The 54,636-nt window shown below is 70.6% G+C and carries 58 protein-coding genes (1 of these 58 only partly in view); 26 read left to right on the forward strand and 32 right to left on the reverse strand.

Annotation, left to right across the window (positions count from 1 at the left end):
• Positions 1-214 precede the first annotated feature (214 nt).
• Entirely contained in the window at positions 215-1,435 is a 1,221-nt protein-coding gene (locus ACWD2L_RS22505) for an MFS transporter (protein ID WP_451190671.1), read from the reverse strand.
• A gap of 92 nt (positions 1,436-1,527) precedes the next feature.
• Positions 1,528-1,923 carry a DUF3662 domain-containing protein gene (locus tag ACWD2L_RS22510; protein WP_451190674.1) on the reverse strand — a complete coding sequence of 132 codons (396 nt, stop codon included), beginning with the start codon at positions 1,921-1,923 and terminating at the stop codon, positions 1,528-1,530.
• Positions 1,924-2,045: 122 nt separating this feature from the next.
• On the opposite strand from ACWD2L_RS22510, the gene ACWD2L_RS22515 reads away from it, so the two are divergent.
• Positions 2,046-2,783 carry a GAF domain-containing protein gene (locus tag ACWD2L_RS22515; RefSeq protein WP_451190677.1) on the forward strand — a complete coding sequence of 246 codons (738 nt, stop codon included), beginning with the start codon at positions 2,046-2,048 and terminating at the stop codon, positions 2,781-2,783.
• A gap of 66 nt (positions 2,784-2,849) precedes the next feature.
• Here ACWD2L_RS22515 and ACWD2L_RS22520 read toward each other — a convergent pair whose 3' ends face one another.
• On the reverse strand, positions 2,850-3,728 hold the full coding sequence (locus ACWD2L_RS22520; RefSeq protein WP_451190680.1) for a SigB/SigF/SigG family RNA polymerase sigma factor: 879 nt from the start codon (positions 3,726-3,728) through the stop codon (positions 2,850-2,852).
• Positions 3,729-3,952: 224 nt separating this feature from the next.
• On the opposite strand from ACWD2L_RS22520, the gene ACWD2L_RS22525 reads away from it, so the two are divergent.
• Positions 3,953-4,411, forward strand: coding sequence for an STAS domain-containing protein (locus ACWD2L_RS22525; protein ID WP_451190684.1), 459 nt, complete (start codon positions 3,953-3,955; stop codon positions 4,409-4,411).
• 27 nt (positions 4,412-4,438) lie between these two features.
• On the opposite strand, the gene ACWD2L_RS22530 is transcribed toward ACWD2L_RS22525, so the two are convergent.
• Both ACWD2L_RS22530 and ACWD2L_RS22535 read right to left on the reverse strand, forming a co-directional pair.
• On the reverse strand, positions 4,439-5,047 hold the full coding sequence (locus ACWD2L_RS22530) for a hypothetical protein (RefSeq protein WP_451190686.1): 609 nt from the start codon (positions 5,045-5,047) through the stop codon (positions 4,439-4,441).
• A gap of 116 nt (positions 5,048-5,163) precedes the next feature.
• The gene (locus ACWD2L_RS22535) at positions 5,164-5,754 is read right to left on the reverse strand and encodes a TetR/AcrR family transcriptional regulator (RefSeq protein ID WP_451190689.1); all 591 of its coding nucleotides are present in this window, start codon (positions 5,752-5,754) and stop codon (positions 5,164-5,166) included.
• Positions 5,755-5,906: 152 nt separating this feature from the next.
• Between ACWD2L_RS22535 and ACWD2L_RS22540 the strand changes: the two genes are divergently transcribed.
• Positions 5,907-6,896 (forward strand): SDR family NAD(P)-dependent oxidoreductase, encoded by a 990-nt coding sequence (locus ACWD2L_RS22540; protein WP_451190692.1) that lies wholly within the window; start codon positions 5,907-5,909, stop codon positions 6,894-6,896.
• A 58-nt stretch (positions 6,897-6,954) separates the two neighbouring features.
• Positions 6,955-7,824: an arylamine N-acetyltransferase family protein gene (locus ACWD2L_RS22545; RefSeq protein ID WP_451190695.1), complete on the forward strand. Its 870-nt coding sequence runs from the start codon at positions 6,955-6,957 to the stop codon at positions 7,822-7,824.
• A gap of 16 nt (positions 7,825-7,840) precedes the next feature.
• On the opposite strand, the gene ACWD2L_RS22550 is transcribed toward ACWD2L_RS22545, so the two are convergent.
• Positions 7,841-8,851, reverse strand: a complete 1,011-nt coding sequence (locus ACWD2L_RS22550) for a mechanosensitive ion channel family protein (protein ID WP_451190699.1) — start codon at positions 8,849-8,851, stop codon at positions 7,841-7,843.
• Positions 8,852-8,995: 144 nt separating this feature from the next.
• On the reverse strand, positions 8,996-10,396 hold the full coding sequence (locus ACWD2L_RS22555; protein ID WP_451190701.1) for a GntP family permease: 1,401 nt from the start codon (positions 10,394-10,396) through the stop codon (positions 8,996-8,998).
• Positions 10,397-10,680: 284 nt separating this feature from the next.
• Between ACWD2L_RS22555 and ACWD2L_RS22560 the strand changes: the two genes are divergently transcribed.
• Both ACWD2L_RS22560 and ACWD2L_RS22565 read left to right on the forward strand, forming a co-directional pair.
• The gene (locus ACWD2L_RS22560; RefSeq protein ID WP_451190703.1) at positions 10,681-12,396 is read left to right on the forward strand and encodes an ATP-binding protein; all 1,716 of its coding nucleotides are present in this window, start codon (positions 10,681-10,683) and stop codon (positions 12,394-12,396) included.
• Positions 12,393-13,064, forward strand: a complete 672-nt coding sequence (locus ACWD2L_RS22565) for a response regulator (protein ID WP_451190706.1) — start codon at positions 12,393-12,395, stop codon at positions 13,062-13,064. The genes ACWD2L_RS22560 and ACWD2L_RS22565 overlap by 4 nt, the downstream gene beginning before the upstream one ends.
• 16 nt (positions 13,065-13,080) lie before the next feature.
• Here ACWD2L_RS22565 and ACWD2L_RS22570 read toward each other — a convergent pair whose 3' ends face one another.
• Positions 13,081-15,411, reverse strand: coding sequence for a penicillin acylase family protein (locus ACWD2L_RS22570; RefSeq protein WP_451190709.1), 2,331 nt, complete (start codon positions 15,409-15,411; stop codon positions 13,081-13,083).
• A 209-nt stretch (positions 15,412-15,620) separates the two neighbouring features.
• Positions 15,621-15,938, reverse strand: a complete 318-nt coding sequence (locus ACWD2L_RS22575) for a hypothetical protein (protein WP_451190711.1) — start codon at positions 15,936-15,938, stop codon at positions 15,621-15,623.
• Positions 15,939-16,008: 70 nt separating this feature from the next.
• Between ACWD2L_RS22575 and ACWD2L_RS22580 the strand changes: the two genes are divergently transcribed.
• Complete coding sequence (locus ACWD2L_RS22580; protein WP_451190714.1) at positions 16,009-16,866, forward strand: LysR family transcriptional regulator; 858 nt, start codon at positions 16,009-16,011, stop codon at positions 16,864-16,866.
• A 216-nt stretch (positions 16,867-17,082) separates the two neighbouring features.
• Positions 17,083-17,427 carry a MerR family transcriptional regulator gene (locus ACWD2L_RS22585; RefSeq protein ID WP_451190717.1) on the forward strand — a complete coding sequence of 115 codons (345 nt, stop codon included), beginning with the start codon at positions 17,083-17,085 and terminating at the stop codon, positions 17,425-17,427.
• Between the two features lie 78 nt (positions 17,428-17,505).
• Here the strand turns inward: ACWD2L_RS22585 and ACWD2L_RS22590 are convergent, their stop codons facing one another.
• The 4 genes from ACWD2L_RS22590 to ACWD2L_RS22605 all read right to left on the reverse strand — a co-directional run bounded on the left by ACWD2L_RS22590 (position 17,506) and on the right by ACWD2L_RS22605 (position 20,222).
• Positions 17,506-17,814 carry an SCO5918 family protein gene (locus ACWD2L_RS22590; protein ID WP_451190720.1) on the reverse strand — a complete coding sequence of 103 codons (309 nt, stop codon included), beginning with the start codon at positions 17,812-17,814 and terminating at the stop codon, positions 17,506-17,508.
• A gap of 49 nt (positions 17,815-17,863) precedes the next feature.
• A complete protein-coding gene (locus ACWD2L_RS22595; protein WP_451190722.1) occupies positions 17,864-18,268 on the reverse strand; it encodes a CBS domain-containing protein in 405 nt (134 codons plus the stop codon).
• A gap of 46 nt (positions 18,269-18,314) precedes the next feature.
• Complete coding sequence (locus ACWD2L_RS22600; protein ID WP_451190726.1) at positions 18,315-19,820, reverse strand: DEAD/DEAH box helicase; 1,506 nt, start codon at positions 19,818-19,820, stop codon at positions 18,315-18,317.
• Positions 19,821-20,018: 198 nt separating this feature from the next.
• Positions 20,019-20,222 (reverse strand): cold-shock protein, encoded by a 204-nt coding sequence (locus ACWD2L_RS22605; RefSeq protein WP_398462404.1) that lies wholly within the window; start codon positions 20,220-20,222, stop codon positions 20,019-20,021.
• 347 nt (positions 20,223-20,569) lie between these two features.
• Here ACWD2L_RS22605 and ACWD2L_RS22610 point away from each other — a divergent pair, with 347 nt between their 5' ends.
• Entirely contained in the window at positions 20,570-21,151 is a 582-nt protein-coding gene (locus ACWD2L_RS22610; RefSeq protein ID WP_451190729.1) for an LOG family protein, read from the forward strand.
• Between the two features lie 53 nt (positions 21,152-21,204).
• Here ACWD2L_RS22610 and ACWD2L_RS22615 read toward each other — a convergent pair whose 3' ends face one another.
• Positions 21,205-22,104: an NAD(P)H-binding protein gene (locus tag ACWD2L_RS22615; protein ID WP_451190732.1), complete on the reverse strand. Its 900-nt coding sequence runs from the start codon at positions 22,102-22,104 to the stop codon at positions 21,205-21,207.
• Positions 22,105-22,172: 68 nt separating this feature from the next.
• Between ACWD2L_RS22615 and ACWD2L_RS22620 the strand changes: the two genes are divergently transcribed.
• The 6 genes from ACWD2L_RS22620 to ACWD2L_RS22645 all read left to right on the forward strand — a co-directional run bounded on the left by ACWD2L_RS22620 (position 22,173) and on the right by ACWD2L_RS22645 (position 26,926).
• On the forward strand, positions 22,173-22,979 hold the full coding sequence (locus tag ACWD2L_RS22620; protein WP_451190735.1) for a LysR family transcriptional regulator: 807 nt from the start codon (positions 22,173-22,175) through the stop codon (positions 22,977-22,979).
• Positions 22,980-22,989: 10 nt separating this feature from the next.
• A complete protein-coding gene (locus tag ACWD2L_RS22625) occupies positions 22,990-23,490 on the forward strand; it encodes a MaoC family dehydratase (RefSeq protein WP_451190738.1) in 501 nt (166 codons plus the stop codon).
• 70 nt (positions 23,491-23,560) lie between these two features.
• Positions 23,561-24,532, forward strand: a complete 972-nt coding sequence (locus tag ACWD2L_RS22630) for an ABC transporter substrate-binding protein (RefSeq protein ID WP_451190740.1) — start codon at positions 23,561-23,563, stop codon at positions 24,530-24,532.
• A complete protein-coding gene (locus ACWD2L_RS22635; protein WP_451190743.1) occupies positions 24,529-25,314 on the forward strand; it encodes an ABC transporter permease in 786 nt (261 codons plus the stop codon). The genes ACWD2L_RS22630 and ACWD2L_RS22635 overlap by 4 nt, the downstream gene beginning before the upstream one ends.
• Positions 25,311-26,135 (forward strand): ABC transporter permease, encoded by an 825-nt coding sequence (locus ACWD2L_RS22640; RefSeq protein ID WP_451190745.1) that lies wholly within the window; start codon positions 25,311-25,313, stop codon positions 26,133-26,135. The genes ACWD2L_RS22635 and ACWD2L_RS22640 overlap by 4 nt, the downstream gene beginning before the upstream one ends.
• Positions 26,132-26,926 (forward strand): ABC transporter ATP-binding protein, encoded by a 795-nt coding sequence (locus tag ACWD2L_RS22645; protein ID WP_451190747.1) that lies wholly within the window; start codon positions 26,132-26,134, stop codon positions 26,924-26,926. Before ACWD2L_RS22640 ends, ACWD2L_RS22645 begins: the two co-directional genes overlap by 4 nt.
• Here the strand turns inward: ACWD2L_RS22645 and ACWD2L_RS22650 are convergent.
• Positions 26,919-27,578, reverse strand: coding sequence for a DUF4232 domain-containing protein (locus ACWD2L_RS22650; RefSeq protein ID WP_451190749.1), 660 nt, complete (start codon positions 27,576-27,578; stop codon positions 26,919-26,921). The genes ACWD2L_RS22645 and ACWD2L_RS22650 overlap by 8 nt on opposite strands.
• Positions 27,579-27,831: 253 nt before the next feature.
• Between ACWD2L_RS22650 and ACWD2L_RS22655 the strand changes: the two genes are divergently transcribed.
• Complete coding sequence (locus tag ACWD2L_RS22655) at positions 27,832-28,704, forward strand: isocitrate lyase/PEP mutase family protein (protein ID WP_451190752.1); 873 nt, start codon at positions 27,832-27,834, stop codon at positions 28,702-28,704.
• Positions 28,705-28,712: 8 nt separating this feature from the next.
• Here ACWD2L_RS22655 and ACWD2L_RS22660 read toward each other — a convergent pair whose 3' ends face one another.
• The gene (locus ACWD2L_RS22660) at positions 28,713-29,429 is read right to left on the reverse strand and encodes a FadR/GntR family transcriptional regulator (protein ID WP_451190755.1); all 717 of its coding nucleotides are present in this window, start codon (positions 29,427-29,429) and stop codon (positions 28,713-28,715) included.
• Positions 29,430-29,630: 201 nt separating this feature from the next.
• Between ACWD2L_RS22660 and ACWD2L_RS22665 the strand changes: the two genes are divergently transcribed.
• The 5 genes from ACWD2L_RS22665 (at position 29,631) to ACWD2L_RS22685 (ending at position 35,450) form a co-directional block, all read left to right on the forward strand.
• On the forward strand, positions 29,631-30,590 hold the full coding sequence (locus tag ACWD2L_RS22665) for a dihydrodipicolinate synthase family protein (RefSeq protein WP_451190757.1): 960 nt from the start codon (positions 29,631-29,633) through the stop codon (positions 30,588-30,590).
• Entirely contained in the window at positions 30,587-31,525 is a 939-nt protein-coding gene (locus ACWD2L_RS22670; protein ID WP_451190760.1) for an ROK family protein, read from the forward strand. The genes ACWD2L_RS22665 and ACWD2L_RS22670 overlap by 4 nt, the downstream gene beginning before the upstream one ends.
• Positions 31,526-31,604: 79 nt before the next feature.
• Positions 31,605-32,303 (forward strand): N-acetylmannosamine-6-phosphate 2-epimerase, encoded by a 699-nt coding sequence (locus tag ACWD2L_RS22675; RefSeq protein WP_451190763.1) that lies wholly within the window; start codon positions 31,605-31,607, stop codon positions 32,301-32,303.
• Between the two features lie 59 nt (positions 32,304-32,362).
• Positions 32,363-33,835 (forward strand): sialate:H+ symport family MFS transporter, encoded by a 1,473-nt coding sequence (locus ACWD2L_RS22680; RefSeq protein WP_451190765.1) that lies wholly within the window; start codon positions 32,363-32,365, stop codon positions 33,833-33,835.
• 301 nt (positions 33,836-34,136) lie between these two features.
• The gene (locus ACWD2L_RS22685; RefSeq protein WP_451190768.1) at positions 34,137-35,450 is read left to right on the forward strand and encodes an MFS transporter; all 1,314 of its coding nucleotides are present in this window, start codon (positions 34,137-34,139) and stop codon (positions 35,448-35,450) included.
• Positions 35,451-35,460: 10 nt separating this feature from the next.
• Here the strand turns inward: ACWD2L_RS22685 and ACWD2L_RS22690 are convergent, their stop codons facing one another.
• Positions 35,461-35,934: a MarR family winged helix-turn-helix transcriptional regulator gene (locus tag ACWD2L_RS22690; protein WP_451190770.1), complete on the reverse strand. Its 474-nt coding sequence runs from the start codon at positions 35,932-35,934 to the stop codon at positions 35,461-35,463.
• Between the two features lie 209 nt (positions 35,935-36,143).
• Here ACWD2L_RS22690 and ACWD2L_RS22695 point away from each other — a divergent pair, with 209 nt between their 5' ends.
• Positions 36,144-36,380, forward strand: coding sequence for a cupin domain-containing protein (locus ACWD2L_RS22695; protein WP_451190773.1), 237 nt, complete (start codon positions 36,144-36,146; stop codon positions 36,378-36,380).
• A 6-nt stretch (positions 36,381-36,386) separates the two neighbouring features.
• Here the strand turns inward: ACWD2L_RS22695 and ACWD2L_RS22700 are convergent, their stop codons facing one another.
• The 5 genes from ACWD2L_RS22700 to ACWD2L_RS22720 form a co-directional block, all read right to left on the reverse strand.
• The gene (locus tag ACWD2L_RS22700; protein WP_451190776.1) at positions 36,387-37,427 is read right to left on the reverse strand and encodes a 2Fe-2S iron-sulfur cluster-binding protein; all 1,041 of its coding nucleotides are present in this window, start codon (positions 37,425-37,427) and stop codon (positions 36,387-36,389) included.
• Positions 37,424-38,704 (reverse strand): aromatic ring-hydroxylating oxygenase subunit alpha, encoded by a 1,281-nt coding sequence (locus ACWD2L_RS22705; protein ID WP_451190778.1) that lies wholly within the window; start codon positions 38,702-38,704, stop codon positions 37,424-37,426. Before ACWD2L_RS22705 ends, ACWD2L_RS22700 begins: the two co-directional genes overlap by 4 nt.
• A gap of 20 nt (positions 38,705-38,724) precedes the next feature.
• On the reverse strand, positions 38,725-40,785 hold the full coding sequence (locus ACWD2L_RS22710; RefSeq protein WP_451190780.1) for an oxidoreductase: 2,061 nt from the start codon (positions 40,783-40,785) through the stop codon (positions 38,725-38,727).
• 219 nt (positions 40,786-41,004) lie between these two features.
• On the reverse strand, positions 41,005-41,787 hold the full coding sequence (locus tag ACWD2L_RS22715; RefSeq protein ID WP_451190782.1) for an IclR family transcriptional regulator: 783 nt from the start codon (positions 41,785-41,787) through the stop codon (positions 41,005-41,007).
• 68 nt (positions 41,788-41,855) lie between these two features.
• Positions 41,856-42,659, reverse strand: a complete 804-nt coding sequence (locus tag ACWD2L_RS22720) for an IclR family transcriptional regulator (protein ID WP_451190784.1) — start codon at positions 42,657-42,659, stop codon at positions 41,856-41,858.
• 205 nt (positions 42,660-42,864) lie between these two features.
• Here ACWD2L_RS22720 and ACWD2L_RS22725 point away from each other — a divergent pair, with 205 nt between their 5' ends.
• The 3 genes from ACWD2L_RS22725 to ACWD2L_RS22735 are packed head-to-tail and all read left to right on the forward strand — an operon-like array spanning position 42,865 to position 45,921.
• Complete coding sequence (locus tag ACWD2L_RS22725; protein ID WP_451190786.1) at positions 42,865-44,070, forward strand: quaternary amine ABC transporter ATP-binding protein; 1,206 nt, start codon at positions 42,865-42,867, stop codon at positions 44,068-44,070.
• Positions 44,054-44,977, forward strand: coding sequence for an ABC transporter permease (locus tag ACWD2L_RS22730; protein WP_451190789.1), 924 nt, complete (start codon positions 44,054-44,056; stop codon positions 44,975-44,977). The genes ACWD2L_RS22725 and ACWD2L_RS22730 overlap by 17 nt, the downstream gene beginning before the upstream one ends.
• A gap of 17 nt (positions 44,978-44,994) precedes the next feature.
• The gene (locus tag ACWD2L_RS22735; protein WP_451190792.1) at positions 44,995-45,921 is read left to right on the forward strand and encodes a glycine betaine ABC transporter substrate-binding protein; all 927 of its coding nucleotides are present in this window, start codon (positions 44,995-44,997) and stop codon (positions 45,919-45,921) included.
• 90 nt (positions 45,922-46,011) lie between these two features.
• Here the strand turns inward: ACWD2L_RS22735 and ACWD2L_RS22740 are convergent, their stop codons facing one another.
• The 6 genes from ACWD2L_RS22740 to ACWD2L_RS22765 form a co-directional block, all read right to left on the reverse strand.
• Complete coding sequence (locus tag ACWD2L_RS22740; protein WP_451190794.1) at positions 46,012-46,821, reverse strand: hypothetical protein; 810 nt, start codon at positions 46,819-46,821, stop codon at positions 46,012-46,014.
• Positions 46,822-46,933: 112 nt separating this feature from the next.
• Positions 46,934-47,959 carry a MerR family transcriptional regulator gene (locus ACWD2L_RS22745; protein ID WP_451190797.1) on the reverse strand — a complete coding sequence of 342 codons (1,026 nt, stop codon included), beginning with the start codon at positions 47,957-47,959 and terminating at the stop codon, positions 46,934-46,936.
• A complete protein-coding gene (locus ACWD2L_RS22750) occupies positions 47,953-48,630 on the reverse strand; it encodes a HEAT repeat domain-containing protein (protein ID WP_451190799.1) in 678 nt (225 codons plus the stop codon). Before ACWD2L_RS22750 ends, ACWD2L_RS22745 begins: the two co-directional genes overlap by 7 nt.
• Before the next feature lie 52 nt (positions 48,631-48,682).
• The gene (locus ACWD2L_RS22755; protein ID WP_451190802.1) at positions 48,683-48,931 is read right to left on the reverse strand and encodes a non-oxidative hydroxyarylic acid decarboxylases subunit D; all 249 of its coding nucleotides are present in this window, start codon (positions 48,929-48,931) and stop codon (positions 48,683-48,685) included.
• A 45-nt stretch (positions 48,932-48,976) separates the two neighbouring features.
• Complete coding sequence (locus ACWD2L_RS22760) at positions 48,977-50,404, reverse strand: non-oxidative hydroxyarylic acid decarboxylases subunit C (RefSeq protein ID WP_451190804.1); 1,428 nt, start codon at positions 50,402-50,404, stop codon at positions 48,977-48,979.
• Positions 50,394-51,029, reverse strand: coding sequence for a non-oxidative hydroxyarylic acid decarboxylases subunit B (locus ACWD2L_RS22765; RefSeq protein WP_451190807.1), 636 nt, complete (start codon positions 51,027-51,029; stop codon positions 50,394-50,396). Before ACWD2L_RS22765 ends, ACWD2L_RS22760 begins: the two co-directional genes overlap by 11 nt.
• 140 nt (positions 51,030-51,169) lie before the next feature.
• On the opposite strand from ACWD2L_RS22765, the gene ACWD2L_RS22770 reads away from it, so the two are divergent.
• The gene (locus ACWD2L_RS22770; protein WP_451190810.1) at positions 51,170-51,994 is read left to right on the forward strand and encodes a helix-turn-helix transcriptional regulator; all 825 of its coding nucleotides are present in this window, start codon (positions 51,170-51,172) and stop codon (positions 51,992-51,994) included.
• A gap of 68 nt (positions 51,995-52,062) precedes the next feature.
• On the opposite strand, the gene ACWD2L_RS22775 is transcribed toward ACWD2L_RS22770, so the two are convergent.
• The 4 genes in view from ACWD2L_RS22775 to ACWD2L_RS22790 are tightly spaced (at most 2 nt apart) and all read right to left on the reverse strand, a layout consistent with a single transcriptional unit that may run on beyond the window.
• Positions 52,063-52,923: a phosphogluconate dehydrogenase C-terminal domain-containing protein gene (locus tag ACWD2L_RS22775; RefSeq protein ID WP_451190812.1), complete on the reverse strand. Its 861-nt coding sequence runs from the start codon at positions 52,921-52,923 to the stop codon at positions 52,063-52,065.
• A gap of 2 nt (positions 52,924-52,925) precedes the next feature.
• Positions 52,926-53,735, reverse strand: a complete 810-nt coding sequence (locus ACWD2L_RS22780) for a sugar phosphate isomerase/epimerase family protein (RefSeq protein WP_451190815.1) — start codon at positions 53,733-53,735, stop codon at positions 52,926-52,928.
• On the reverse strand, positions 53,735-54,496 hold the full coding sequence (locus ACWD2L_RS22785; RefSeq protein WP_451190817.1) for a triose-phosphate isomerase: 762 nt from the start codon (positions 54,494-54,496) through the stop codon (positions 53,735-53,737). The genes ACWD2L_RS22780 and ACWD2L_RS22785 overlap by 1 nt, the downstream gene beginning before the upstream one ends.
• A protein-coding gene (locus tag ACWD2L_RS22790) for a ribose-5-phosphate isomerase (protein WP_451190821.1) crosses the window boundary here: on the reverse strand, positions 54,496-54,636 show its 3' portion. 321 nt of this gene lie beyond the right edge of the window; only the last 141 of its 462 coding nucleotides appear in the window; its start codon lies off the right edge, out of view — the gene reads right to left on this strand; it ends in the stop codon at positions 54,496-54,498. Before ACWD2L_RS22790 ends, ACWD2L_RS22785 begins: the two co-directional genes overlap by 1 nt.

Consider the following 54,636-nt stretch of genomic DNA (forward strand, 5'->3'; position numbering starts at 1 on the left):
CGCCGGAATGGTCTCGTAGCGGAGCTACTAGGGCATTTCGGCAACGCCGCGAGCGTGCGTGCCAGACCCCGCGAGGCAGACGGGACTTTCGAAACACGCCCTAGGACTCTCGGACTGCCAGGACCGGCGGATCCTGCCCCGCTGGGGGTTGCGGCGCAGGGGTTATTACGGGCGCTACGAGCGGCAGGCGCGGGCCCGTGGGCCGGAGCGGAACTCAGGCCGCCACCCCGCGCCGGTCCCTGACGATCGACTGGCTCATGGCCACCACACCCACGACGGGCCCCACCGCGAGCACCAGCAGCGCGACCCGCCACGACGTGTGTTCGACCAGTACGGGGACGCCCCACAGCGTGAGCGCGGTGGTCGAGTAGCCAAGCGCCAGCTGCAACGACAGTGCCCCGCCCACGTATTCGGGGTCGGCCCGCTCGGTGACCAGCGCGGAGAACTGGGCGGAGTCCGCCACCACCCAGAACCCCCAGAAGACGCACACCGCGATGACCAGGACCGACGGCATCGCGTCGACACCGGCAGCGAGCAGCAGCGCGGCCCCACCGGAACAGACGAGGCAGAGCCGCGCGGAGGAGGCACGCCCCCACCGGTCGCCGAGAATCCCGCCCACGAGGCATCCGAAGGCGCCAACTCCGATGCACACAAAGGCGATCGTGGATGCCAGCGCGTCCGTACGGCCCGACTCCTCGACCACCGGAACGCTCGCCAGCAGCGACGCCACCGTGCCCCACATCGCGTACAGCTCCCACATGTGCCCCACGTACCCGAGGTCCGCGAGGACGACATCGCGATTGCGCAGCGACCGCAGGGCGCCCCCGACGGTGACCTTCCGCCGCGGGAACGGATACGGACCGGGCGACCGCAGGGCGAGGGCGAGCACGCCCCCGCACGCGCCCATCAGGGACGTCACGGCGATGACGAGATGCCAGTCCACACCCCCGGCGGCGTTCACGGCATGGGGCAGCGCCGAGCCGACGGTGAGCGCGCCGATCATGACGCCCAGCGCCTTGCCCCGCCCGGCACGGAACCATGTCGCGGTCTCCTTGAGCGCCGGCGGATACACAGCCGCGAGAAAGAATCCGGTGACCAGCCGCAGCACGACGGCCGCCCACAGCCCATCGGCGAGCAGCACACCAAGGTTGGCCAACGCGGCCCCCACCGCGCCACCACACATCAGAAGGCGATTCGCCACCCGGTCGGCCAGCCCGGACATCGCCGACGACACCGCCCCCACGACGAACCCGAGCTGCACGGCGACGGTCAACAGCGCCCCGGAACCGGGACTCAGCCCCCACTCCTCCTTCAACTGCGGCAGCACGAACGACGCGGAGAACCACACGCTCATCGACAACAACGTGCTCGCCGCGACCACGGCCAGAGCGCCCCCGGGCGCCATCCGGGACATCCCGCCACGGCGCTGCTCCATGCCACTCACACCTTCACCAACTCCCCTTACGGACACGCGGTTGGTGACATGGTGCGCGAGGACGGCGGAGTTCGGCCAGCAGCCCTGCGAGTTCACTCGCCCCGGCGCTGCGCCGTGAGGGGCGCGATGCGGCTGTGGACACGGAAGCGGCCGAGGGTGCTGCTCGTCGATGGCTTCAGGTGGACGGCCACGGGGCCCGCGAAGGTGTAGCCCGACTCCGCGGCGTGGCGGCGGACCTGGACGGCCAGGTGGCGGCCCACATCGCCGCCGTTCGCGGCGAGTTGGAGGTGGACCGGTGGGGGCAGTTCGACGACGAAGGCGTTGGGGACCAGGACACGTTGTCGTCCCAGGATCAGCGCCTGGTCGTCGCACTGGCGGCGGAGTATCGACACCACCTCGCCCCGCTTGCGCCGGGGCGGGAGCAGCCGGGACCACATCGTGTCGGTCCAGCGCTCCATCGTCCGTTCCACGTCTTCGACCAGTCTCATCGTGTTCGGCTGCCCGCCGCGGGGAGCGGGACACTCGCCCGATGGGGTGGCAGATCGGGTGCGTGAGATCGGCGTACCGGTGGTAGACGGACTCCCACCGCTACGGAAGGGATGTGCTGTGCATGTTGATGGAAGGCCCGTCGATCGTTCATGATGTGTCGCTCGCGGCGGCCGTGGGTCGGCGCGCCCTGCCCACACGGCTGTGCACGGCGTTCGCCCGGTCACTGGGCGCGCAGCACGCGACGATGTCCCTGTTCCCCTGCCTCGAGCAGTGGCAGTTGTTGTACGCCAGTGACGAGGTCGCCTTGCGGGCCGAGGCCGCCCAGTTCACGCACGCCGAGGGGCCGTCGGTCAGCGCCGCGTTGGAGGCACGGACCGTCTTCGTCCCCGAGGTGCACGACCATGACGACCGGTCGCACGCGCCGTACTGGTCCGACGATCTGCCCGGGGTGCGACACGTCCTGGCGCTGCCGCTGCACCGCGAGTTCCGTCCTGTCGGTGTGATCTGCCTCTACTTCACCCGCCCCACCCGCCTGACCGCGGCACACATCGCCGAGGCCGAACAAGCCGCCGTGCTCGCCCGCGAGGAACTGCTGCGCTGGCGCCCCGCGCACGCGAACCCCGCGGGCCCCGAGCCGGTCTGGGCCACCGACACCCGCGCGGCCCGCTGGGAGCGGATCCACCGGGCCGCCGGTTACGTGGCCGCGCGCGAGGACTGTGCCGTCGGTGACGCGCTGGCGTGGTTGCAGACGGCCAGCGCGCGTCAGAGGCAGTCCTTGCTGGACACCTGCGACCTGGTCCTGCAGCCCGCCGGAGCGTTTCCGGACGCGCACCGGGGCGCCCCCGTCGCCGTGTGTTGAATCACCCGCCCCCGCGGGCGGGCCCCGCCGCGCAGGACTGCTGCGGCGGGGCCCGGGCGCCGCGACCTACTCGCCGAGCCGGTCCCGCAACCGGTCCAGGACGCGCGTGAGGAGGCGGGAGACCTGCATCTGCGAGACGCCCAGCTCGCGTCCGATCTCGGCCTGCGTCAGCTCGTCGACGAAGCGCAGCGCGAGGAGTGTGCGCTCCCGCGGCGAGAGGCCGGCGATCAGCGGTTTGAGGGCCTGAAGGTTCTCGGCCTTGGCCAACTCCGGGTCGTGGCAGCCGATATGGTCGGCCAGCGTGTCGTCGGCGTCGGCCGACCAGTCCAGCGAAGCGGCGGTGCAGCCGTTGGCCGCGGTCAGCCCCTCGGCGACCTCGTCCTCGTCCAGGCCCAGATGGGCGGCGAGTTCGGCGACGGTGGGCGCATGGCCGTTGTCCTGCTCCAGGCGGGTGTTCGCCCGGTCGATGTGATGGCTCAGCTCCTGCAACCTGCGGGGAACGTGGACGGCCCAGGTGGTGTCACGGAAGAAGCGCTTGATCTCGCCCATGACGGTGGGCAGGGCGAAGCTGGTGAACTCCGCTCCCCGGCACAGGTCGAAGCGGTCGATGGCCTTGATCAGACCGATCGTTCCGACCTGTACGACGTCTTCGTAGGAGTCGCTGCGAGCCCGTAGGCGCCGCGCGGCGTAGTGCACGAGGTTCAGGTTGAGCTCGACGAGGTTGTTTCGTACGTACGCGTACTCGTGGGTGCCCTCCTCGAGTTCACCGAGCCGGGCGAACAGCGCCTTGGACAGGTCGCGGATGTCCGCCGCCGTGCGGCCACCCGTGTCGGGGAGTGCCAAGAGGCCCGGCGCGTCGGCCGCCGGGGCCGGGCCGCCAAGGCCGGTGGTATGTCGTTCGGGCGAATCGGGTCGCTGGATCACCGTACTGTCGGCCTGGGGCATCTTCGTCGCTCCCTCGTGCGGAAGGCACTCCCCCGTCGGGAGTGCGGCGTGGACGGCTCATACCCACCACCCCCTGTTACACACCTGTAACTTGACGCCGCGTCACACGTGTGGCGCAGGTCTACGGAAAGACTGCGCTCATTGATGTACTGCTGCGCGTACGGGGGAAGGACCGGGGCAACCGAGGAAGACACGTCGTATCCATACGACTCGCGGGAGGCGCGATGTCCACGCAGGCCGGTCGCCTGTCCGTCACCGAACTGGCGAGGTGCGAGCACTGTGCGGTGCTGCGCGTGAGCGGGGAACTCGACCAGAACTGCGAGCAGTTCTTCCTCCGCTCGATCGGGACCCGCGTGCTGTCCGGGCACCGGCACCTGGTGCTTGACGTGACGGCACTCACGTTCTGCGACTCGCGCGGCCTCAACTGCCTACTGGCCGCACGCTGGTTGCTGCAGCGCCGCGAGGGGCTGCTGCTGCTGGCCGGTCCCGGACGCCGACTGTCCGATCTGCTCACCCAGACCGGCAGCGACGAACTGCTGCCGTCCCGTTCGACCGTGCGCGGGGCCCTGGAGGCGCTGCCCCGGCACCACCGCCCCGTCTGGCCGCCACCCGCTCATGACGACGAGGCGGCCACCCCACCACCGGCAGCCTGCGCGGCGGACGGGGACCGAGCGGGCGGTTGACCGCGTGTGCCCGCCTCGCCCCAACGGTCAGGCCGCGGCGGGTACGTCGCAGGGGCACGGGAGGTACGCGAGCCCGAGTTCGCCGTCGACGGCGCGGCTGGTGCGGGTGGCGGCGTCGGCGACCTTCTCCCAGGAGCCGTACTTGGCGTGGAGTTGGTCGGCGGTGGGGCCGAGCGGGTTGCCGTACTTCACCATGTTGCGCGCTTCGAGGACCCGGACCTCCTCCGGTGTCATGCCGGCCCGCGTGATCTCCTTGGCGTCGTTGCGCATGTCGACCAGGCGGCGGGCGATCTCCTCGGGGCTGCGCCCGTCGGCGCGCATCGTGCACCGTACGTGGTCCATGTCGCCGATGAGGTCGAGGTAGCGCATGCGGATGTCGCGCTGTTCCTCCCGCTCGTCGGGCGTGGAGCGGCGGATCTCGCACACCACGGGCTCCGGGCTCGTGCACGCGCCGACGGCGGGCGGCGCTTGGGACAGCGGGGCCACGACGGCGGAACCGCCGCAGGAGTCGGCGCAGGGGGCGGCCGAGGCGGCGGGCGCTGCGACGAGGGTGGCCGACAGGGCGGTCGTGAGCGCGGTGGCGGCGACCAGAGCGGCACGCTGCAGGAGCCGGGCGGAGGTGGGGCGCAAGATCATGCCGCCAGTCTTCGGTGTGGGCACCATCTTGGGCGGGCGGCGCGCCTGAAGGTCACACCAGCGGGCGAGCGGGGACATCCTCCGTGAAACAACCTTCCAGAGTCCAACACGCCCATTCAGCGCGGCTGTTGGAGCCCCCGCAGTAGCAGGTCGATCAGCCGGCGCGGGTCGTAGTCGGTGTCGCTCTCGTGGCCGATGCAGAGGTTGCCGATGCCGCGCAGGAGTTCGTAGGGCCGCACGCCGGGCCGGATCTCGCCGGCCTCGACGGCGGCGTCCAACAGCTGCTCGGCGACGGGCATCAGGCGGTCGATGAAGTACGAGTGCAGCGCGGCGAAACCGCTGCCTTCCGGTTCCAGCGTGTTGGCCAGGCCGTGCTTGGTGACCAGGAAGTCCACGAACACGTCGACCCACGCGCGCAGCGCCTCGAACGGGGATCCGGCCTCGGCCAGCAGGCGCGGGCCCGCCTCCGCGCACTCCTCGACCTGGTGGCGGAAGACGGCGACCACGAGTTCCGCGCGGGTCGGGAAGTGCCGGTAGATCGTGCCCATGCCGACGCCGGCCTCGGCCGCGATCCGCCGCACGGGCGCGTCGACGCCGGAAGTCACGAACACCCGGGCGGCCGCGGCGAGCAGCTTCTCCTGATTGCGCGCCGCATCGGCCCGCTTGCCGCGGCCCACTCCCCCGACCTGGCCTTCCGTGGTTTCCACGCTTTCCTCCCGAGCACTGATCGTCGAAGAGAACCCTACTGCGCTTGCCGAAACGGAACAGCGCTCCGTAAACTAAACGGAGCAACGTTCCGGAAAGTGGCCGGCGGCCGCTCCGAGGTCGACACGCGCCACACCCCGAGAGGACATGACTCATGACCACCAAGCAGCAGCCCATCGGCTCCGGATTCACGCCCGCGTCGACAGCGGCCGAGGTCCTCGCCGACGTCGACCTGACCGGCAAGTACGCCGTCGTCACCGGCGGCCACGCCGGAATCGGCCGGGAGATCACCCGCACCCTCGCCGCCAGGGGCGCCTCGGTCACCGTCGCCGCCCGCGACCCGCGGCGCGCCGCGGACGCACTGGCCACGGCCGGCGTCGAAGGGGTGGAGACCGGACGCCTGGACCTGGCCGACCCGGCCTCCGTCACCGCCTTCGCCGACCGGTGGAACGCCACGGGCCACCCCCTGCACACCCTCGTCAACTGCGCCGGCGTGGCCGCCCCCGCGACTCGCGAGGTCGAAGGGCGCGGCTACGAGCTGCAGTTCGCCGTCAATCACCTCGGCCACTTCCAGCTCACTCTCGACCTGCTGCCCGCCCTGCGCGCCGCGCACGGAGCCCGCGTCGTCAACGTGAGCTCCGGCGCCCACCGCATGTCCGGCATCCGCTGGGACGACATCCATTTCGCGGCGGGCGACTACAACCCCGGCCTCGCGTACGCGCAGTCGAAGTGCGCCAACGTTCTGTTCGCCGTCGAGCTCGACCACCGCCACGCCGCCGACGGCATCCGCGCCTACTCCGCCCATCCCGGCGTCGTCGTCGGCACCGCCCTGAACAGCGCGGCGGGCGAGGAGGCGCTGCGCGCCGAGGGCCTGATCGACGAGCAGGGGCGGCCGGTCATCGACCCCGCCCTCGGGAAGAAGACAGCGGCGCAGGGCGCCGCGACGATCGTGTTCGGCGCCGCGCACCCGGCGCTCGCGAACATCGGTGGCGTCTACCTCAAGGACAGCGACATCGCGCCGTTGGACGACGAGGAGCGCCCGTTGACCGCCGACAGCATCCCGGCCGACGCCATGTCGCACTCCCTCGACCCCGACTCCGCGCGGCGGCTGTGGGAGCTGAGCGAGCGGATGCTGAAGGGGTGAGCGGGGTGTCGGTGCGGGGTGCGGAATAGCCGCCGAGTCCGTCGAGGTTGACCCCCACATGTGGAGCAGCGAACAACTCGACCTGGACGCCTATCTCGCCCGCCTCGGGTACGCGGGCGACCGTGCGCCCACCCTGGAGACACTGGCGGCCCTGCAACGCGCGCACGTGCTGACGCTGCGGTGGGACACCCTCGACTCGTTCCTGTACCGCGAGGTGCGGATCGACGTGCCGTCGGTCCAGGACAAGCTGGTACGCAGGGGCCGGGGCGGGTACTGCTACGAGCACACCGTGTTGTTCGCCGCCGCGCTGGAGGCGCTCGGGTTCCGTTTCACCGCCGTCTCCGCGCGCGTGCAGCTCGGCGCGGACGCCGACACACCCCGCCCGCCGACCCACGCGATGCTGATCGTGGAGGTGGGCGGCGGGCGGTGGCTGGTCGACATCGGGTTCGGCGCCAGCCCGTTGGCACCCATCGAGCTGGTCGACGGCGGTCGCGGTGACGGCGGACCGTGGCCGTACCTGCTGCGCCGGCAGGTCATCACCCACGGTGCGGAGGGCTGGGCGGTGCACCAGCGTGGTGACGGTCCGGAGGGGCCCGAGGGCTGGACGGTGCGGCAGGTCTTCACGGAGAACCCGCAGTACCCCGTCGACTACGCGGTCGGGAACCACTTCGTGGCCACCCACGACCGCTCCCCCTTCGTCACCCGCCCGTACATCCAGCGCCTGCGCACGGACCGGCACGGCACACTCGACGCACTGGTGTGGACGACGGAGCGACCGGGCCGGGAAGCCGTCACGGAGACCGTGCCCCCTCGCGAGGTGCCCCAGCTGCTCCACGAGGTCTTCGACATCCGCGTGGATCCCGAGGAGGCCGCTCTCCTGGTGACCCGGCTGACGGAACTCGATGCCGCCCGGAACCCGGCCTCGTAGTCCCGGGACACCGCGTTCAGCGCGACATCGGGACGTCGGCGCGCTCGTCCTGCGCGTCGGCGTCCTTGCCGCCGCGCACCCACACCGCCCGCTGGGGGAAGGGCAGTTCGATGCCGGCCACGTCGAGGGCCTCCTTGGCGCGGCGGCGCAGCTCACGCGTGACCGCCCACTGCTTCAGCGGCGCGGTCTTCACGACGAGCCGCACCACTATGCCGTCGGCCTCGATGGACTGCACACCCCACACCGACGGGTCCTCGAGGAGGACACCCTTGTAGTCGTGGTCCGAGCGCAGTGACATGCCGGTCTCCTCCAGTACGGCGAAGACCTTCTCCAGGTTGGAGTCGTACGCCACCGACACGTCGAGCACCGCGCGGGCCCACTCCTGGCTGTCGTTGCGGACGCGCATGATCTCGCCGTTGCGGATGTGCCACAGGCCACCGTTGAGGTCGCGAACCTGCGTGAGCCGGAGGCCGACGTGCTCGACCTCGCCGATGGCCTCGCCGAGGTCGACCGAGTCACCGACGCCGTACTGGTCCTCGATCATGATGAGCATTCCGGCCAGATAGTCGGCGACGAGGCTCTGCGCGCCGAAGCCGATCGCCAGTCCGACCACGCCGGCGCTGGCGAGCAGCGGGCCGAGCGCGATGCCGATCTGGTCGAGGATCATCGCCAGGCCCATGACGGCGACGACGATGGTCACGATGCTGCTGAGCACCGAGCCGATGGTGCGTGCCCGCTGCTCGCGCCGCTCCTGCGCACGGGTGGCGTCGCGCTGCAGCACGGCGGGGCCGCGGGTGGTGCGCCGGGGCTCGCCGTCCTGCTCGTTGGCCTGCAGGACCCTGTTCACGGTCCGGGTGATCGCCCGCTGGGCGAGCGCGCGCACCAGCATGGCGCCGAGAACGATCAGGAGGATGCGCAGCGGAACGCCGACGAACGTGCCGAGGTTGTCCCGCAGCCACTCGGGGGCGCCGGTCACCGGGTTCTCACTGCTGAGGGCGGACGACGTCAGGGCGTCATGGGAGGACACGGGGCAGGCTCCGTTTCGTGGCGTGCGGGGCAAGTACTCGGCGCCCGAACCTATTTACCCCTCTCCACCGAGGTCAAAGCGGTGGAGAGGGATGTGTGGAGCCTTCACGCGTCCCGACGGGACCTTCGCATCCTCATCACCGTGTCAGGCCAGCAGTGACAGCAGCAGTGTCATCAGAAGTCCGCACACACTCACCAGTGTCTGGATGACGGTGTGGGACTTGGTGGCCTGCCCGAGGGTCATCCCGAAGGACTCCTTGACCAGCCAGAAACCCGCGTGGTTCACGTAGTTGAGGCCCACGGAACCGGCGCCGATGGCGACGACCAGCAGCGAGGTGGAGAGGCTCGACTCGGTGGCGGCCATCGGGGCGAGGACCCCGGTGGCGGCGACGATGCCCACCGTCGCGGAGCCCGTCGAGAAGGACAGCAGCAGCGCCAACAGCCAGCCCAGGACGAGTACGTTGAGGTGTGCACCCGAGGCGGCCGACTCCACCGCCTTGCCGATGCCGGAGTCCTCGAGGACCTGGTTGAACGCGCCGCCGCCCGCGATGATCAGCAGGATGCCGGCCACGGACCGCAGGCTCTCGCCCAGGGAGTCGCGGATCGCCTCGCCACCCACTCCGCTGGGCAGCGCCACGACGAACAGTGCGAAGAGCAGGCCGAAGAACATCGCGACGACCGGCGAACCGGTGAGGGCGAGGGTGTGCCGCAGTCCCTCGGGCAGCGCGGGCACGAGGTCGGCGATGGTGTTCAGGAGCATCAGGACGACGGGGACCAGGACCGCGGCGACCGCCAGGCCGGTCGGCACACTTCGGCGCGCCGGTCGCGGGTCGGGGGTGTCACCGTCATCGGTCCGCTGCCCGGTGAACTGGGCTACGAGCGTGCTGTCCGGACGCACGTCCAGGCGCGGCGCGATCCAGCGGCCGTAGACGGGGCCCGCGAGGATGACCGTGGGTATCGCGCACACCAGGCCGACACCGATGGTCAGACCGAGGTTGGCGTGCAGGCCGCTCACACCGATCAGCGGTCCCGGGTGCGGCGGCACCATGCCGTGCAGGGTGCACAGGGCGGCGATCGCCGGGGCCGCGAGGGTCACATACGGGGAGCCCTTGACGCCGTGGTCGTCGCGCAGCCGCTGCGCCACGCTGAAGATCAGCGGCAGCAGCACGATGAGGCCGACCTCGAAGAACATCGGGATGCCGATGACGAAGGCCGCTCCGGCCATGTACCACGGCAGCGATCTGCGTCCGGCGCGGTCGACGATGAGCCGGGCGATGCGGTCGGTGGCTCCGGAGTCGGACAGCAGCCGTCCCAGCATCGCTCCGAAGGCGAGGGTGACACCGACGTCGCCGAGGATGGAGCCCGCGCCCGTCTCCAGGGACTCGGCGATCTTCTCCGCGGGTTCACCGGCGGCGACGGCCGCGGCGAGCGAGACCAGTGTCAGGGCCAGGAAGGGGTGCAGCCGAAGCCGCGTGTTGATCAGTGTGATCAGCGCGACGATGGACAGGACCAGGATGGCCAGGAGCCCCCAGGTGTGCGTGGTCACCGGCGGCCTCCGCGGGTGCTGTCGCGGAGGGCGTCCCTGGCCTCTGCGGTGGCTGGTGTCATGGGGGAACTCCTGGTCAAAAGCGGCTCGGGCAGGATGGGTCGACACACACGTACGGGGTCGGCCGGGGGATGAACCGGGTGAACGTATCCCGCGCCGATCCACGCCGAACAGGTTGCGCGCGCAAGCCGCGAAACCCGCCTTGTGCGGGTTGTGCTCATTGAGTGCACGCTCGGACCGGGGCCCCCGACGGCCGCGTGGGAGGCGGCGGATACCGTCGCGATGTGAGGTTCTCCAGGTCCATGCGGTGGCGCCGTCGGCGCCTGCGGCTGCGTACCCAGGTACTGCTGCTGCAGAGCGCGGTCGTCGCGCTGGCCCTCACAGCCGCCTTCGGAGCCTTCGCATACGTCAACGATCAGCACGTCGAGCGCGAGTACCAGCTGCGGGCGCTGGGGGTGGCCCGCACGGTCGCCGCGAATCCGGTCGTCCGCGAGCAGGCGGCCCGCTACTCCGTGTCCGGCGACGGGCACCGGCGGGCCCGCGCGGAGCGGGACGTCGCGGCGCTCGCCGATGGACCGGTGCAGGCGCTGGCGCAGGCCGCCCGGGCCCGTACCGGATCCCTGTTCGTCGTGGTCACTGACGACCGCGGCGTCCGCCTCGCCCACCCGCAGCGGAGCCAGCTCGGGCGCATGGTGAGCACCGACCCGTCGCGTGCGCTGGCCGGGCACGAGGTGCTGGACCACGACCACGCACACCTCGGCGAGGAGATCGTGGCGAAGGTCCCGGTCTACGCCCCGCACAGCCGTCGCGTGGTGGGCGAGGCCAATGCCGGGGTCGCCGCCAGTCACGTGCACGACCAGGTCGTACGCGTCCTCCTCGTCGGTCTGGCCTGCCTGGCGGTGGCACTGCTCGTGGGTGTGACGGCGTCCGCGGCGCTCGCCCGCCGGTGGCGGCGGCTGACGCTCGGCCTGGAGCCGGAGGAACTGGTGGGGCTCGTGCAGGAGCAGGAGGCGGTGCTGCACGGCATCGGCGACGGTGTCCTGGCGCTCGACGCGCAGGAGCGGGTGACGGTCGTCAACGACGAGGCGCGGCGACTGCTCGCGGTGGACGGTTCGGTGGGCGCCCCGGTGTCCGAATGGGGCCTCAATCCACGGGTGTTGGAGGTGGCACGCGCGGCCCGGCCGGACGGCGGTGGCGGTGAGCCGGTGGTGGCCACGGCGGGCGAACGGGTCCTCGTGGTGTCGGCCCGACGGGTGCGCCGGGCCGACCGGGATCTGGGCACGCTCGTCACCGTCAAGGACCGCACCGACGTCGAGTCCCTGACCCGGCAGCTGGACGCGGTGCAGGCGATGGGTTCGGCGCTGCGTGCCCAACGCCACGAGTTCAGCAACCGGCTGCACGTGGTGGCCGGCCTGGTCCACGGCGGCCATCTGACCCAGGCGGCCCGCTACTTGGAGGAACTCCTCGGCACGGGCTCGACGTCGGTCTCCCTGGCGGGCCTGGACGCGGTGGACGACGCATACCTGCGCACCTTCCTGCGTGCGAAGGCGGCCCAGGCACGGGAGAAAGGCGTGGACCTGACCCTCGGCGAGGGCACGTGGGTCGACTCCCCCGTCACCCAGCCGGTCGATGTCACCACCGTCCTCGGCAACCTCCTCGACAACGCCGTGCACGCGGCGGGCGAGGGCAGCCGCACTCCACGTCAGGTGGAAGTGGAGCTGATGGCGCACGGCTCGACGCTCGTGATCACCGTGGCGGACAGCGGTGACGGCGTCCCGGCGGACAGCACCGAGGACATTTTCACGGAGGGTGTCTCCTCCAAGGAGGACACATCAACGCCCGGCGGCCGGGGCGTCGGCCTCGCGCTGGTGCGGCAGATCGCACGGGGTCGCGGCGGGGAGGTCGACCTGGTGACACCGGGCGGCCCGGTGGGCGACGAGGATCCCGGCGGCGCCGTGTTCGTGGCACGGCTGCCTGGCGTACTGGAGGAGACACGGTGAGCGAGAGGACCACACTGTCGGTGCTGGTCGTGGACGACGACTTCCACGTGGCGGGCCTGCACGCGTCCCACGTGGCGCAGGCGCCCGGATTCACGGTGGTGGCCACCGCGCAGTCGGCCGAGCAGGCGCGCGAGATCGTACGGAATCAGGCGGTCGATCTGGCACTGGTGGACGTGTTCCTGCCGGACGCGTCCGGCGTGGACCTGGTCCGTGAACTGCCCTGCGACTGCTTCGTGTTGAGCGCGGCGACGGAGGGAGGGACCGTGCGCGCGGCGCTGTCGGCCGGTGCGCTGGCCTACCTCGCGAAGCCGTTCCCTCCCCAGCGCCTGGTCGACCGCCTGCGCGGCTACGCCCGCTACCGCCGCGCGCTGGACTCCCCGCACGTCGACCAGGACACGATCGACGAGGCGGTGGCCACGCTCTCCGCGCCGCCACCGCACCGCGACCGCCCCACCGGCGCGCACGCCGCCACCCGCCAACTGGTGCTCGCCACCGTCCGGCAGGGCGACGGCGCCCTGTCCGCCGCGGAGGTGGGCCGGGCCATCGGCATCTCCCGCGCCACGGCACAGCGCCACCTCGCGGGACTGTGCACGGCCGGCCTGCTGCGCATGCGGCTGCGGTACGGGGCCACGGGGCGGCCCGAGCAGGAGTACCGACCGGCGGGTTGAGGGACTTCGAGGTGTTTTACGCTTCGGCCGGGAGGAGCCGCACACGTCGTGCGGCGATCTTCTCGACGGCCGCGCGGCTGTAGGCGAGCGGGAAGTACTCGCCCTTGAGCCAGGGTTTTGCGAGGTCGCGGTAGTGCGGGTCGTCCGGGTCGCCGGACTGGCCGGGGGTGTTCACCGCCACGGACGAGTCCCAGTCACCCACGTCCAGGACGACCCGGAACGAGGGGCCGCTGGTGTGCAGGAAGTCGCTGGTCCGGTACGTCGCCGCGTTGACCGTGTCCGGGGAGCCGCCGCTCGGCATCGGCCCTACGTCGAAGCGGGCCCGGTCGGCCTCGCTGAGCGCCGACGATGCCGGATGCTGGAAGAGGCTGTGGTGCAGCGCGCCCCACTGCCAGGTCCGCTCGTCGTCGCCCAGCAGCTTACGGACCTCTGCGTAGGCCGACCCCAGGGTGTCGAGCAGCAGCCGGTCGCGGGCCGCCCCGTCCTTCAGCCACCGCCCCGGCTTCTCCAACTCGCCGAGCAGCACGAGGGTGTCGGCGTCCTCGATCAGCTCGGCGGCCTTCGGGACCGCGGCCCGTACGAAGCCGGGCCCCAGGTGCCTGGACAGCCACACTTCGAACAGGGCCGCCTCGGCGGACTCGGGCGATTCGACGGCATCCCAGTCGTGGAGCAGGCGCAGGGCGCGGCGGCGGTCGGGTTCGCTGCTGGCGAGGTGGGACAGGAGGGCGGTCAACCGGCGTGCGGGTATGGACAGTTGGTCGTGCTGGAGTGCTTGCGAGTCGGCGATCGTGTGCTTGCGCTGCTTCGAGAGGACCTCCACGATCCGCTGGTGGCGGAAGGGGTTGGTCCACTCGTAGCCGAGTCCCATGTCCTGGTACTCCGGCGGCAGGTTGAACTGGTTGGCGGTGGCGATGTACCCGGCCGCCGGGTTGAGGGTCCGTGGCAGGTCGTCGCCCGAGTGGAAGCCGTCCCACTCGCAGCGGCCGTCGCCGGGCACCGGGAGCAGCCCGTCGTACCCGACCCGCTTGGGCGCGAGCCCGCCGGGCACCCAGCCAATGTTGCCCTCGACGTCGGCGTAGACCTGGTTCTCCGTCGGGGCACCCCAGTTGCGCATGGCCTCGGTGAACTCGCGGTAGTTGCGCGCCCGCATGTAGGCGACGCTGCCGAAGTACGGTGATGTGCCCGCTTCCAGCCATGCGGTGCGCACCGCGTAGGCGAGGTTGTGCTCCTCGTCGACGTGGATCACGGGTCCGTGCCGGGTGAAGGTCAGCTCGACCTCCCGGTCCTGCTCCCCCGCCACGGACACCTGTTCGCGCAGCACCTTCATCGGCTCCCAGTCGTCCTGGTAGCGGTATCGGGTGCGGTCGTCCGGGTCCAACTCGTAGACGTACAGGTCCTCTTGATCCATCGGGAAGATGGTCAGGCCGAAGGCGACGGTGCCGTTGTGCCCGATGGAGATGCCCGGCAGTGCGGGCTCCCCAGCGCCGATGGCATCGAGGCCGGGCGCGCTCAGGTGCGCGAGGTAGCGCAGGGAGGGAGCCGAGTAGGAGCGGTGCGGGTCGTTGGCGAGGATCGGTCGACCGGTGGCGGTGCGCTGCCCGCCGATCACCCAGTTGTTGGAGCCCTCGGCCGTCGCGTCGCGCACGACCGCCCGACGGACCGCGCCTTCGGTGAACTCCACTTCTTGCGTGGCGAGTTCGAAGACCTTGAGGACGTCGTCGGGGAGCACGCACGGGTCGAAACCGTCCGACACGCTCGCCTTGTGGTCCGGTTGCAGCCCCTGGCGCACCAGGTCGGCGTCCACCCCGGCGGCGCAGGCGACCTGGGCGCGCTTGACCTCGCTGGTCAGGTTGCGGGTGAGGCCGTGGCTGCGGATGCGGACCACGTCCTCGGGGGCCCAGTGGGCCGGCCGGTAGCCCAGGAGGCCGAATTCCTCGGGGAGTTGGCTGCGGTGCGCGTCCAGCCAGTCCACGTAGGCGTTGATCCCGGCGGTGAACTGCGTCGCGATGCGCCGCGCGTCCTCGGCGTAGCGCGCCCACTCGACGTCCATGTCACCGCGGTACAGGAACAGGCGGGTGGCCCGGTCCTGCGCCACGTAGTCGGGTCCCAACACGTCGGCAAGCTCACCGAGCCCCCGTCTGCGCCACAGGTCGATCTGGAAGAGGCGCTCGCGGGCGGCGTTGAAGCCCTGCGCGAGGAACACGTCGTGCTCGTTGTCGGCGTAGATGTGCGGCACGCCGTAGCGGTCCTCGATCAGCTCGACCGGGGCCCGCAGGCCCGGTATCCGGTAGTCGCGCGGCCCGGCCGATGCCGCGCCCGCGGGTGCCGCGCCCACGACATCGGCCATCACACCAACTCCCGGGATTCCCACCGCCGTCGCCGCCAGTACCTGCCGCCTGGAGAACCGCCCCTGCCCGGCATGCGCCACAACAACCTCCTCGTCGGTCGAACGGGCACGACGTTAGGAGGAAGCGGAACCCAGGACGAGGGGCGCGTCGTTTCGTTCATATTTATCAGGGACCGCGGCAGGGACCGTCGAGCGTACTGACGCCGCGTTCAGTCCAGCGGCGCGTGGTTCACCCAGGCGACCTTGTACGGGTACCTGGCCTGCCAGCGGTGGATGAGCTCCCCGACGCCGGGGGCCACGAACGCGGCGCCGAGGGCTTCCAGGTCGGCGACACCGAACTGCACGATCGCCGTGGCGATCATCGCGGGGATGGCGTCCTCACCGGGAACCGGAATGTGCCGGCGAGTGGTGGACGTCTGGACGTGACCGGAGTCGAGCATGACCTTTTCGATGTCCTGAAGGAATTGTTCGAGGTCGATGTCGGGGATGGAGCCGTCGAATGATACGAGCATCGTGTGGTGAATCATGCCGCCATCGAACCAAGAGGCAGGGGGCTCCGTCCAAGATCTGCTCGGCCTCGAACGATAACCTGTGGGCATGGCTGAACTGGAGACACGGGAGATCGAGTACGTCGTCGCGGTCGCCGAGGAGCTGCACTTCGGCCGCGCCGCCCAGCGGCTCGCGATCGCGCAGCCGGCCCTGTCGAAGGCGATCCAGCGCGTGGAGAGGCGGCTCGGCGTCACGCTCTTCGTCCGCTCCAGCCGCCAGGTCGCATTGACACCGGCGGGCGAGGCGCTGCTGCGGGACGGGCGGTACGCGCTGAGCGCGGTGGCCGCCGCCGCGGAGCGGGCCCGCCGGGGCGCGGAGTCGGGGGCGCGGCTGCGGCTCGTGCTCAAGCCGGGCGGCGACGCCGAGCTACTGTCGGCGATCCTCGCCGCGTTTGCCGAGGGATCCGACGCGCGCCGGGTCGAGATCGTGTTCAGCGGGCCCGCCGACCGCGCGGAACAACTGCGGGACGGGCGGGCCGATGTGGGGCTGCTGTACCTGCCGTTCGACGATCTGGAGGGCCTCGACCACGAAACGCTCCACATCGAGGAGCGCGTCGCGATCCTGCCCGCCGACCACCGGCTGGCCGCCCGCGGCTCGGTGCGCCTCGCCGACCTCAAGGACGAGCTGCTGCCGCGCTGGAGAGGCGTTCCCGGGATCGGCGGCGACGGCGGGCCCGGCCCCGAGGTGAAGGATGTCGCACAGCTGATCCCCCTGGTGGCGGTGGGCCGGGCGGTGGCCGTCCTCCCGCGCTCCCTCGTGCACCCGGTCCCGCCGGGCGTGGTGTGCGTACCCGTCACGGACGCCCCCGAGAGCCGCCTGGTGCTGGCGTGGCCGCACCACACGGGACATCCGCTCCTCAGGGCTTTCGTGACGGCTGCGGTCGGGGCGGCAGCGGCGCGCAGGTGACCTGCTCCGCGTCGGCGAGGAGCCACGTCTGCGGGTTCGAGGCGGATTACCTTCCCTACGAACACGCGAAAATCTATGTTGGCTGGATTAGAGATTGGATCGCGGCCTGAGTATGATTCTTCTCGTTTGACCGGCAGATGGTGTAGTAGTTCCTTGAGGGGCCCTGGTGCCGTTCGGCGCCAGGGCCCCTCAAGCGTGTTCCACAGAGAGGTGCAAGTGACAGCAGACGACTCGTTCGGGCGTCTCGACGATGACGACTACCCGGCCTACACCATGGGCCGGGCCGCCGAAATACTCGGCACCACCCAGGGTTTCCTCCGCGCCATCGGCGAAGCCCGCCTCATCACCCCGCTCCGCTCGGAAGGCGGCCACCGCCGCTTCTCCCGCTACCAGTTGCGCATCGCCGCGCGCGCCCGGGAACTCGTCGACCAGGGAACGCCCATCGACGCCGCCTGCCGCATCATCGTTTTGGAAGACCAACTCGAGGAAGCCCAGCGGATCAACGCCGAATACCGCCGCACCGAAGCGGAGGGCTCCTCGACCGCGGCCGAGGACAGCTGACCTGAACGACAGTGGGGCCCGACCGGTGTTCCGGCCGGGCCCCACTGTCATTCAGGTCTCAGTACTCTTGTCGCCGCTTCAGGCGGGCGTGGTGGTCCCGAGCATCGCGGAGGCCTGCTCGAGCGGGTCACGGGCGGGCTCAGGGGCCGGCTCGGGGGCGGTGTGGCACGTGAAGCCGAGCTTGGCCATGGCCCGGAGGACCTCGGCGGCCGTGAAGTCACGGCGATCCTGGCGGGTGATCACCTGGCCGACCTGCTTGGCGGGGTACTGGCGGCGGCCGATGGTGATGGTTTCGCCGGTGCTCGGTTCGGGCTTGATGCCCTTCATCGATTCCAGCACGCCGTTCTTGGTGAGATCGAACGGAAAGCGGGCGATGACGCAGCGCATGGAGCCTCACAAGGAGTAGGGAGAGCGGTCGGGCCGGGGGTGAGACGGTTCAGCGGGTAAGCACGAAGGCTACCGAAGCTGTGTTCTGCTCGTCGACCGCCGGCAGCGCTGCGGGCCGAAGGCGGCGCGTCGCGCGCTCGGCTTCCACCACTTTGGTCACCTGTGGGGTGATGGGCGCATGGACGTCGAGAATATCGCGCAGGCAGACGCGGTCCGTGTAGGCGAAACCGTCCCGGACGGCGGCGAGTTCGGCCCGGGTGACCACGCCGATGCCCTGGTCGTCCTGGTCGCAGACGACCAGTCGGCCCGTGCGGGCGGCGGACATGACGGACAGCGCCACCTCGACGCTCATGTCGTCACGGGCCTGGGGTCCGGCCCGGTCGACCACTTCGGCCGCCTTTCGGTGCACGGAATCGGCGCTCGCCGTTCGGGACTGCATCTGAACCAGCGTCAAAAGGTGCCTCCTGCAGAGATGTGTCAGCTTCCTGATCGCCAAGATGCTAGGCAGCGCGCTTGTTTGAAGGGGTGCGCCGGGCGGCGGAGGTGGGGCGGCGGCGGCCTCGGGAGGAGCCGCCGCGCTTGGGGCCCTCGGTCGCCGGTGCGGCGATGACGACCGGGACACCGGACGGGGCCTGGGCGCCGGTGATCCGGTGCAGTGCCTCCTCGCCGGAGCGGACCGGGGTGGTCTGCGGCCGGATGCCCGCGTCCGACATGAGGCGGACCATGGCTCGGCGCTGGTTCGGCGTGACGAGGGTGACGACGCTGCCGGACTCACCTGCGCGAGCGGTGCGGCCGCCGCGGTGCAGGTAGTCCTTGTGGTCGGTCGGCGGGTCGACGTTGACGACGAGGTCCAGGTTGTCGACGTGGATGCCGCGCGCCGCGACATTGGTCGCGACGAGCACGCTGACGTCGCCGGTCTTGAACTGCGTCAGCGTGCGGGTGCGCTGCGGCTGGGACTTGCCGCCGTGCAGCGCCGCGGCCCGCACTCCGCTGTTGAGCAGGTCCTTGGTGAGCCGGTCGACGGCGTGCTTGGTGTCGAGGAACATGATCACGCGGCCGTCGCGGGCGGCGATCTCCGTGGTGGCGGCGTGCTTGTCGGCGCCGTGCACGTGCAGGACGTGGTGCTCCATCGTCGTGACCGCACCGGCCGACGGGTCGACCGAGTGCACGACCGGGTCGCTCAGGTAGCGACGCACCAGCAGGTCGACGTTGCGGTCCAGGGTGGCGGAGAACAGCATCCGCTGTCCCTCCGGACGCACCTGGTCGAGCAGCGCGGTCACCTGCGGCATGAACCCCATGTCGGCCATCTGGTCGGCCTCGTCGAGCACCGTGATGCCGACCTGGTTCAGCCCGCAGTCGCCGCGGTCGATGAGGTCCTTGAGCCGGCCCGGGGTCGCGACGACGACCTCGGCCCCGCCGCGCAGCGCACTGACCTGCCTGCCGATCGACATGCCGCCCACGACGGTGGTCATCCGCAGCCTGAGGGAGCGGGCGTACGGCGTGAGGGCGTCCGTCACCTGCTGCGCCAGCTCGCGTGTCGGTACGAGGACCAGTCCCAGCGGCCTGCGGGGCTCGGCGCGCTGTCCGGCGGTGCGGGCAAGCAGCGCGAGGCCGAAGGCGAGGGTCTTGCCGGAGCCGGTCCGCCCGCGGCCCAGGACGTCGCGTCCGGCCAGGGAGTTCGGCAGCGTCGCGCCCTGGATCGGGAACGGGACGCTCATGCCCTGCCTGCCGAGTTCGGCCAGCAGCTGCTCGGGCATGCCGAGGTCGGCGAACCTCTCGACGGCGGGCAGCGCGGGGGTGATCGTCTCGGGGAGCGCGAACTCGCCCTGCACCGCGGCGGGTCGGCGGCCGTGACCGCCGGAGCGGGCCGGCCCGCCGGAACGGCGCGGCGCCGACGAGCCGAAGCGGCCGCCGCCCTTTCCGGCGTAGGCATTGCCACTACGGGCGCGGGCGGAACGGTCGTTTGAACGGACGTTTGAACGGTCGTTTGTACGTGTGCGGTTCATGCGGAACCTTCCTCGATGCGGTGCATACCAAGGAATCCCCGCAGCGATGAGCCGCATGGCGAATTACAAGTATGGACCGATGGCAAAAACAGGCAGAGCCGGCCGACGGAAATCCACGCGGGCACGGGTGCGGAAACGGATGCAGCTGGGGCCCGCACCCCGAAGGATGCGGGCCCCAGCTGCAAAATGTCTTCAGTGTCAGGCCGGAACGATGTTCTCGGCCGTCGGGCCCTTCTGGCCCTGCGCGATGTCGAAGGACACCTTCTGGCCTTCCTGAAGCTCACGGAAGCCCTGGGCGGCGATGTTCGAGTAGTGGGCGAAGACGTCAGCGCCGCCGCCGTCCTGCTCGATGAAGCCGAAGCCCTTTTCCGAGTTGAACCACTTCACGGTTCCAGTAGCCATGTCATATCTCCTTGGGGCAGTACATCGGATCCGCACTGTGCGAACACCGTGTCGCCGCGATGATTACCCCGACCGGAAAATGACCGGTAATACAAAGGCGCTCCCACCCTGCAAGAGCAGGTCGGGGGCACCTGAAGTTTTGGGAACCACAACTGCAACTTCCAACGAGACTAGCACGCAAGATCAGCGTGCATCCACCATGGAATTCCAATTTTCCCGCCCCGACAACAACTCTCACCACATGGTCCGCAAAACCCTCATCGCGCGGGCATAGATATTGAGCCACCCGAAGGGCAGGGTTCGGGCGACGGAACCCCTCAGGGACGCCCACCACCCAAGGAGACCCCATGCGCCGCCTCGCCGTTTTCCTCGCCTCGTCCAGCGGAGTCGACCCGGCCCACACCGAACTGGCCGTCGGCGTCGGGACGGAGCTTGCCCGGCGCGGCATCGGGCTCGTCTACGGCGGTGGCCGCCGAGGCCTGATGGGCGCGATCGCGGACAGCACGCTGAAGGCCGGCGGCGAGGTCATCGGTGTCATGCCGCGCAGCATGGTCGAGCGGGAGTGGGCGCACGAGGGCGTGACCCGGCTCGTCATGTGTGACTCGATGCACGAGCGCAAGGCGCTCATGGCCGACCAGGCCGACGCCTTCGTCGCCCTGCCCGGCGGGCTCGGCACGCTGGAGGAGATCTTCGAGGTGTGGTCCTGGCGTCAGCTCGGATTCCACGCCAAGCCCGTCGGCTTCCTCGACGCAGGAGGCTTCTGGACGCCGCTGCTCGGCGCCCTGCGCGGCATCGCGGACTCGGGCCTCCTCCCAGCGTCCACGCTGGACGACCTCGCCATCGCCCCCGACCTGCCCGGCCTGCTGGAGCTACTGGAGGAGCGGCTGCACGGCAGCACGGAGCCCGCACACGGAGCGGGCTGGCGATAGCCCGCCCTCCGGACGTCTCGGCGAGGTCGTGCAGAGCGGTGGGGTCCCGGGGCTCATGCCTGGACCGCCGGCTTGAGGACCTCTTCGCACCAGGTGCGAAAGCTCGTCGGGCTCGCGGTCCGTGCGGTGCGCGGCACACCGGTGTCGAGGCCGTCGTCCTTGGCACTCATCATGTCGACGAACCCCTCGACGACCCCCTCAGCGGCGCCGTGTCCGGCGCGTGCGGCACGGAAGTCGTCGAGCGTCTGCCGCTCGTAGCGGACGGGGCGGTCGAGTACGTCGGACATGACGCGGGCCATGTCGTTCGGCGACAGGTCCTCGGGTCCCAGCACCGGAACTTCGCCCGTCCCCGACCAGGAACGGTCGAGCAGCAGGGCTGCGCCGGCCGCGGCGATGTCCCGGGTCGCGGCCAGCGGGGCGGGGCGGTCGCCGTCGACGATGTCGGTGAACACGCCGGTGTCCCGGATCGGGGCCACCTGCCGCAGCAGGTTGTCCATGAAGCTCGGGTTCGCGAGCGCCCGGTAGGCCACGCCCGAGCCCGCGATGAGGTCGTCCATGGCCAGCGACGCCGTCACGTGTCCGGCGCGTCCGGCGACGAGAGTGCCGCGGCCGAGCGCGGAGACGCCGACGACGTGTCCGACGTCGTGCGCCGCGAACGCCTTCGCCGCGGCGCCGGTGAAGCCCGAGTACAGGGCCTCCAGGCTGGTTGCCCCGGAGCCCGACGGCGGGATCACCCAAAAGACGGCGTCGGCTCCGTCGAAGGCACGGTCGACGACGCCGGCGTCGCCGTGCGAGCCGGTGACGACGTCGACGCCGGCACGTACCCGGTCGGGGAGCTTCGCGGGATCACGCACGATGACACGCAGCCCCTCGCCGCGTGCGGGGGCTTCGTCCAGCAGCCTGTCCAGGACCTGGCTGCCGATGTTTCCGGTGGGTGTGGTGAGCACGATCATGCCTCGAGTCTCGGACCCGCCTCCGGGAAACGTCCAATACCCTTCCCGGCAATCAATACCCTGAGGGTATGGATCTGGATCTGCGCAAACTGCGCTACTTCGTCGCGGTGGCCGAGCACCGCCACTTCGGCCGGGCGGCGCAGCAGCTCTACATCGCCCAGCCGGTGCTCAGCCGCCAGATCGGCGCGTTCGAGCAGGAGTTGGAGTGCACGCTCTTCGACCGCACCAGCCGCAGCGTGGAGCTGACCGCCGCCGGACAGCAGCTCTACGAGGAGGCGCAGGGCATCCTCGCGTCCGTCACCGCGGGAGTCCAGCGCGTACGGGACGTCGAGCGCGGCGTACAGCGGCTCGTGGTCGCCTTCTCCCCCGGCCTGCACGTGGCGGACGCCATGCGTGCCTTCACGGCACGGCACCCGGACGTGGAGACCGACCTCGTCCCCGCCCGCTGGTGGGAACAGGATGCGCCACTCCGGGACGGCAGGGCCCAAGTCGGCTATTTCCGACGGCAGTTCGAGGAAGAAGGCCTGCACATCATTCCCATCGGGGAGGAACCCAGGGTCGCCTGCATGCCGACCACGCACCCGCTTGCCGAGCGCGCCGAGATCAGCTCCGCGGACCTCGAAGGCGAGCGCCTCCTCGACACGCCGAACCGCCGGACCTCGACCCTGGAGGAGAAGTTCGAACTCATCGCCTCCGGCCACGGAATCGCCCTCGTCCCCCTGAGCCTCGCCCGCTCCTATTCCCGCCCCGACCTCACCCACGTCCCGGTCACGGACGCCGCGAGGATCGAGACGTGCCTGGCCGTCCCCGCGGGCCGTCGGGACAAACCGCTGCGCGATTTCCTGGAGATCGCGGCCCGCGCACTCGTCCGCTAACGTGCGATCGATGACCACAGCATCGACGCACACCCTCGGCCCTGACTTCAACACCCCGGCCGAGAAGCGGTACTTCGAGGACTACGTGCCCGGATCGACGTACACCTTCGGCAGCATCACCGTCACCGAGCAGGCCATCCTCCGCTTCGCCGGGGAGTTCGACCCGCAGGACATCCACACCGACCCCGAGGCGGCGGGCACCGGGCCCTTCGGCGGGCTGATCGCCAGCGGCTGGCACACCGCCTCGGTGATGATGCGGCTGTACGCCGACCACTACGTCAGCAAGGTCGCGAGCCTCGCCTCGCCGGGCATCGACGAACTGCGCTGGCCGCGCCCGGTCCGCCCCGGCGACAGCCTCTCGATCCGCGCCACGGTCCGCGCGGCCCGCCCCTCCCGCACCAAGCACGACCGGGGCCTCGTCCACACCGACGTCGAGGTGCTCAACCAGCACGGCGAGACCGTGCTGACCCTCACCGCCATGAATCTGCTGCTCCGCCGCGACCAGGGATGATCCGGTGACGGCGGCCGAGGCACTGTGGGCACTGTGGCGATCACCGTCAATCACCTGGTAAGCAAGGACGGTGACGTCACGTCAGGTGAAGACGCGTACGGGTGGGGCGGCGGTGGCCGTCACCACACTTGCCCTACTGATGACGGCCTGCGGTGACAGCGGTTCGGACGATGCCGGCGGCGGCCAGGACTCCCACGTCACCGTCGCCGCGCTGCCGTTGACCGACTCCGCCGCGCTGTACATCGCCCGCGACCGGGGGTTGTTCAAGAAGGAGGGGCTGGATGTCCGCATCCAGCCCGTTCAGCAGAGCATCCAGGCGTTGCCCGCCCTGTCCAAGGGCCAGGTCGACGTGATCGCGAGCGCGAACTATGTGACCTTCCTTCAGGCCCATGAGAAGGGCACACTCGACGTGCGCATCCTCGCGGAGGGTGTGCGGACGGCGCCGCACATGATGGATGTCCTGGTGCCGAAGGACTCCGCCATCAAGAGCGCGGACGACCTGAAGGGCAAGAAGGTCGCGGTCAACATCCTCAACAACATCCAGACGCTCACGCTCGACGCGATCCTGGAGAAACGGGGCGCCGCCACGCCCGCGTACCGGCAGATCGCGTTCCCGCAGATGGCGGCCGCCCTGGAGAAGGGGCAGGTCGACGCGGTGCATGTCGTCGAGCCCTTCGACGGCGCGATCCAGAGCGGCCTCAAGGCGAGGGTCCTCATCGACGGCGCCGCGAGCCCCGTCGAGTCGCTGCCCATCAGCGGATACGTCACGACCGCAAAGTATGCGAAGCAGAACCCGGACACCGCCGCCAAGTTCAAGCGCGCCATCGAGGCCGCCTCGAAGATCGCCGACGAGGACCCCGCGGCCGTCCGCAAGGTCGTACCCACCTACAGCAAGGTCAAGTCCGCGCAGGCCAAGTCGATGGGACTGCCCGCGTATCCGTCGAAGACCGACCCGGACCAGCTGCGCCGCCTCACTGAACTCATGCGGAAGCAGGGGCTGTTGAAGAAGGCCGTCGACCCGTCGACACTCGTCGTCAAGTGAACGGGCGCGCCCGCCGGGACGCCGGGCTCGGCGTCCTCGGTGTGCTGCTGGCCTTCGGTGTGTGCGAGGCGGTGTCGCGCGCAGGGATCGTGCGACGCGAGTATCTGCCGCCCGCGTCCGATGTGCTGGCCCGCGCCGTCGAGTTGGCGGGCGACTCCGTGTTCCTCGACGGGGTCGGCGCCACGCTGCGCGCCTGGGTGCTCGGTCTCGCCCTCGCGTGTGCGATCGCCGTGCCGGCCGGGCTACTGCTCGGGAGTGTGCCCGTCGTCGACGCGGCGGTCCGCGCGATCGTGGAGTTCCTGCGGCCACTGCCGTCCGTGGCGCTGATCCCGCTGGTTTCGTTGTTGCTCGGCTCCGGCACCGAGACGGAGATCGCGCTCGTCACGTACGCCTCGGTGTGGCCGATCCTGTTCAACACGATGTACGGCCTCCACGAGAACGAGCCGCTGGCCAAGGACACGCTGCGCGCCTTCGGATTCGGCCGGATCGCGGTGCTGCTGCGCGTCGAACTGGCCGGCGCGGCGCCGTTCATCGCCGTCGGCATCCGTATCTCGGCGGCCGTCGCCCTCGTCGTGGCCGTCGCCACGGAACTTCTGTCCGGGTTCGGCGAGGGCCTCGGCATCTTCATCGCTCAGGCCCAACAGGCCACGGACGGCAACCGGGACGTGCTCGCGGGCGTGGTGTGGGCGGGCGTGCTCGGACTGCTGATCAATGGCGTACTGGTGTGGGGTGAACGGCGGTTGTTCCCGTGGACGCCCGAGCGGCAGGCGGTGCGCGCATGACGCGTACGTCACAGGCGCCAACTCGCCTCATTCACAAGGTCGTTGTCGGGCCCGGCACCCTGCTCCGCTGGCCCGTACTCGCGCTCGCCGTCGCCATCTGGGAGGTGGCGGCCCGCGCACACGGCAGCGTCTTCTTCCCGCCCCCGTCACGCATCGCGCGCCAAGCGTACGAGCTGTGGTTCTCGGGTCCAGTTCGTCACGTGTTCCTGACCGACGACGCGTTCGACACCATCTTCCCGAGCCTCGGCCGGATGGCGGCCGGTTTCCTGCTCGCGGCCGTCGCAGGGATCGTGCTCGGGGTGGCGATCGGCCGCTCCCGGCGGGTGTACGCGCTGTGCGATCCGGTGCTGCAGTTCGCGCGGGCCGTGCCGCCGCCCGCCCTGGTGCCGGTCTTCGTCGTGGTCCTCGACTTCGGTACGCCGATGCAGATCACGTCGATCGTGTTCAGCGCCGTGTGGCCGGTGCTCGTGAACACCGCGGAGGGCGCCCGCAACACCGACCCGCTGCGCCTCGAAGTCGCCGCCGCGCTGCGGCTCACCACGGCCGAGCGGCTCTGGTACGTCATCGTGCCGTCCGCGCTGCCCCGTATCTTCGCCGGACTGCGGCTCAGCCTGTCACTCGCCCTGATCCTCATGGTCTTCTGCGAGCTGCTGCCGGGTACCGAGAACGGCATCGGATTCGTCCTCACTGACGCCCAGTCGCGCTCGGACCTGCTCACCGTGTGGGCCGCCCTGGCCCTGCTCGGCATCCTCGGATATCTGCTCAACACCGGCCTGCTGGTCATCGAGAAGCGTGTGCTCGGCACGGGGAGGACGGCATGACGACACACCTCGGCGACGAGGACGGCCCCCACCTGCTGCGCCTCACCGCCATCAGCCGGTCGTACGGGTCCCATCGCGTCCTGCACGATGTGTCGCTGACCGTTCCGAGCGGCCAACTCCTGTGTGTCGTGGGCCCGTCGGGCTGCGGCAAGTCGACACTGCTGCGCACCATCGCGGGCCTGCTCCCCGTACAGGAGGGCACGATCACCATCGACGACACCCCGGTCACCGGGGTGCCCGACCGGCTCGCGGTCGTGTTCCAGGACTACGGCCGTTCCCTGCTGCCCTGGCTGACCGTCCGCGACAACGTGGCGCTGCCGCTGCGCCGCCAGGGACTGCGCCGCACCGAACGGCGGGCCGCGGCCGACCGCATCCTGGCACGCGTCGGCCTCGAGGCCTCGGCCCGGCGCCATCCCTGGCAGCTCTCCGGCGGCATGCAGCAGCGGGTCGCGATCGCCCGCGCCCTGGTGGTCCGCCCGTCACTGCTCCTCATGGACGAGCCCTTCGGCTCCCTCGACGCGCAGACACGCGAGGACCTGGAGGACCTGCTGCTCGACGTCCATCGCGCCGACGGCACCACGATCGTGTTCGTCACGCACGACATCGACGAGAGTGTCTACGTGGGAGACCGCGTGGTCGTCCTCTCTCCTGCCCCCGACTCCGGCATCGCGCTGGACCTCCGGGTCCAACTCCCCGTGGAGCGCGACCAGATCGCGACACGGGGACTTCCGGAGTTCGTGAAGCTGCGGGCGGAGGTGGGGCGGACGGTGCGGGCGCCGAAGCTCAGCTGAAGGGGACGGCGTCCGCGGCGTCGGCGTGCCAGTTGGTGGCGACGGGCTTGTCGACGACAGCGGTGTCCGGGAGCTTCAGCGCCACGGGGTCGATCCCGGTGTCACCGACGGAGATGATGATCTGCCCGAACTCCACGCCGCCGTTCTTGTTCACCGACTTGGGGTTGACGCCGGCGTAGGCCTTGGTGGAGCCGGAGAGCTTGACCGTGTCACTGACGGCCTGCTCCGCGGGCCCGGCGTGGCTGTCGGGCGAGGAGCCGAAGGCGACGTCGGCGGTCTTGCCGTCCAGGTAGCAGGTGATGCCCGGCTTGGCCTTCGCGGTGAGCAGATAGTAGCCACCGGCCTGGGACTCGACGCCGACGGTGAAGTCCAGGTCGTTGGTGCCGCAGGACTGGCCGACGCGCTCCTTCTTGACGGCGTCGATTCCCGTGGCGTCGGTGCCGGACTTGCTCTCGGTGCCGGCCTCGGTGTTCGAGTCCGTCTTCGCCGTGTCGGCCTTGGCGTCGGACTTCGATCCGCTGGAGGTGCTCTGCTTGCCACTGTCCTGCTCCGCGGCCCCCGAGGAGCACGCGGTGGCGGCCACCGACAGGGACACCGCGGCGAGCGCGGTCAGGACGATGCGGCTGGAACGGTGTGCGAGACGTACGGACATGGAACTGCTCCCCCGTTTGATGACTGGCGGCTGATTGACTGGCGACTGGTCAAGTCGTTGTGACATGACCCTACGTGGGCGCTCATCATCAACCGATCATGGCGCTGTCCGGGTTGTGTAACACCGCCATGCCCATGCCCGGGTGCTGACCGCCATCGGCGCCTGCGGCGTCGCCCACTTCCCTCGCGGGCCCCCGGAGTGTCGGATGAGGGACTGATCGCGAACGAGGCATCGAACCGGTGGAGGCAGGCTCATGACGGACACACGGAATCGGCTGCGGGAGATCCTGCGGGAACGGTCCGCGGCGCTCGCGCCCGGTGTGTACGACGGGTTGTCGGCGTCGCTGACGGCGGGCGCCGGGTTCCGCGCCGCCTACATGTCGGGCGCGGCCGTGGCCGCCGCGAACGGGCTGCCGGACATCGGCCTCGCCACGCAGACCGAGATGGTGCGTCAGGCCGGGCTGCTCGCCGAGGTGTTGGGCATTCCGTTGATCGCCGACGCGGACACCGGGTTCGGCGACATCACCCACACGTACCGGACCGTTCAGCTCTACGAGAGCGCCGGTGTCGCCGCGATCCAGCTGGAGGACCAGGAGTTTCCCAAGCGGTGCGGGCACCTCGACGCCAAGCGTGTGGTGGACGCCGGGGAGTTCGCCGCGAAGATCGAGGCGGCGGCCGAGGCGCGCCGTGACCCGGGCACGGTTCTCATCGCCCGCACCGACTGCCGCGCTACGCACGGCTTCGACGAGGCCGTGCGCCGGGTCAACCGGTACGTCGAGGCGGGTGCGGACATGGTGTTCGTCGAGGCGCCGCAGACGGTGGAGGAGGTGCGGCGGGTGCCGTCCGAGGTCGACGCGCCCGCGCTCTTCAACCTCGTCCCCGGCGGCAAGACACCCGACGCGGGGCTCGACGTGCTGCGCGGGGCTGGGTACGCGCTGGTCATCATGCCGCTCCTCAACGTCGGCGGCGCCGCGGCCGCGATGCGCGACGCACTGGCCCGCGCGGCCACCGGCGACCTCGACACCGCCGGGCAGCTGCCGGTGCGCGGGCTGTTCGAGTCCGTAGGGCTCGGGTTCTGGGAGGACCTGCGGGCCCGCTACGACAAGGAGGCGGGGCCCCGCGGCTGACCCCCGGTTCAGCCCACCGGGCGGGCGGCCGCCGCGATGCCGCCCGGCGCCAGTCGCTCCCGGATGCCGTCGAAGTGCGTACGCATCGCCGCCGCCGCGCGGGGCCCGTCCCCCGCGGCCAGGGCGTCGACGATCGCCTTGTGGTGGGCGGCGGTGACGACGCCCGCCTGGTGGCTGTCGCCGATGTCGTCGCGGACCTGGTCCATGGCCGCCCAGAACGCGTCGAGCACCTCGCTGAGCAGGTAGTTGTCGAGGGAGCGGTAGAGCGCCACGTGGAAGGCGCGATCCGTGGCCCGTGCGACGCGCCCCGTCTCGGCCTCCTTCTCCATGTCCGCGACGATTGCGCGCAGCGCCTCCAGGTCCTCCTCGGGCACGGACGCCGCCACGCTCTCGATCAGGCCCGCCTCCAACGCCTCGCGCACCCGCATGAGTTCGTACAGGCTCGGCTCCCCGTTGCGGTGCCGCACCGCCGCGCGGAAGGCGAGGCCCTTGACGAAGGGGTCGAGGGAGAGCGCGCCCACGAAGGTGCCGGAGCCGCGCCGGATCTCGATGACCTGCAAGGCCTGCAACGCCTTGAGCGCTTCGCGCAGCGAGACCCGGCTGACGTCGAAGAGCTCCGCCAGCTCGCCCTCGGGCGGCAGCGGACTGCCCGGCGTGAGACCGCGCTCCAGAATCAGCTGCTTGATGCTCTCCTGCACGTCCGCGGTCAGCGTGGAGCGGGCCACCCGACGACCTCCTTCCGATTCGACCGGGTGTGAAAACCCGGTGTTGCTTTCCGGCGTACATCCCGGTGTGGTGTGACTCACGACGCTCTTGACCTTTGGCGCCCGGCTGAGTCTATGGTGATGCCTGACGTAAGACATCTTACGTCTTACCCCGTGGCCGTTCACGAGCCACGCCTCCGCAGCAACACTGGAGCAACCGCAATGCCTCTCACCAGCCCTCTCCGCGGGGTCGTCCCGCCCGTCTGCACGCCGCTCGACGCGCAGGGCGACATCGACACCGCCTCCCTGTCCCGGCTCGTCGAGCACCTCATCGACGGCGGCGTGCACGGCCTGTTCGCGCTGGGCTCGACGAGCGAGGTCGCCTACCTCACCGACGCGCAGCGCGCCACGGTCCTGGAGACGGTGGTGCGCGCCGCCGCGGGCCGGGTGCCGGTGCTCGCGGGCGTCATCGACACCACCACGCCGCGCGTCCTCGACCACGCCGCCAAGGCCGCGGAGCTGGGCGCCGACGGGCTCGTGGCCACCGCGCCGTTCTACACGCGGACCCATCCGCTGGAGATCGCCCGGCACTTCCGGCGCATCCGCGCGAGCGTCGACCTGCCGCTGTTCGCGTACGACCTGCCGGTGTCGGTGCACAGCAAGCTGTCCGCCGCACTGCTGCGGGAGCTGGCGCAGGACGGCACCCTGGCCGGCGTCAAGGACAGCAGCGGCGACGAGGGCGGACTGCGTCGCCTGATCGTCGAACTGGGCGGCCGGGACGGCCGGACGACCGGACCCGCACCCGACTTCAGCATCCTGACCGGCTCCGAACTCACCGTGGACGCCGTCCTGTTGGCAGGCGTGGACGGCGTCGTGCCGGGCATCGGGAACGTGGACCCCGCCGCGTACGTACGTCTCTACGAGGCTGCCCGTGCCGGTGACTGGGACCTGGCGGCCAAGGAGCAGGAGCGACTCGTCGAGCTCTTCGGCATCGTCGACGTCGGGCCCGATGAGGACATGGGGCGCAGTTCGTCGGCGCTCGGCTCCTTCAAGGGTGCCCTGCGGCTGCTCGGCGTCATCAACAACGGCGACACCGCGTTCCCGCAGATCCAGCTGAGCGAGGCGTCCGTCGAGAGCATCGCCGTGCGCCTGCGGGCCGCCGGGCTCGCGCCGGTCCGATGAGCACCGGGCCCCTTCCGGTGTCCGGTCCCGTCATCGGGCTCGACCTGGGCGGCACGAAGATCGCCGCCGCCCTGGTGGGCCCGGACGGGTCCGTACTCGACCGGCACACCAGGCCAACTCCCGCTGCCGAGGGGCCCGTTGCCGTACTCGACGCCCTCGGTGCGGCGGCGCGGGCCGTCGACCACGGCGCACGGGCCGTCGGTGTCGCCGCGGCCGGCGTGATCGATCCCCGTACGGGCATGGTGACCGCCTCGACCGACACGATCCGCGGGTGGGCGGGCACCGCGCTCGGCTCCGGTCTCGCGGAGCGCACCGGCCTCCCGGTCGCCTGCGACAACGACGTGCGGGCCACGGCGGGCCCCGAACTCGCCGCGCTCGGCGCCGACGCCACGCTGCTGTTCGTCGCCGTCGGCACGGGAGTCGGGGGCGCCGTCGCCGCGGGTGGCCGCATGCTGCACGGGGTCGCGGGCGTCGCAGGACACCTCGGGCATCTGCCGAGCCCCGAGGCCGCGGGCCTCCCGTGCACCTGCGGTGCGAGCGGACACCTGGAGGCCGTCGCCTCGGGGCCCGGCATCACCGCCCTGTACGAGCGGCTCACCGGGCGGACCGCCGACCGCCTGCAGACAGTCGCCGAGCGTGCGGCGGCCGGGGAAGACGACGCCGTCCGGGCGATCACGATCGGCGCGACGGCGACCGGGCGCGCCCTCGGCGGACTCGCCAACGCGCTCGGCCCCGACCGTGTCGTGGTCGGGGGCGGTGTCCCGCGGATCGGCCCGCTCTACGGGGACGCGCTCGCCCGCGCCTTCGCGGGTGAACTCATGCCACTACTACGGGACTTGACCCCCGTTCCCCCGACCCTCGGCGCCGACGCGGCCGTGCTGGGCGCGGCGGCCCTGACCGGCACGGCTCCACTGCACAGACCGCGCAGCCGTTGACGAGCGCCGCCGAACCGCCGCTGCGCGACCCGCACGACCGCCGCCTCCACCCGAACCCCCTTGGAAGCAGAGCCAGTTGATGACGCCCCGCACCCCTCTCACCGCGACCGCCCTGACCGAAGCCCTCGCCGGCCGGCTCATCGTGTCCTGCCAGGCCCCGCCCGGCGACCCGATGCGCGAGACCTCCACCCTCGTCCGCCTCGCACAGTCCGCCGCCGCAGGTGGCGCGGCCGCCATCCGCGCCAATGAACCCGAGGTGGTGGCCGCGATCCGTGCGGCCGTCGACCTGCCCCTGATCGGCCTCTGGAAGGACGGCGACACCGGCGTCTACATCACGCCGACCGTCCGGCACGCCGTGGCGATCGCCGAGGCGGGCGCCGATGTGGTCGCGATCGACGCCACCGACCGGCCGCGTCCCGACGGCAGCACCTTCGCCGCGGCTGCCGAGGCCGTGCACGCGGCGGGCGCCCTGGTGATGGCCGACGTCGCGACGTTCGACGAAGGTGTCGCCGCGGTGGTCGCGGGCGCCGACCTGGTGTCCAGCACGCTCTCCGGCTACGTCCCCGGCACCCCGAAGCAGGACGGCCCGGACCTCGACCTCGTCGCCGCGCTCGCCACGGCCCTCGACACACCCGTGGTCGCCGAAGGCCGCGTCCGCACCCCGCAGGAGGCCGCGCAGGCCCTGGCCCGCGGTGCCCACAGTGTCGTAGTCGGCACAGCCATCACCGCTCCCACCGCTCTGACCAGCCAATTCGTCGCAGGACTCGCTCAGCGCTGACACGCCACCGCCCGCGGCCCGTACTCAATGCCGAGGCGGTCCGACATGATGGAGACACCGTGCGCCACACAACCCACGACACAGGCCCCTGGTACCGCGAGGTGACCGGTACCCAGTGGAAGTCGTTCTTCGCCGCCTGGATCGGCTATGTCCTGGACGGCTTCGACTTCGTCCTGATCACCCTCGTCCTCACGGAGATCAGTGCCGACTTCGGGCTGAGCACGGTGGAGGGCGCCAGCCTGGTGTCCGCCGCGTTCATCACCCGGTGGATCGGCGGCGCCGTGCTCGGCGCCCTCGGCGACCGCTACGGCCGCAAGCTCTCAATGGTGGTCAGCATCCTGCTGTACTCCCTCGGCACCTTCGCCTGCGGTTTCGCCTGGGACTACACCAGCCTGTTCGTCGCCCGGCTCGCCATCGGCATGGGGATGGCGGGCGAGTACAGCGCCAGCGCGACGTACGCGATGGAGAGCTGGCCCGCGCGTCTGCGGAACCGGGCGAGCGGGTTCCTGATCTCCGGGTTCTCGGTCGGTTCGGTGCTGGCGGCCGAGGTGTACAAGTGGGTCGTGCCGACGCTGGGCTGGCGGTGGATGTTCTACATCGGGATCATCCCGATCGTGGTCGCCCTGTGGCTGCGCCGGGCACTGCCGGAGGCCGCCGAGTGGAGCGAGACGGTCGAGCAGAAGACGAAGAAGCCCAACCCCTTCCGCCCGCTCTTCGCGACGACGGCCCGCGCGACGGCCAACGTCGTCCTGACGGTCGCCGCGACGATCTCCCTCTTCGCCGTCTTCACACCCATCGGCGCGGGGTACGTGCCCGTGCTCTCGGTCGTCGCAGGTGTCAGCCTCATCGCGCTGGCGGCGCAGATGGGCGGGCGCCGCAACTGGACGCTGTACGTGGCGATGACCGTGACGGTGTTCTTCGCGTTCCTCTACACCTGGCCCATCCAGGCACTCCTTCCGACGTACCTCAAGTCGGACCTCGGCTACTCCCCCGACCAGGTCAGCAACGCGATGTTCTTCGCGGGCTTCGGCACGATGGCGGGCTGCTGGCTGGCCGGGTTCGTCGGTGACTGGATCGGCACGAAGAAGGCGTACTCGCTCACGCTGATCGCCTCGATGGTGTTCGTCTTCCCGGTCTTCGCGGTCAAGGACAACCTGCTTCTGCTGGGCGCTCTCCTGTTCGTCCTTCAGGGGCTCAGCTTCGGCATCTCCGGTCTGCTGCCGCGCTACATCGGCGGCCACTTCCCCACGGAGAACCGGGCGGCCGCGCTCGGCTTCACGTACAACGTGGGTGCGCTCGGCGGCGCCGTGGCCCCGGTCCTTGGTGCCTCGCTGGCTGACGGGATGCCGCTCGGCAAGGCCCTGGCCGTGCTCACCTTCGCCGGCACGATCATCGTCGTCGCCCTGGTCGGCTTCGACGTCCCGGCGCGCCTCAACCGCCTGACCGACCCGGACGCGACACACGACCACCTGGCGGCCGATCTTCCGGCGCCCGTGGCGGACACTCCGCAGCCGAACGGGGCGGTCCGGTAGCATCGCCCGCATGTCTGCTTCTTCCTGCGCGGCCGCCTGTGCCGCGGTGACGAGGGCGCTCCGCTAGCGGCGGGGCGTTCATCTCACTACTCTTCGGACGTTCTGCCGCTCCGTGAAATGACCGGAGCGGCACGTCGGTGCTGCTCGGAACCCCTTCTGGGTAACGGAGCACTCTGTGTTTTCAGGCATTCTCTTTTCGCGACTTTCGCGACTTTCGCGACTTTCGCGACTTTCGCGACTTTCGCGACTTTCGCGGCGGGACGGTTCGTCCCCGGTGCGTGCGTGGCTGGTGCTGTGCTGCATGGCCATGTTGCAGTTCTTCATCGCGGTCGACGTGACCGTGGTCAATGTCGCCCTGCCCTCGATCGGCGCCGACTTCGACGTCGACGGGCACACACTGACCTGGGTCGTGGTCGGGTACACGATCACCGGCGGCGGTCTGCTGATGCTGGGCGGCCGGCTCGGCGACGTACTGGGCAGGCGCCGCGTCCTCCTGCTCGGCACCGCACTGTTCGGCGCCGCGTCGCTGCTGGCGGGGCTCGCGCCGTCGTTCGCCGTGCTGGTGGCGGCCCGGCTGTTGCAGGGCGCCGGGGAGGCGATCGCGCTTCCCGCGGCGATGGCGGTGATCGTGCTCATGTTTCCCGAGGGGCCGCGCAGGTCACGGGCGTTGAGTGTGTGGGCGGCGGTCGCGAGCTGTGGCCTCGTCCTCGGGTTCGTGGTCTCCGGTGTCGTCACCGAGCTGCTCGGCTGGCGGTGGATCTTCCTGGCGTCCGTACCCTTCATCCTGGTCGTACTCGCGGCGGCGGTGTTCCTCGTTCCGGGCGAACGGCCCGCCGGGCAGGCCCCCTTGGACCTTCCGGGTTCCCTCCTGCTGATCGCGGCGCCGCTGCTGTTCACGCTCGGCGTCGTCGAGGCGGGGGCGGCGGACGGTGGGCGAGCCTGGCTGCCGCCGGTGGCCTTGGCGGGCGCGGTGGTGGCCGGCACCCTGTTCGTCAGGATCGAGCGCCGATCACGCCACCCGCTCGTGCCGCTGCGGTTCTTCCGCAACCGTCCACGCGTCCTGGCCAACACCGCCACCGCACTGCTGAGCGCCGCGCTGTCCACGTCGTTCCTGCTGTTCACCTATTACCTTCAGAACCGATTGGGCGCTGGACCGCTCCAGGCGGGTCTGACGATGCTGCCGCTGGCGGTGTCCCTGATCGCGGCCTCGGTGCTGGTGCCGCGACTGCTCGGGCGCTGGGGCGCGCGGGCGTGTGTGCTGGCGGGGGTCGGGTTCACCGTGCTGGCGATGGCCGCCATCGCGCTGGTCGCCTCGCTCGGGGCGGCCGGTTGGGCGCTGGTCCCGGCCATGGCACTCATCGCGGCCGGGATGGGATTCGGGATCGTCGGCCTGCAGTACGTCGCGGTGTCGGGCGTGACCGAGGACGACGCCGGTATCGCCTCCGGCGTCCAGCGGGCCGCGGACCAGTTGGGCGGTTCCGCCGGTGTCACGCTCTACGTGGGCGTCGGGTTCGCCCCCGCGATGGACACCTTCGACCCGTTCCTGGTGAGCAGCTGCCTGGCCGTCGTCGGGCTCGCGGCGGCCGGGGCCGTCACCGGGCGGCTCACCGACTGACCGAGCGCACTCACCACACCGGACGCAACGGCGGAATCCTGTCCCCCGCCAACGTACGCACGATCGCGGCGAGTTCGGCCCGCGGCACCTCCCGGCCCGACGCACTCAGCCGCTCCGCCAGCTGCGCCTCCAGGTCGTGCAGAATCCCTCCGGCGACGGCGAGGTGCTCCAGAGCCTTGCCGGTCAGTACGACGAGGCTGCGCCGGCCGCCGGCGGGATGCGGCCGGCGCTCCACGTACCCCCGATTCTCCAGGTCGTCGATGATCTGCCCCGCGGCCTGCTTGGTGACTCCGAGCTCCTCTGCGAGCTCGCTACTGGTGGCACCGGAACCGTGCAACACCTGGAACACCATGCCGTGCACGGGGCGGAGGTCGGAGTATCCGGCGGCGTCGACCCGACTCACGAACTCGGTGAGCACCAGCTGAAAGGCCATCCCGAGCAGGAAGGTGAGTTCGGTGCGCTCGAGCGGGTCGGGGGTTTCCATGCCTTCATCTTGACACCTGAATAAAGTGGCTTTACTCGGCGCAAGTAAAGCAACTTTACACAGGGGGCGTCATGAACGTGATCAGTGAAAGTGCGCAGCGGACGACCAAGACCCCCGCTGGTGCGACGTTCGGTCTCGCGGCCCCCAGCCAGGGGAGCACCGAAGTCAGCACCTGACGGGTGGAGTTGGGCGCCGATTCCGCCACGCCGGTGCACATCATCGACCGCGAACAGGTCTGGATGCCGCTGGGCGGCGAGTTCGAGGTGGATGTGGAGGGCGAGGTCGGGCGGGCCGTGGTCGGGCAGGCGGTTGTGTTGCCTGGTGGGGTCGTGCGGCAGGTGAAGGCGGTGGGTGGGCCGGCCCAGGCGCTCGTCGCCATGGTCGTCGGCGGCCGGGCGATGCTGCCCGGCAGCGACGACAGGATCCCCCTTCCCTGGGCCGAGTGATCGCGGTTACGCGTCGATCACCACGTCCTCCCGCGGCGTCGAACAGCACAGCAGGATCTTGTTGTTGGCGATCTCGCGGGGGCGGATGCCACCCGCGTGCCGCATGTCGACCGAGCCGGACAGCAGGGTCGTCTTGCAGGTGCCGCACATGCCCTGCGCGCAGGATGCGGGGAGCGTGATGCCCTCGCGGGCGGCGGCCGCCAGGACGGGTGTCTCGGCGTCGCACTCTATGGTGCGTCCGGTGCGGGCCAGTTGGACCTTGAAGCCGGTGCCGAGTTCGGTAATGGACTCGGACTCCGGTGTCACCGGTGCCTCGAGCGTGAAGCTTTCCTCGTGGTGGTGGGCCATGTCGAAGCCCTCGGCGGTGAGCATCGCGCGTACGGCCGCCATGTAGCCGGCCGGGCCGCAGGTGAACACCTCGCGTTCGGCGAAGTCGGGGGCCACGGCACGCAGCACCTGCGCGTTGAGCTGCTCGCCGTGGTCGTCCAGGACGTGGCGTATCCGGAAGTTGGGGGACGCCGCCGCGATGAAGTCAAGTTCCCGGCGGAAGATGATGTCGTCGAAGGTACGGGCGCTGTGGACGAAGACGACGTCCACGGGGTGGGCCAGGTCGTACAGCGTGCGGGTCATCGACATCAGCGGGGTGACACCACTGCCCGCCGACAGGAACAAGTACTTCGGGGCGGGGTGATGGTTGATGGTGAACCGGCCGAGAGGGCCGCGCGCCCACACCGTGCTGCCGGGTGTCAGGTGGTCGTGCAGCCAGTTGGACACATGCCCGCCGGGGACGCGTTTCACCGTGATGGTGGCGAGGTCGGGGCGGGTGGGCGCCGAGGAGAGGGTGTAGCAGCGCTCGACCGGCTCTCCGTCGATGTCCAGGCAGAGGGTGAGGAACTGGCCGGGGTCGTGGCGGAACAGCCGCGGTTCGGTGGGGGCGAGGACGAAGGTCTTCACGTCCGCCGTCACGTCGTGGACCTGCTGGCACACCAGCAGGCCGTCGGCCCAGGCGGGTGGAAGGCCAACCGCTGTCAGTGTCGCCGTCGTCATGGGCCCTCCATGTGCGCCTTGAGCCGGGTGATGTACCAGGTGACGAAGGACTCGACCTGGGACTCGGTCGGGCTGTACGGGCCCGGTACGTACGCGGGGCTGCTCACGCCCAGTTGGGCGCGGGAGACGAAGACCGCGTCCTGTTCGTTGGTGGCCACCCAGACGCCGGTCAGGGTGTCGAGGTCGTAGTCGATGCCCTCCTCGGCGTCCGCGTGCACGAGCCATGTCGTGCGTACGAGGGTGCGGTCCGCGGCGAGCGGAATGACGGAGAACAGCACCGCGTGGTCCGCCGAGAAGTGGAACCACGCGTTGGGCTGAAGGTGGAGGCCGAGGTGGCCGAGGCGCGCCGTCGGGAAGTCGGCGAGCAGTCGGCGTACGGCGGCCTTGCCGTCGGGGGTGAAGGACTCCCCCGCGAGGTCGAGCGGTTCGCGCTGGATGCGGAAACCCGTGGGGCGCTCGACGAGTTCCTCGATGGTGGCGTAGGGCAGGCCGAGGGACTCGTACGTGGCTCGGGCCTCGGCGTCGGCCTTCTGGAAGCGTTCGAAGGTGGCCCGCATGCCCGGCGGCACCTCGTCCTCGGTGAAGTTGTAGAGCGGGAAGTAGCAGCGCTGGAGTTCGGGGTGGCCCGCGCAGTGGTAGCACTCGCGGTTGTTCTCCATGGTGAGTTTCCAGTTGCCGTGCTCGACAAGGTCGACCTGCTTCGCCACCTTGGCGCGCGCCAGGTTGTGCGGCGCGAGGTAGGGCTCGACGCGGGAGGCGAACTCGTCGAAGTCGGCGGGCGGTTGGGCGGCCAGGGAGAGGAAGACGAGGCCGGCGACCGTGCGGACGTGGACGGAGCGCAGGGCGAAGCACGAGCGGTCGAAGTCGGGCGGCTGCGACTCGGCGTGCAGCAACTGCCCGTCGACGCCGTACGTCCAGTGGTGGTAGCCGCAGACGATGTTGCCGACCGAGCCGCGCTCGTCGTTGAGGATGCGGGCGCCGCGGTGGCGGCACACGTTGTGGAAGGCCCGCACCTCCTCGTCGTCGTCGCGGACGACGATGACGGAGCAGGGGCCGATGGTGACCGTGATGTAGTCGCCGGGTTCGGGGAGTTCGGCCTCAGCGGCAGCGAAGATCCAGCTGCGGGCGAAGACGGCGTCGACGTCGAGGCGGAAGATCGCGTCGCTGACGTAGAAGGGCGCTTCGAGGCTGTGGCCGGGGAAGCGGCGGGCGACGAGATCGGCGGGGGTGGCGTCGCAGGAGGAGGCAGCGGTGTCACTGGGTGCGTGGACAGTCATGGTGTCGCTCCGGGAACTCGTCAGACCGGCAGGCACAGGCGCAGCGCGTCGTATACGGCGGCGTGGATGTTGCGGCTGGTGACCGCGTCACCGATGCGGAACAGCTGGTAGCGGCCGGCCGGGTTGCGGACGACGGTCTGCGGCTCGCGGGCGAGGAGGGCCCGGTGGTCGACCTCGCCGAGGTTGCTGGAGGCGGGCAGCAGGTCGGTGTACAGCTCGTCGTTGGGCAGTGTGCCGTGCTCGACGACGACGTGGTCGACGACGCGTTCGCTCTCGGTGCCGGTGTACTCGCTGAACAGGGTCGCCACCAGTCGGCCGTCGCCGCCGCGGCGCACGGAGCGCAGGCGCCGGGTGAGCGTGACGGTGACGTCGTGCTCGGTGAACGCCCGTAGGTAGGCAGGGGAGTTCATGCTGCCGACGTCGGGGGCGAGGGTCCTTTCCGGTGTCACGTACTCCAGTCGGGCTCCCTTCGTGGCGAGGAGTTCCGCGGCGTCCATGGTCGGGTAGCCGCCGTGGTCGTCGTAGATCAGGACGTCCCTGCCTGCGCGCGGGCGCAGGGAGCCGGACATCACGTCCCAGGTGTCCGCGACGAGCCCCTCCCCCTCGGCGAGGAAGGAGCGGTTGGGGAGGCCGCCGGTGGCGATGACGACGAGGTCGGGGTGTTCGGCGAGCACGTCGGACGCTTCGGCGTACGCACCCAGGCGCAGGTCGACGCCGAGGTGTTTGCACTCGGCGACGCGCCAGTCGACGATGCCGAGGAGGTCGTTGCGGCGGGGGTTCTGTGCGGCGAGCCGAATCTGCCCGCCCGCCTGGTCGCCGGCCTCGAACAGCACGACGCCGTGGCCGCGTTCGGCCAGGACGCGGGCGGCCTCCAGGCCCGCGGGGCCGCCACCGGCGACAACTGCCGTGCGGCGCCGGCCCGTTGTGGCTGGCACGGTGTGCGGGATCTGCAGTTCACGGCCGGTGGCGGGGTTGTGGATGCACTTGGTGTCCCCGGAGTCGTAGATCGCGTCCAGGCAGTAACTCGCCCCGACGCAGGGGCGGATGCGGTCCTCGTCACCAGAGCGGATCTTGGCGACGAGGTGCGGGTCCGCGATCTGTGCGCGCGTCATGCCGACGAGGTCGAGGAGGCCTTCGCGCAGGGCGTGCCGGGCGGTGGCGGGGTCGGCGATGCGGGCCGCGTGCATGACGGGGATGTCGAGTCGGCGGCGTATCTCGCCGGTGAAGTCGAGGAAGGGGCCGAGCGGGGTGCCCATCGAGGGGATCGCCCTCGACAGGGAGGCGTCGGATTCGATGGTGCCGTGGATGGCGCTGATGAAGTCGATGCCGTCGGCGCTGAACTGCTCGGCCGCGGCGAGCCCTTCGTCGAAGGTGAGGCCGTCGGGGCGGGCTTCGTCCAGGGCCATGCGGATGCCGACGACGAACTCGGGCCCGACTGCCTCGCGCACCGCGTGGATCACCCGGCGGGGGAACGCCATCCGGTGTTCCAGGTCGCCGCCGTACGCGTCGTCGCGGTGGTTGGTGGCCGGGGAGAGGAAGCCGTCGAGGAAGTGGCCGTAGGACTGCAACTCGATGCCGTCCAGGCCGCCTTGCTCGCAGCGCACCGCCGCCGCGGCGTAGTCGGCGACGATCCGGTCCAGGTCCCAGGGCTCTGCGGCCTTGGGGAACGCGCGGTGCGCGGGCTCGCGCAGCGGGGACGCGGCGACCACCGGCAGCCAGTCCCCCGTGTAGTTGCTGGTCCGGCGCCCGAGGTGGGTGACCTGGCACATGACGGCCGCGCCCGCCGCGTGCACGTCGTCGGCGAGCAGGCGCAGCCAGGGCACGATCTCGTCGCGGTAGAGCAGCAGGTTACCGAACGAGGGCGGGCTGTCGGGTGAGACGACGGCGGAGCCGCCGATCATCGTCAGGCCGACGCCGCCGCGGGCCTTCTCCAAGTGGTAGGCGCGGTAACGGTCCTTGGGCAGTCCGTCCTCCCCGAAGGCGGGCTCGTGGGACGTGCTGACCACTCGGTTGCGCAGGGTGAGGTGCTTCAGCCGGAAGGACTGGAGCAGGGGATCCAGGTTCGTGTTCGGTGCGCGCACGACAGCTCCAAGGGAGGCAGGGAAGCTCTGTGGCCCGGACGGGGATGTGGTGGCGGGGGCAACGGGGATGGCGGCCGTGACGACGACGTCGCCACGTTCCCGTTTCGCGATACGAAACAACGACGCGATGCGAGACAAATGTGCGGCGCGCGAGACCGCGTCGTCAACCCCTACCGATGCGTAATCGTCGCGCCGTCGACCGGGCGGTCGACCCTGCCGTCAGCCGCGCCGGATGTACCCCTTGCGCCACGAGATCTTTTCGCCGGCCGCGACCAGCTGTTCGGCGAGCCCGGAGATCGTGTGGTCGTTGATCCGGAACGTCGGCCCCGAGACGGTCACGGTGGCGATGACCTCGCCGTTCAGTGACCTGATGGGGGCGGACAGCGAGGCGAGTCCGATCTCCAGCTCCTCGCTGATGACGCCGTAGCCAAGTTCGCGGACCCCCTGCAGCTGCTCCTTGAGGAGCGCCGGGTCCGTGATGGTGTGTGGCGTGTACTCCTCCAGCGACTGCTCGAGGACCTCGGCGGCCTCCGGCTGCGGCATGTGCGCCAGGAAGACCTTGCCCGCCGACGTGGCGTGCAGTGGCGTGCGCTTGCCGACCCAGTCGATGCTGGTGATGGCCGCGTTGCCGAGCACCTGGTCGATGCTGATGACGGCCTCGCCGTCGTAGACCGCCACGTTCACCGTCTCGCCGACGGCGGCGGCGAGCTCCTGGCAGACCGGCCGGCTCAACAGCGACAGGTCGTTGCCCTTGGTCGCCCCGCCCGCGAGTTCGACCACGGTGTAGCCGATGCGGTAGCTGCCGCGCTCGCTGTCCTGCTCGACGAGGCCGCGCGACTCCAGCGTGGCGAGCAGTCGGTACACGGTCGACTTGTGGATGTCCAGGGCGTCGGCGATCTCCGTGACGCCGGACGGCCCCTGCACGGCCAGCACTTGGAGGATCGACACCGCCCGGTCCACCGACTGCACCGACGTGTCCCGCGCGCGACCTTTGCTGCTCATACGGGGAGCCTATCCAGGAAGTGCCTGCGCACACCGGTGGCCATCGCCGCCGGAGGGCCCCGCCGGCCTCAGCCCCGCTTGACCTGCCCCCGCCGCCAGGAGATCCGCGCGGCGGCCGCGAGCAGCAGGCCGGCCAGGGCGGGTGCGGTGTCCTCGCGGATGCGGAAGGCGGGGCCCGCGAGGGTCACGGCGGCGACGACCGTGTCGTCCAGGGCGCGGACGGGCGCCGCGAGGGAGACGAGGCCGATCTCGTACTCCTCGAACGAGACGGCGTACCCGCGCTCGCGCACCGCGGCGAGGTCCTTCGCGAGGCGCTCCTGGCGGGTGATGGTGCGGGGCGTGTACCGCTCCAGGCGCCTGCCCCGGGGCAGCTCCGCGGGCAGCCGCCCGTGCCGGTCGGGGGCGGCGTGGGCGAGGAAGATCTTACCCGCGGCGCTGGCGTGCAGCGGGCAGCGCCTGCCGACCCAGTCGACGCTGGTGATCGACGCCTCGCCCGCCACCTGGCCCACGGTGACCACGTCGCGGCCCTCGCGGACGGAGACGCTCACCGTGTCGCCCGCGGCCTCCGCCAACTCCTGGCAGACGGGGCGGCTGAGCAGGAACAGATCGGTGTTCTTCGCGGCGGCCGCGGCGAGTTCGGTGAGCGGGTGGCCGATGCGGTAGCGGCCCCGGCCCGCGCCCTGTTCGACAAGGCCGCGCGCCTCCAACGTGGCGAGCAGCCGGAACACGGTCGTCTTGTGGACGCCGAGCTGCCCGGCGATCTCGGTGACGCCGCACGGCCCGCGCACGGCCAGGATCTGCAGGACCGACACCGCACGATCGACGGACTGGACCGCACGGTCGCGCGCTCGCCCACGGCTGCCGGTCGTCACCACAGCACCCTCCAGCTGTCCGCCTCGGCGCGCCCCAACTTGCCGCCCGTAGACGTTAATTCGCGGTTGCCCGGATGCAAGAGCCTTGACGCGCCGTCACGATCAACGGCATCGTCACACCGTACTGCACAATTGTTGCGCATTGCGAAACACCAGCCCGGACTTGTTCCAACCGCCCCGCGCGGACCCCTGGAGGTGGGGCACGGTGATCGAAGCAGCACGGCTGAACAAAATTTTTGAAACCGCCGACAACACGGTGCATGCGGTGCGCGACGTCTCCTTCACCGTCGAACCCGGCGAACTCTTCGTCGTCATGGGCCTGTCCGGGTCCGGGAAGTCGACCCTCCTGCGGATGCTCAACCGTCTCGTCGAGCCGACGTCCGGTGAACTGAGCGTCGACGGACGGGACTTGCTGGCGATGGACCACGCGAACCTGCGCGCGTTGCGCAATCGCAAGGTCAACATGATCTTCCAGCACTTCGCCCTCTTCCCGCACCGCACGGTCCGCGAGAACGCCTCGTACGGCATCCGACTGCGCGGCGGCACCGCCGCCGAGCGACAGGAGCGCTCCGACTGGGCGCTGCGCACCGTCGGTCTCGCCGACTGGGCCGACGCCTACCCCAGCGCACTGTCCGGCGGGATGCGCCAACGCGTAGGCCTGGCACGGGCGTTGGCCACCGATGCCGAAATCATGCTCATGGACGAGCCGTTCAGCGCGCTCGACCCACTCATCCGCCGGGACATGCAGGACCTGCTACTCGGCCTGCAACGCGATCTGCGCCGCACCATCGTCTTCGTCACCCACGACCTCAACGAGGCGATGCGGCTCGGTGACCGGATCATGGTCATGCGGGACGGCGGCGTCGTGCAGCTCGGCACCGCGACCGACATCCTCGACTCCCCCGCCGACGCCTACGTACGCGACTTCGTCTCCGACGTCGACCGCTCCCGCGTCCTGACCGCCCGCTCCGTCATGCGCGAGCCCCTGACAACGGCCGGCCTCGACGACGACCCGAGTGACGTCCTGCGTTCCCTGGCGGACATCGAGGCACGCGCCGTCTACGTCCTCGACGCCGAAGGACTCGTCGTTGGCGTCGCCCATGACGAGGACATCGCACGGGCCGCCGAGGCGGGACACGCCGCCCTGCGCGACAGCCCGGAGACGCTGAGCGACGCCTACGGGCGGGCGGGACCCGACACGCTGCTCGTGGACCTGTTCGCGGCGGCCGGGCGGTACTCCGTGCCACTGGCCGTGACGGACGACGACGGACGACTGCTCGGCGTGGTGACCCGCGCGGCGCTGCTCACCGCACTCTCCGCCCCCAAGGCCACCAACTCCTCTGACGCGGAAGGCACTTCCGAATACTCGGGCAGCTCACAGGAGGAGGTGGCCGATGCTGTTCAGCGTTGATCTCGGCACTCCGGTCAACAAGGCCGTCGACTGGCTGACCGAGAATCTCAGCGGCCTCTTCGACGCCATCGGCACCGTGATGACGGAACTGGTCAACGGGGTCCTCTACGTGCTGACCGCGCCTCACATGGTGGTCATCATCGCGGTGTTCACCGTCCTCGCGTTCCTCGCCCGCGGCTGGTTCTTCGCCCTCTACACCGTGGCCGCGTTCCTCCTCATCCAGGGCATGGGCCTGTGGACCCCGGCGATGCAGACGCTCGCCGTCGTGGTGGTCGCCTCGGCCTTCGCCGTGGTCATCGGCGTGCCTATCGGCATCTGGGCCGCCCGTACTGCCCTGGCCAGTACCCTGGTCCGGCCCGTCCTCGACTTCCTGCAGACGCTGCCGGTCTTCGTCTACCTCATCCCGGCCGTCTTCTTCTTCGGCATCGGTCTCGTCCCCGGCGTCGTCGCCACCATCGCCTTCGCCGTCTCGCCGGCCGTGCGCCTCACCGAACTGGGCATCCGGCAGGTCGATCCGGAGGTCGTGGAGGCCGCGCACGCCTTCGGGGCGAAAGACGGCCAGATCCTGCGCGGTGTCCAACTCCCCCTGGCCCTGCCCTCGATCATGGCCGGCATCAACCAGGTCATCATGCTCGCCCTCTCCATGGTCGTCATCGCCGGAATGGTCGGCGCCGACGGTCTGGGGACCATCGTGGTGCGCGGCATCAGCCAGCTCGACGTCGGGACCGGCTTCCAGGGCGGCCTCGCCGTCGTGTTCCTCGCCATCTTCCTCGACCGCGTCACCAGCGCCCTCGCCACACCCCGGATACGCCGCCGGCCAGGGCGCGGGCGCACCGGCACGACCCGGGAGGCCGACACGGAGAAGTCGTCCTCTCCCGCCTCGTCCACCACTCCGGTTTCCGCGTGAAGACAGGAGCTCCAGCCATGATCCGCAACCGACGCCGCCGCACCACCTACCTTTTCGGCTGCACCGCCGCCGCGCTCACCCTGCTCGCCACCGCGTGCAGCGGAAACACCTCGAAGGTCGAGGGAGGCTCCGACGACGACAGCGGCGGCAGCGGCTCGAAGACGGTCAAGCTGGCCTACGTCGCCGGGTGGGACGAAGGAGTCTCCGCGACCTTCCTGTGGAAGCAGATCCTGGAGGACAAGGGGTACAAGGTCGACGTCCGTGACCTGGACATCGCCAGCACCTACACCGGCATCGCCAACAAGCAGGCCGACGTCTACCTCGACGCCTGGCTGCCGGTCACCCACGAGACCTACTGGAAGAAGCTCGGCCCCAAGATGGAGAAGCTCGGCACCTGGTACGAGCCGGCCGACCTCAACCTGACCGTCCCCAAGTACGTCAAGGACGTCAACACCATCGACGACCTCAAGGGGAAGGCCGACGAGTTCGGCGGAAAGATCGTCGGCATCGAGGCGGGCTCAGGACTGATGCGCCTGACCCGCTCCCCCGTACTGCCGGACTACGGCCTCAAGAGCGAGTACGAGCTCTCCGAGTCCAGCACACCGGCGATGCTCTCCGCCCTGAAGAAGGCGGTCAACAACAAGAAGCCCATCGTCGTCACGCTCTGGCGGCCACACTGGGCCTACACCTCGATGCCACTGAAGGTCCTCAAGGACACCAAGGGGGCCTACGGCAAGCCCGACAAGGTCCAGATCGTCGCCTCCAAGGGTTACTCCAAGTCCAACCCCGAGGTCGCCGGCTGGCTGAAGAACTTCCACCTCACGAGCAGCCAGCTCGGCAGCCTCGAACTCCTCCTCCAGAAGAAGGGCACCGGGCACGAGCAGGAAGCGGCGAAGGAGTGGATGACGGACAACAAGCAGCTGGTGGACAGCTGGCTGAAGTGACCACCTGACCGGCGTGTGGTCACCCGCTCCCCGCCGGGGTGACCACGCCCGGAGGTCCAGGGCCTGTCGTCCTGACCCAAACGACAGACCCTAGGCGTCTCCCGACCGCTTCGAGCCTGCGATCTCCACATGGCCGATACCCGCCCGCACAACCCACTGGGCCTCCTCCGCGGACAGTGTCCAGGGACTGCCCAGGAGAATCCTGTTGCTCTCCGCGGCGTCCGCCAATACACCTGGCGGTGCGGGCAGTTCGCGGTACCACTTTCCGTCGGCACCCCAGTGTGGATGGCCAGGGTTCCCCAACGCGTCCTGGAAGGCGCCGACCCGGCGAGGCCAGTCCGGGTGCCCCCACCAGCGCCCGCACGCACCCGCGCCGTGCGCGGCCGCACGGAGGAAGGCGTACGCCACCCCGCGCTCCTCCGCGCCGGCGAGGAACCCGCTCAGGGCGCTATCGGCGCAGTCCTCGTACTCGGCGAGATCGCCACCGCAGGCCCCGGCGAGCTCTCCGAGCGTCATGCCCGTCGGCAGCATTCGCTCGGGCCGCACGAGCCAGAGGTAGAGCCGCTCCACCAGCGGCAACAGATCCTCGGGGTGGACACTGGCCAGTGCGTCGGTACGGGTCCCGCCCTCCGCACCGAGCTCGCACTCCCGCATCCAGCCGAGCAGCCGCTGCCGCACGCCCCGGCTGGTCGCCGCATTGATCCGGAGCATGTCGCCGTCGGTCAACGGACCGCTGCCCGCATGCCAGTCCTCCACGCACGTATTGCGCCACGCGCTGTTCGTGAGTCCCAGCGCCGCAAGCGTGATGACTCCCCCGAGGCCATCCGGATCGGTGCCGCCGTAGCGGGCGAGCACCTCCCTGATCGCTGTGAGTTCCTGCTCCAGCGTGAACTCCGGCATCTTCCGAACCATGTCGCCGCCCCCGTCCATGACTGCTGCGGGAGCATCCGCTCCCTCACCTCATGCCTTCACGGTAGAGGCGACCACTGACAACGCCCGTAACGCGTCGCCGTCACTGCGACTCGCGCAGCCGGAGGAGATGGGCGGCGGTCAGCGCAACCGCACGGTCGTGGTCGTCCGAGAGGTCGACGAGCGCGTGCGACACCGTCGTCCCTGGGATGTCCGCCAGCGCCTGGGTGAGCCGCCCGCGGGCCGGCGCCTCGGTGGCAGGGCGGGCGAGGCGGTCGATGAGCCCGGTCGCGATCCGCTCGGTCAAGGCGGTCGTGTCCGCCGACGCGGCATCGCTCGCCAGCACGCTCAGCGCGTCCGCCGCGTCGGTGTCGTTTCTGCCTGCCACGATCATCTCGATGAGCTCCGGGACCGCTTCGGCCGCGCCACGGTTGCCGAGGGCCACGGCGGCCCGGCCCCGGATCACGGCGTCAGGGCTCGTGAGGGCACGGCGCAGTTGCGTGGTGGCCGCGTCGCCGGGCAGTTCGGCGAGGCACTGAGCGGCACGTTCCCGTACGGCGGCCACCGGTGAGTCGAGCGCCTCCGTCAGCAGCGGCAGGCTGTCGGCGCCGCCCGAGCGGACCAGGGCCCAGCGCAGGGCTCCGGCGACGTTCGTGTCCGTCTCGCTCAGCACCGCCTCGACCAGGGCCTCCACGGGCATCGCGTCCTGGCCGCCGGAGGAAAGGGCCGCGCGCTGGCGTGCGTCGACATTCTTCGAGCTCAACGCCTGGAGCAGCGCGACGACTTGGAGGACCTCGTCCCAGTCGCCGGGCTCCGCGGCGTCGATCCGGTTGAGGCGCGTGAGCAACTCGGTCTCGGCCGCGATGCGTTCACGCGTCTGCCGGATGATGTCGCCGACGAGCGCCGCGGGCGTGAAGTCCGGTTCGTCGAGCGCGCGGCCGATCTCGCGCAACGAGAGCCCCAGTGACCGCAGGCTCTCGATGTGGAAGATCCGCCGGATGTCGTCGCCCGAGTACTCCCGGTATCCGGAGCCCGTGCGTTCCGAGGGCCGCACCAGGCCCAGCGTCTCGTAATGCCGGAGCATGCGGGCACTGACCCCGGACCTCCGCGCCACCTCACCGATCAACACACTTCATCGTCCACCACGGGAGCCCCGCCGAGTGCCACGACGCGCTTCGCCTCCTCGATCGCGAAGCCGAACCCGGTGTCCGGGTCGCGCAGCACCTGCTGCGTGGCGAGCGCGTGAGCGCGCACCTCCGGGTCGGAGGAGGCCGCCGCGGTGCGCAGTGCGGGCGTCACCACGTCGCCGAGGTCCACCAGGGCGCGGCCCAGGCTGAGTTGCGTCTCCCGTCCGCCCCGGCCGAGCTGCGTCGCGAGTACGGCGGCGAGGGACTCCTGCTCCTCGTCGGGCACGAGCACCACGGCGGCCCGCCAGGCGCTGCGCGCCACGTCGTCGTCGGCGTCCGTCAGCAGCTCCCGCGTGATCACCGGCCAGGCGCTCCGGTCGCCGATCTTGGAGAGCGTGTGCAGCGCCTGGCTCCGCGCCTGCGCGGGACCCGACCGCACCTCGCGCAGCAGCGCGGGGAGCGTCAGGGCCACGGGGTGGCGGGTGAGCGCCCAGGTCAGCATGTCCCGGACGTAGAACTCCGGCTCGACGGCGCACCGTTCGACGAGCTTGCCGACGAACCCCGGGTCGGGCGCCGAGCCCACCGCCATCGCGGCCCGCAGCCGCACCGACGCCTCGCGGTCCTCCAGCCCTCGCAGTGCGCGCGAGGTCTCCGTGTCCTGTCCAGTGATCATGGTCGAGACCACCTCCTCGACCAGCAGTGAAGACCTTGTCACCGTGTCAAGGTCAAACGCGCAGTGGCGGCACCGCCGGAACCTCGATCGCGTTCTCGATGTCGGCGTCCGTCATCCTGAAGGCCGCAGGGTAGGCGTCGCGGCGGATGCGGCGGGCAGGTTCGCTCGTGCGCCAGGTGTAGAGGCAGCGGGTGCACTGGAGCACGTCCCACACCCCGGGGACGGGGGACGTGGCGAGACGGGTGATGGTGTCGGCGGGGCAGCGCGGGCACTCGGCGCCGTCAACCAGCTTGCTGTTCATGGGTGTTGGCCTTTCTGGGCGGGTACGACACGGGTGCGACGGGGGTCAGTGGCGGGCCGCGATCAGGTTCTGGAGGCGCTTCGCCCACTCGGCCGTCTCTGGCAGGTCCTTGGCCGGTGTGGAGAAGTTGCCGCGGACGTCGGGTGCCACCGGGGTCGTCGCGTCGATGATCATCTTGCTGGTGATGCCTGCGGGGTGGGCGGCGGGCGCGAGTTCGAGGACCGACAGGTTCGGGATGACGACGACGTCGTCCTTCGGGTTGACCTTCGCCGACATCGACCACATGACCTGCGGCAGGTTGAAGGGGTCCACGTCCTCGTCGACGACGATCACCTGGGCCACGTATCCGAGCCCGTGCGGTGTCGTCATCGCGCGCATGCCGACGGCCTTGGCGAACCCGCCGTACCGCTTCTTCGTCGAGATGATCACCATCAGGCCGTGGGTGTACATGGCGTTGACGGCCTGCACCTCGGGGAATTCCGCGCGCAGTTGCTTGAGCAGCGGGACACACGTGTTGGGCCCGACGAGGTAGTCGCACTCGGTCCACGGCATGCCGATGTAGAGGGACTCGAAGACCGGGTTCGTACGGTACGAGACGCGGTCGACGCGGATGACGGGCATCCGGCGGCCACCCGAGTAGTGCCCGGTGAACTCCCCGAAGGGGCCCTCGATCTGGCGCTTGCGCGACTCGATGACACCTTCGATGACGACCTCGCTGCCCCACGGCACATCGAAGCCGGTGAGCGGCGCGGTGGCGATCGGGGCGGGCGCGCCGCGCAGCGCACCGGCCATCTCGTACTCGCTCTGGTCGTACGCCATCGGCATGCCGGCGACGATCGCCATAACCGGGTCGTTGCCGAGGGTGATGGCGATGGGCAGGTCCTCGCCGAGCTCCTCGGCCTTGCGCAGGTGCTGGGCGACGTCGTGCATCGGGACGGGCTGGAAGGCGAGGCGGTTCACGCCGATGACCTCGATGCGGTACGTGCCGACGTTCTGCTTGCCGAAGTTCTCCGGGTCCTCGGGGTCGCGGGAGACGACGGCGGCCTTGTCGAGGTAGAAGCCGCCGTCACCGTCGTTGAGACGGAAGAGCGGCAGGACGGAGAACAGGTCGACGCCCTCGCCCTCCTGGGTGTTCTCGCGCCAGGGCGCGTCCTCGCGGCGTTCGGGGGCGACGGGGAAGGCGTCCCAGCGGCGCGCGAACTCCTCGACCTGCTCCTTGACCGGCGTGTTCCTCGGCAGTCCGAGGGCGAGGGCGTGGTTGGCCCAGGAGCCGTGCACGTTCAGCGCGATCCGGGCGTCGGTGAAGCCCTTGACGTTGTCGAACCAGAGGGCGGGGGCGTTCTCCCCGATGCGGCCCGTCGCGTTGGCGGCGGCCGCGAGATCGGGCTCGGGCAGCACCTCGTCGGCGATGCGCAGCAGTTGGCCCTCCTTCTCCAGGGTGCCGAGGAAGCTGCGCAGATCGTCATAGGGCATGGGTAACTCCTGTGTTCTGTACGGAGGTTGCGGAGTCGGTCGCGGCGCGGGCGGTGCGGGCGGCACGCATGCCCGCCCAGCGTTCGGCGGCCGGGGCGGGCAGGTCGAACTGGTCGAGGACCCGGGCGACGATGTGATCGACGATGTCGTCGATGGTCCGCGGGTTGTTGTAGAAGGCCGGCATGGGCGGCACCAACTGGACGCCCATCCGGGCGAGTTCGAGCATGTTCCGCAGATGGATCTCGCTCAGTGGTGTCTCGCGCGGGACGAGGACGAGTTTGCGCCGCTCCTTGAGGACGACGTCCGCGGCGCGCGCCACGAGCCCTTCCGCGTATCCGGCGCTGATCCCCGCGAGCGTCTTCATCGAGCACGGCACGATGACCATGCCGTCGGTGCGGAACGAGCCGGAGGAGATGGTGGCACCCTGGTCGTCGGGGTGGTGTGTCACATCGGCGAGCGCCGACACCTGCGCCACCGACAGGCCGGTCTCCAGCTCGATGGTGGTGCGCGCCCAGCGGGAGAGCACCAGATGTGTCTCGACGTCCGGCAGCTCGCGCAGACACTCCAGCAGGCGGACACCGAACGGAGCTCCCGTCGCCCCGGTCATTCCCACGACCAATCGCACAGGACACTCCTCACACGTCACTGACCTGTGCTTTCACGCTAGGCGGCGGTGAGGGGGCGGCAGCGGTACGCTCGGGACTCACGATGGGGAAAATCAGACATGTGCGCCCTGACGTCAGGGATCTCGAGTACACACCGAACGTGGGATCGCCGACCGGCGTGGAGGTCGAGGAGCTGGCCGACCTCCATGACCGCTCGCTGCGCCACGGCAACGATCCGTACGCGCCGCTGCGCCCCGCCTTCCACCAGTTGATCGGCGCCCGCGAGCGTCCGTTGCAGGTGGCGGTGGACTTCGTCGAGTACGAGCTGCGGCCGGGTTCCTGGCTGTGGATCCGCCCCGGCCAGGTGCAGCGCTTCGGCCCCGGCCTGCGGGGCGCGGACGGCGTGGACGTGGTCTTCAAGCCCGGCTTCCTGCCGCCCGCGATCGTCTCCGCCGCACACATGGACCCGCCGTACGAGCAGCGGCCGCTGACACCGGGCGGCGCGGACGCGGAGGGGGTGCGGCGAGCCCTGGAGCATCTCACCTACGAATACGGGGCGATGGCCTCGCTGCCGTTGGGCTCGCACGTCGAGGTGCTGCGCGGCCTGCTGTCCGTGCTGGTGATCCGCCTCGCGGCGGTGCGCGCCCCGGCGCCGGGCCCGGCCGCCGCGTCCGGCACCTTCCACCGTTTCCACGCCGCCGTGGAACGCGACCACGCGGTGACCCGCCGGGTCGAGGACTACGCGGCGGCGCTCGGCTACAGCCCCCGCACGCTGACCCGCGCGACGCTCGCCGCGTCGGGCCGCACCGCGAAGCAGTACGTCGACGACCGGGTCCTCTTGGAGGCCAAGCGCCTCCTGTGGCACAGCGGCCTCCCGTCCAAGGAGGTGGCGTCCCGGCTCAGCTTCGACGACCCCAGCGACTTCACGAAGTTCTTCCGCCTGCGCACGGGGATGACACCGGGGGCGTTCCGGGCGAGGCCGTGAGCGCGCAGCACGAAGCCGGGTGACCCGTCCTGCGTGGACGGGTCACCCGGCACCCAAGCGGAGACGGCTCAGCGCTTGATCTCCTTGATCCTCAGCATCTTGGTGATGACCTTGTCGAGCTCGCCGTCGTCGAAGACCTTCTTCCAGTCGTCCTTGACGATGGAGTCACGGCCGTAGTCCATGGCGATCAGGCAGGCGTCGGAGAACGGGTTGTCGCCCTTGAGGGTGTTGGCGAGGGCGACCTGGGTGTGACCCAGCAGCATGGCGCGGGCGGCCTTCTCCGGGACGCCGACGGTGTGCACGGTCTCGTGCAGCGCCTCGTTGAGCAGGGCGCCGACCATGCAGGCGATGGTCTCGACGAGGGTCGGCTCCAGGACGGCGAGCTGCTTGACGGTGACCCAGTGGACATCGACGACCGGCGCGTACATGACGCGGATGACGGACCCGGCGAGCTCCTGCTTGGCCTCGTCGCCGCCCTCGTACGCGGCGACGACCTCCTGCGGGGCCGCGATGCCACCGAAGGTGTCGTCGACCTCGGCCTGCGTCTTGCGCTGCAGGAACACCGACGGGTGGCAGGGGTGGGCGCAGACGTAGTGCACGTCGGCGCGGGGGTGCAGCAGGCCCGCGTACGCGGCCGCCGGGTCGAGGGTGAGGACGACGGCGCCCGGCTTGAGGAGCGGGACGAGCTGCTCGGAGACCTTGCCGAGGACGATGTCCGGCACGGCCAGGATCAGCACGTCGGCCGCCTGGGCGGCGGCCTCGGAGTCGGTCAGCTCACGGCCGAGCGAGCGGATCAGCTCTTGACCCTTGGGGGAATTCTCGGAGAAGAGGACGGTGAAGTCGCTCTTGACCAGGTTGTTGGAGACACGCTGGCCCATCTTGCCGGCGGCCCCGATGACGGCAACGGTGGTGTTGTTCTCGGCGGCCATGTTCATTCGCCCTTCAGGAGTGTGCTGATGCTGTGCTTGGTCCACTGGTGTTCGAGCTCGGCGGTGACATCGAAGCCACCCTCCTGCCACGGGAGCCAGTGCTCCACGATCTGGTTGACCGACGCGGGGTCCGGGGCGTGGTCCCGGACGGCGGCGATCATGGCGGTGTAGGCGAGCAGGCCGGTGCCGAGCGGCGCTCCGGCGTAGGTGAAGCCGACCCAGCCGCCCCTGCGGCTGAACGCGAAGTCCTTGACGTGCACGTTCACGACGTAGGGCGCGGTCAACTCGACGACCTGGGACGGGTGTTCCAGGCGGGCCACGCAGTTGCCCGGGTCGAGGACGATGCCGAGGCGGGGGTTGTCGACGGTGCGGACGACGTCGACGAGGTCGGCGGTGGCGACCTGCTCGTACGTCTCCAGGCCGAGCGTGACGCCCTGCTCCTCGTACAGGCCGATGGCCTGCTTGAGGAGGTCCATGGACTCGGCGACGCCGGGCTTGTGCTCAGTGGTGTGCAGCATGGAGCGGACGAAGGTCACGCCGAGCCTATCCGCGATGCGGAGGTAGCGCTCCAGGTGGTCAGGGGCGATGCCGCGGGTGCCGAGTTCGAGGGTGACGCCGAGGTCGGCGGCGGCCGTCCGCAGCTCGGCGAGCTGTGTGTCGTCGTAGGACTCGATGGGCGCGTAGTCGCAGATCTGGAAGACCTGGCCGCCGAGCCGGTGGATGTCCCGGAGCATGTCCAGGGCCGTCATCGGCTGCGGCGCGCGCGACGAGATGCGCCAGAAGTACGCGTAGGTGCTGATGCCGTACGCCATTACGCCACCGCCTCACGTGCGTCGATCTCGTCGAGGATGTGGCCGACGGCCTCCGGGTCGTGGGCGAAGCGGCCGAGGAAGAGGCCGCCGACGGCGCCGCCGAGGCGGGTGAGCAGGCCGGGGCCCGCGCTGCCGCCGTAGATCACGGTGGAACCGGTGTGCTGGGGGCGGGAGTTCAGCCACTCCCCCAGCGCCGCGCACACCGTGGTGATGTGCTCGGGCGAGGCCGGCTCGGGCGCGCCGATGGCCCACTGCGGCTCGTAGGCGAGGACGACCGGGCCCTGAAGGCCGTACAGCAGGCGGGCGGCCTCGGCGACGGTGCGGCGCGCGGCCTCCTCGGGCTCCACGGGGTCGAGCTCGCCGACACACAGGACCGGGGTCAGCCCGTTGCGCAGCGCGGCCGCGGTCTTCGCGGCGACGACCGTGTCGCCCTCCCCGTACAGGCGGCGGCGCTCGGCGTGGCCGACCTCGGCGTACCGGCAGCCGATCTCCTTGAGGTACGGGCCCGACACCTCGCCGGTGTAGGCGCCCCCGTCCTCCGTGGCGATGTCCTGTGCGCCGACGTCGACCGCGCCGCGTGCGAGGATTCCGGTCACCGGCACGATCGCCGGGAAGGCGGGCAGCACGAACAGGCGCGCCTTGCCGCTGGTGACGGCGGGGTGCTGGTCGGCCAACTGCACGATGCGGCGGGACCAGTTGAGGGTGTCGTGGTGGCCGAAGTACATCTTCAGGCTCACACCGAGCAGGACGGGGGCGTTCATCAGGCGGCCTCGTAGTCGCTCATCAGCTGGACCTTCGCCGCGGACGCGGAGGTCTCGTCGAAGCGGTAGGTGAGCCACTCGGCGGCGAGGCGGCGGGCCAGTTCGATGCCGACGACGCGCTGGCCGAAGGTGAGTACCTG

The sequence above is a fragment of the Streptomyces sp. NPDC002754 genome (assembly GCF_053592315.1).

Coding starts and splice junctions, on each gene's coding strand:
- ACWD2L_RS22730 (WP_451190789.1), top strand. CDS start 44,054: ATGCTGTTCAGCGTTGATCTCGGCACTCCGGTCAACAAGGCCGTCGAC.
- ACWD2L_RS22530 (WP_451190686.1), bottom strand. CDS start 5,047: ATGATCTTGCGCCCCACCTCCGCCCGGCTCCTGCAGCGTGCCGCTCTG.
- ACWD2L_RS22640 (WP_451190745.1), top strand. CDS start 25,311: ATGACGCGTACGTCACAGGCGCCAACTCGCCTCATTCACAAGGTCGTT.
- ACWD2L_RS22760 (WP_451190804.1), bottom strand. CDS start 50,404: ATGCCCTATGACGATCTGCGCAGCTTCCTCGGCACCCTGGAGAAGGAG.
- ACWD2L_RS22520 (WP_451190680.1), bottom strand. CDS start 3,728: ATGCCCCAGGCCGACAGTACGGTGATCCAGCGACCCGATTCGCCCGAA.
- ACWD2L_RS22590 (WP_451190720.1), bottom strand. CDS start 17,814: ATGCGCTGCGTCATCGCCCGCTTTCCGTTCGATCTCACCAAGAACGGC.
- ACWD2L_RS22670 (WP_451190760.1), top strand. CDS start 30,587: ATGAGCACCGGGCCCCTTCCGGTGTCCGGTCCCGTCATCGGGCTCGAC.
- ACWD2L_RS22740 (WP_451190794.1), bottom strand. CDS start 46,821: ATGCCGGAGTTCACGCTGGAGCAGGAACTCACAGCGATCAGGGAGGTG.
- ACWD2L_RS22700 (WP_451190776.1), bottom strand. CDS start 37,427: ATGACGACGGCGACACTGACAGCGGTTGGCCTTCCACCCGCCTGGGCC.
- ACWD2L_RS22715 (WP_451190782.1), bottom strand. CDS start 41,787: ATGAGCAGCAAAGGTCGCGCGCGGGACACGTCGGTGCAGTCGGTGGAC.
- ACWD2L_RS22515 (WP_451190677.1), top strand. CDS start 2,046: ATGTTGATGGAAGGCCCGTCGATCGTTCATGATGTGTCGCTCGCGGCG.
- ACWD2L_RS22755 (WP_451190802.1), bottom strand. CDS start 48,931: ATGAACAGCAAGCTGGTTGACGGCGCCGAGTGCCCGCGCTGCCCCGCC.
- ACWD2L_RS22625 (WP_451190738.1), top strand. CDS start 22,990: ATGACCACAGCATCGACGCACACCCTCGGCCCTGACTTCAACACCCCG.
- ACWD2L_RS22690 (WP_451190770.1), bottom strand. CDS start 35,934: ATGGAAACCCCCGACCCGCTCGAGCGCACCGAACTCACCTTCCTGCTC.
- ACWD2L_RS22685 (WP_451190768.1), top strand. CDS start 34,137: ATGGCCATGTTGCAGTTCTTCATCGCGGTCGACGTGACCGTGGTCAAT.
- ACWD2L_RS22605 (WP_398462404.1), bottom strand. CDS start 20,222: ATGGCTACTGGAACCGTGAAGTGGTTCAACTCGGAAAAGGGCTTCGGC.
- ACWD2L_RS22600 (WP_451190726.1), bottom strand. CDS start 19,820: ATGAACCGCACACGTACAAACGACCGTTCAAACGTCCGTTCAAACGAC.
- ACWD2L_RS22525 (WP_451190684.1), top strand. CDS start 3,953: ATGTCCACGCAGGCCGGTCGCCTGTCCGTCACCGAACTGGCGAGGTGC.
- ACWD2L_RS22705 (WP_451190778.1), bottom strand. CDS start 38,704: ATGACTGTCCACGCACCCAGTGACACCGCTGCCTCCTCCTGCGACGCC.
- ACWD2L_RS22615 (WP_451190732.1), bottom strand. CDS start 22,104: ATGATCGTGCTCACCACACCCACCGGAAACATCGGCAGCCAGGTCCTG.
- ACWD2L_RS22735 (WP_451190792.1), top strand. CDS start 44,995: ATGATCCGCAACCGACGCCGCCGCACCACCTACCTTTTCGGCTGCACC.
- ACWD2L_RS22575 (WP_451190711.1), bottom strand. CDS start 15,938: ATGATTCACCACACGATGCTCGTATCATTCGACGGCTCCATCCCCGAC.
- ACWD2L_RS22775 (WP_451190812.1), bottom strand. CDS start 52,923: ATGGCCGCCGAGAACAACACCACCGTTGCCGTCATCGGGGCCGCCGGC.
- ACWD2L_RS22665 (WP_451190757.1), top strand. CDS start 29,631: ATGCCTCTCACCAGCCCTCTCCGCGGGGTCGTCCCGCCCGTCTGCACG.
- ACWD2L_RS22610 (WP_451190729.1), top strand. CDS start 20,570: ATGCGCCGCCTCGCCGTTTTCCTCGCCTCGTCCAGCGGAGTCGACCCG.
- ACWD2L_RS22545 (WP_451190695.1), top strand. CDS start 6,955: ATGTGGAGCAGCGAACAACTCGACCTGGACGCCTATCTCGCCCGCCTC.
- ACWD2L_RS22510 (WP_451190674.1), bottom strand. CDS start 1,923: ATGAGACTGGTCGAAGACGTGGAACGGACGATGGAGCGCTGGACCGAC.
- ACWD2L_RS22620 (WP_451190735.1), top strand. CDS start 22,173: ATGGATCTGGATCTGCGCAAACTGCGCTACTTCGTCGCGGTGGCCGAG.
- ACWD2L_RS22645 (WP_451190747.1), top strand. CDS start 26,132: ATGACGACACACCTCGGCGACGAGGACGGCCCCCACCTGCTGCGCCTC.
- ACWD2L_RS22655 (WP_451190752.1), top strand. CDS start 27,832: ATGACGGACACACGGAATCGGCTGCGGGAGATCCTGCGGGAACGGTCC.
- ACWD2L_RS22650 (WP_451190749.1), bottom strand. CDS start 27,578: ATGTCCGTACGTCTCGCACACCGTTCCAGCCGCATCGTCCTGACCGCG.
- ACWD2L_RS22580 (WP_451190714.1), top strand. CDS start 16,009: ATGGCTGAACTGGAGACACGGGAGATCGAGTACGTCGTCGCGGTCGCC.
- ACWD2L_RS22540 (WP_451190692.1), top strand. CDS start 5,907: ATGACCACCAAGCAGCAGCCCATCGGCTCCGGATTCACGCCCGCGTCG.
- ACWD2L_RS22780 (WP_451190815.1), bottom strand. CDS start 53,735: ATGGCGTACGGCATCAGCACCTACGCGTACTTCTGGCGCATCTCGTCG.
- ACWD2L_RS22785 (WP_451190817.1), bottom strand. CDS start 54,496: ATGAACGCCCCCGTCCTGCTCGGTGTGAGCCTGAAGATGTACTTCGGC.
- ACWD2L_RS22750 (WP_451190799.1), bottom strand. CDS start 48,630: ATGATCACTGGACAGGACACGGAGACCTCGCGCGCACTGCGAGGGCTG.
- ACWD2L_RS22505 (WP_451190671.1), bottom strand. CDS start 1,435: ATGGAGCAGCGCCGTGGCGGGATGTCCCGGATGGCGCCCGGGGGCGCT.
- ACWD2L_RS22570 (WP_451190709.1), bottom strand. CDS start 15,411: ATGGCCGATGTCGTGGGCGCGGCACCCGCGGGCGCGGCATCGGCCGGG.
- ACWD2L_RS22675 (WP_451190763.1), top strand. CDS start 31,605: ATGACGCCCCGCACCCCTCTCACCGCGACCGCCCTGACCGAAGCCCTC.